Here is a 57,671-nt window from a genome sequence, read left to right as displayed (position 1 = left end):
GTCTTCGCCCCGCGCCACTTCCGTTCATTCATCAAAATCTTCAGCCGACTTTCGACTAACGATAGATTGGTGATTTTCCCCTCCGTGACGATTTGAGCATCAAAAATTAGCACGTCTTTTTCAATGATTTGCTGCGACGAAGGATCAACCGCTAGATAGCGAATCATTTTTTCCCCAAATTCAATATAAATATGTGGTTTTTTTCTTAATCTCATGGTTCACCTCCGATAGTTCTCTCTAGTGCTTTTATAAAAAATAAGATAGGTACCACTGAATGATCGCCTCACCGTAATAAAACACGGTAAACGCCGCTAAACCAATCGAGGGCGCAAACGGAATCTTCGTTTTTCTGCCTGTTTTTTTGACTTGTAACACGATCACACCAATCAGTGCCCCGTATAACGTCGCCAAGAAAAAGAGCAACAAAAATGCGAGCGGACCAAATGCAAATCCCAGTAAGGTAAAGTATTTGACATCTCCTAGCCCCATGCCACCTTTTGACAACACGACAATCAGCATCAGCAAGCCAAACGCGACAATCGCCCCAAGCAGTGCATCGCCAAGTGCATCAAGGCGTAACACGAAAAATATTGGACTAAAAAAGAGCAAGATTGCATTCGGAATTTTGCGATACGCGATATCAGAAACCGTGATCGGCATGACCAAACTGATTAGCACCAAGCCAAACAGCAACTCGCGACTCCAACCATAGCGATAAAAGGTATACGCTGCCAAAATTCCTGTCGCAAGCTCCATCGTCGGATAAATCAGCGAGATCGACTCGCCGCACTTGCGACACTTGCCGCGTTGCAAGACATACGACACCACCGGAATCAATTCCGACCACGTCAACGTCCGCTGACACGTGTCACAATAAGACCGATTTTGCGCAAACAACGTCTTTTGCGGTACCCGCAAGCCAACGACATTAAAAAACGAACCAAACACTAACCCATAAATAAAAAAAATCAAGATGATTGATAATGCCATACGCACACTCCTATGCAAGAAGAAAGACCCCAGATGGAGTCTTTCAGGGTATTAGTTGGATGGGTTATTCGTCTTTGGGAACGGCGTCATATTTTAGATTATTTCCATCTTTTGTTATTGTTACAGTGTATTCTTTATCTGGTGCTTTTTCTAAATATCCGTCCTGTACTAACTTTTCAGATGTTATTTTTCCACCTTCAGGTATAGTATTTCCATTATCAAGAACATACATTTGAGCTGCGTCTTCAACTAATTCTTGTTGACGCAACCCTGTGTTATTTTCGGCGTTAGTAATAATATTCCCAATCGCTGGAATGGCAATCGCTAAAATAATCCCCAAAATCACAATTACACCTAGTAGCTCCACCAATGTAAAGCCGTCTTCTTTGTTCCAAATCTTTTTCAGTTTATTTCTCATTTCTATTTCCTTCTTTCTTCTATTTTTTTTAGATTTTCACTCGCTGCAATGGTTATTGTCGCGAAATTATCTACTTCAAGTTGGGTGGTGCTATTGAATTTGTTCGAACAAGCCGAACATTGGAATGACAATCGATAATACAATGAATCCTACGATAACCGATAAAAAGACGATCAGTAGGGGTTCGATTAACGATTGTAACTTTTCAGAAGCTTCTTCAACTTCTTGTTCATAGATATCCGATGCTTTTTTCAGCATCTCATCTAAGGATCCACTTGCTTCGCCGACTTTAATCATTTGAATAATCAAATTCGGGAAAAACCAGTGCGCTTCCATCGGTTTGGCGAGCGACTCGCCTTGTTCAACGTCTTTTTTAGCGGCGAGCAAGACTTCTTCGACGACCCGATTGTCGACGACTTGACTCGTTACGTCAAGTGCTTGCAAGATGGGCACCGAACTATTGAGTAAGGAACTCAAGGTTTGGGTCATCCGTGCTAAGATCGTTTTTTGCAGAAACATCCCAATAATCGGGATTTTCAGCTGTAAGTAATCAAAAGAATACGCCATTTTATCACGCTGACTTAAATAGCGCAGTACAAAGATGATTGCTAACAAAAACACGAGAATCAGCACCCAATATTTTTGAAACCATTGACTGAGTCCAAGCACCATTTGCGTAATTGCCGGCAATTCCGAGCCAAAGGAGGCAAACATTTCACCAAAGATTGGCACGATAAAAATCAGTAAAAAGGCGGTGATGACTAAGGCTAGGACCCCCACGACGATTGGGTACGTCATCGCTGTCGTGACTTTTTGTTTATTGCGGTATTGTTTTTCGTAGTAGTTGGCCATTTGCTCTAAGACTTCTTCTAAGCGACCACTGACTTCGGCGGATTGAATCATTTGGATGAGTAAATTCGGGAATACTGCCGGATGTTTACTCATGGAAACCGAAAGCGGTGAGCCTTCTTGCACTTCTGTCGATAAATCCTCTAAAATCGCTTTAAGCCGAGGATTCGTCGTTTGTTCCGCTAACAAGTCGAGCGACTCCACTAGTAAAATACCGGCACTAATCAGTGTCGCAAATTGCCGCAAGAAAATAATGAAGTCTTTTGGTTTTAAGCCGGAGCGTAAATTAATTTCGGTATTCAAAAAACTATTCAACGGCTCGACTTCAAAGACAATCAAATCCATCATGCCAAGCTCCGCTAAAGCTTCTTTTTTACTCATTGCTTCGATTTTACCGCGCGTGACTTTTCCTTCTTCGGTCTTCGCTTTATAAGCAAATACGGCCAATGCAAGCCCCCCTTTCTCAACTTTTTGCTTTATTCATACGCGAGACGACTGATTTTTTCTTCCAGTATCAAGCGTTGAATGCTCATTTCCATCGTATGCATCCCTTGACTCGCAGACGTTTGCAAGACATTTTTAATCTGATGCATTTTTTCATTGCGAATCAAATTTTTGACCGCACTATTGTTAATCAACATTTCAGTCGCTGCCACCCGTCCCTTTTCGTGAATCGTCGGCAATAAGCGTTGCGACAAAATCCCGAGCAAGACGTTGGCCAACATCATGCGAATTTGATTGCGTTGCTCCGGTGGGAAAACGTCAATCATCCGCTCAATACTACCCGCTGCATCCGACGTGTGTAACGTTCCGAGCACGAGATGCCCTGTTTCAGAAGCGGTAATCGCCGTCGAAATCGTCTCCCAATCGCGTAACTCACCGACTAAAATGACATCTGGGTCTTGCCTCAGACTGGCACGCAAGCCGTTTTTAAAGGAGAGCGTGTCAAAGCCGACTTCGCGTTGTTCGATAATCGATTGTTTATGTGTATGCAAGTATTCAATCGGATCTTCTAGCGTAATAATGTGGCGGTTCATCGTTTGGTTCATATAATCAAGCAAAGCCGCAAGCGTTGTTGACTTTCCGCTTCCAGTTGGTCCCGTGACTAAAAATAAGCCGTGGGGTTTTTCCATCAACGATTTCGTAATTTCTGGAATGCCCAAACTTTCGACACTGGGAATCTTCGTCGTAATAATCCGAAAGGCCAAGGACAACGAATTGCGTTGATAAAACACATTCACTCGAAACCGAGAGATCCCTGAAATCCCATACGAAAAATCTAGTTCGCGATTTTTCTCAAGTGTCTCCCACATTGCTGGCGTTAAAACTTCTTTCACGTAGGCTTTCGTGGTTTCAAACGTTAAAACTTCGCTTTTTTGTGGTAACAGCACACCGTCAATTCGATAAATTGGTGGCGCCCCTGTTACGAGGTGAACATCGGAAGCCTTTTGGTGATAGGCTTCCGTTAATATCTCATCTAATAATCGCATGCTATCCCTCTACCTTATTCATCCGCAGCCGCTACTCGAAGAACTTCTTCCAGTGTCGTTTTGCCTGCTTTGACTTTAATTAAGCCGTCATCAATCAAAAAGCGTGTGCCTTTTTGTCGAATATGCGCTTTTAATTCTTGAATCGTTGCTTTATTCATCATCAGTTGTTTCAATTCTTCATTCATGACAATCAACTCGTGAATCGCCATGCGCCCACGGTACCCCGTTTGACGACAAGCATCGCACCCTTTGCCATAGGTGATGTGTTCAATCGTTTGATGACGTCGTTCAAAAATATCTTTTTCCACTAAGGTTGCCGGTCGCGTTGTCGCACAGTCCTTGCAGACTTTTTTGACCAAGCGTTGCGCCATCACACCACTTAAGGAAGAGACAATCAAATACGACTCGACACCCATGTCTAATAGACGCGGAACGGCTTCAATTGCACTATTCGTATGGAGCGTACTAAAGACTAAGTGACCCGTCAAGGCCGCCCGCACGCTGTTTTCCGCGGTTTCGCGGTCACGGATTTCGCCGACCATAATAATATTCGGGTCTTGACGCAAAATCGAACGTAAGCCCGCCGCAAAGGTTAAGCCAATCGGACTATTCACTTGGACTTGGTTAATTCCTTCCAGTTGATACTCAACCGGATCTTCAATTGTAATAATATTACTATCGACGGTATTTAATTCATTGATCGACCCATAAAGCGTCGAAGTTTTCCCCGAGCCTGTCGGACCCGTTAATAAAATTAAGCCTGAAGGTTGCTTAATTAGTGCTTGGTAATCCTTCAATGTATCCTCTTCTAAGCCAATATCGGACACTTTATTAAAAACATTCGAGCGATCCAAAATCCGAATCACGACTTTTTCGCCATGCACCGTCGGCAAAGTCGAAACCCGTAAATTGACTTTTTTGCCTAAGATATTCGTACTAATCCGCCCATCTTGCGGCAAACGAGATTCCGTCACGTTCACGCCCGCCATGATCTTAATCCGGGCCACTAACGAATTCATCAGCAACTTCGGCAACGGCCGCTCACTACGAAGCACCCCGTCAATCCGGTAACGCACTAACACGTGATGTTCCGTTTGATCCAGATGGATATCGGACGCCTTTAGTGAGACCCCGGTTTCCAGTAACTGATTGAAGACTTTCACCGCTGGGGCATCTTCCCCCTCAATGTATTCAATCGAAACCTCTTCCGAATCATAGAGCCGGTTAATCGTCTGTAATAAGTCATCGCGCGTCGCAATCACCGGGATTACCACATAACCCGTCGAGAATTCTAACTCTTCAATCGCATAAAAGTCAAGCGGATCGTTCATCGCCACAATCAGATGCGAATCTTCCTTTTTGATTGGGAGTAGTAACTTGCTACGAGCGAAATCTTTTTGAATTAAATTCGTTAACGAAATATCAATCGGATACTGATACAAGGAGACACTATCCAATTTCAATTGGATTTCTAAGACATCCAGCAATTGCTTTTCGGTAATAAACCCTTGTTCCACCAACGCATCGCCTAATTTTTGATCCCGTTTCTTTTGTGCCAGCACGTCCTGAATTTGGACTTCTGTCACTAGACCCGCTTCTTTTAATAAATCTCCGAGTTTTTTCTTTCCTGTCGGTTCCATGTATTCACATCCTTTACTGTTCTAAAATTGGTCCACTTTGAAGTAAGTCTTCTAATTTTGGTGTCGTCGCCGGACCACTTGAGAGGCCCGGGAAGCCGGAAGTGTCGATATTTGGGTTGTAGGTGAGGCTGGCACCACCCATTAGGTCAAATTCGTTTGCAATTACTGTACCCTCTATTTTTAAACTTGTAACTGATACTTTTGCAAATGGAGCAATGAGCAACAGATTTGAAATACCTAATCCGTTTGTAAATTTAACCTCTTTATCCCCATTATATAACAGTACACCATTTATGGAAGAACCCCGTTCAAATTGTAATTTAGCTTCTTTAATAATAATATTTCCAGATATTGTCGAATCATCAAAGTGAAATCTACTAGTATCTAAATATATCAAAGTAAGTTTATTAACTGAATCGATAGTATTATCCTTAAAATTTATTTTTGCGTTTTGTCTTATCGTCAAGATATCCTTTACTACAATTGTAACTTTTTTTTCCCCTTTAATCTCAACTTTGTTTCCCACATTTTCCCAACTGTCTAAAAATAATACTGTGTTATCATACATCGGTTCTAAAATCAATGTAGAATTATACCGTGATGATAATGAAGAAATGTATACTTCTTGACTATCAATTTTTAAAGTATGCACTGCGTTATAGTCTATAACAAGTACATCTGCTATTTTTTTTGTATTACTCGATTGTTTAGGAATCTTAATATTCTCAAATAACTTTTCGTATTTTTCCCATTTAATAGTATTAGTATCAAATTCTTTATATTTTACCGTAGTATTATTTGCCTGATTATCAAGCAATTTATCTATAGACGTAGTGTTAGGAAAAAATAATGTTGTATTGTTAAAAACAGGGCCAGAATTTCGAAAAATCACACTCTTTTCTTTATTTGTAGTTGAATATGTGTAAATATCTCCTGTTATTGAATCATTAAATATATCTATTCGACCCTGCGTTATCAACGCCGTCTTATCCGGCAATCCACCTGATCCGCCTTTATCGACCCACGAGACGTCGAATTGTTTTTGGACGGTTCGGGTTTTGCCTCCGACAGAGCCGATGGAAGTTAACGTGTATTTTCGCGGTTCGCTGCTATCAGTAGCGGTGAAGGTTACGTTGGCCTTTGCATCATCGCCGAATTGTTTGTCGAATGAAAAGGGACGTTCTTCATTTAGAAAGAGGGCATCATCTAGTGCCGCATAGAAGTCGCTGCTAGTCGTAGTCGTTGTCGCTTCATATGTCTTCATCACCTCTTGACTGGCTTTTTCATACGCTTTTTTGGCACCGGCTTCGGCGATATAAAAGGCGGAAGTGCCGTCTCGGTTAATGTCACTTAAGCGAAAACTGCCGACGGTTAAAAAACTAATGGACGTGGCTAAAACGGTTAAGACTAAAAAAATCATTAATGTTAAGACGAGGGCGCTACCCTCTTCGTTGGCCCATTCGCTTCTTTTTTTATTCATCTGACTTAACCACCCCTAAAAGAAATCATCGTTTCGTATTTTGTACCGTTTTTGCCGATTAAGACAATGGTGAGACTGCGATTATCTGTTGATTTTGTGGCAGTAAACGTTTGAATATCCTGCGCGATGACGCTGGCTTCTTTCGATCGAAGTTCATCGTCAATCAGTGAAAACGTCACGACACCATCTATTAAAATCGCACCATCTTTGACTTCAACTTGGTTGGCTTTTAAGTTGCGTAACTCGCGGGTCATCGTCGCAAGTCCGATTGTCAGTTCGTTCGATTGACTCGCAATCGCCGCTTGCTTACGGTATTGCTTTTGGCCAAACATATGCGCGGAACCGACTAATGCGATGATAATCGACAACAACGCAAGGACGGCCAGGAGTTCGACCAAGGTAATGCCTGCTTCACTTTTGAAATCAACTCGCCACCATTTATTTTGGGGGCGTGGTGAGCGTGAGGTAGGTTTGCATTTCAGCATAGGCTTTTCCTCCCTTTGTGACTGTGACCTTTGTCAGATAAAGCGTTGTTGTATTGTCTGTCGGTCCGGTAGTTGTCGCCTTAATGGTAAATCCTTCTTCTTGTTTGACAATCAAACCCGTTTTCTCAGATTCCGAATAGGACGTGTATTGTTTCTCAATTTCCGAATAAGACGTGTATTGATTGAGTGTTTCTAAGTGTGCTTGTGCGATGAACGTCGCACGATTGATATCACTGGTTCGATTATTTGTTTTGGCCGCTTGAATAAAAAAAGAAAGAAACGTCGTGACAATCATCGAAATCAGCGCGATCGCGACGAGGACTTCGACTAACGTCATACCCGATTCATCGGACCATCTAATTTTGTTATTTTTTCGTTTCATCACTTTCATCTACTTTTTTCCTTTTTTATGGCACTATTTTTTTGTTCATTTATTAACAATATAAGGTTATTTAAACACGTTTGTGGCGCTCATTCGATACCTTATCTTATTTAGAATATTTATAATTAAATTATAAGCTCGCCCCTATTTGATGTCAACATATGGGGCCTCGTTCGAACAAATTTTGCGAACATTATCGTTGTTATCGATAACATTCTCATTCTCTGTGACCGATTGAACAAAAAATCACAACCAAGAAGACGGTTTCATACTTTTAATTTAGAAATTCACTTGCTTTTTCTGTAAAAAGAACGACTGTCTCAATTCGGAATATTTCCTAAATTGAGACAGTCGTCTATGTTTTTACATCGTGCATGATTACACTAACAAGGTAAATAATGATGGATGTTCATTTAATTTAATGTAATTCGGATCAAAAGCGAGCATCCGGGCAAACAAATCGGGTAAATCCTCTGTTTGTTTAGACAACACACCTAGAATGACCGGCCCGGTACCGCGATTGATTTTCTTCGTATATTCAAAGCGCGTGATGTCATCATTTGGACCGAGAACGTCATTAACAAATTCTTTTAAAGCGCCTGGTCTTTGTGGGAAGTGAATCACAAAATAATTCATTAAGCCTTGATAAATCAGGGCCCGCTCTTCAATTTCCGCCATGCGACTGCTGTCATTGTTTCCGCCACTAATAATGCAAACAACAGTCTTGCCTTTGATTGCCTCGCGCATTTCTTCTAACGCAGCGACACTGAGCGCACCGGCAGGCTCTGCGACAATGGCTTGTTTACTATAAAGTTCCAAAATCGTCACACAAACTTGTCCTTCATCAATCGCAATGAGTTGATCGACAAATGCTTTAGCGTGAACATAATTATGATCCCCGACTTCTTTGACAGCTGCACCATCGACAAACTTATCAATTTGGTCAAGTGCCACCGGATGCCCTGCTTCAAAGGCGGCTTGCATCGACGTCGCCCCTTTTGGCTCGACACCGACGACTTGGGTTTGAGGACTGACGGCTTTGACATAGCGACTCACGCCACTAATTAAGCCTCCGCCACCAATCGCAGACACCACAAAATCAGGCGTCACTTGCAATTTCTGCAAGTCTTCCATGATTTCAAGGGCCACCGTTCCTTGACCGGCGATAATCGCTGGATCATTGAACGGATCGATGAAGGCCATCCCTTGTATGGTTGCATATTCTTTAGCCGCTTGGGCCGATAGATCAAAATTATCACCAACGAGACGAATATCCACCCAATCACCGCCAAAAAAGGCGACTTGAGACACTTTTTGTTGGGGAGTCGTTGTCGGCATAAAAATCGTTGCTTGAATTTCTTTCTCACGACACGTATACGCCACGCCTTGCGCATGGTTGCCTGCACTCGCACAAACAACACCTCGACTTAACTCGAGGGTTGTTCGTTGTTGAATGGCATGATACGCACCACGTAATTTAAACGAGCGCACTTTTTGTAAATCTTCTCTTTTCAAGTACACATTGGCTTGATATTTTTGGGACAAATAAGCATCGTATTGCAAAGGAGTATGCGTGACTGCTCCTTTAAAACTTTCATAAGCTGCTTCAATCTGTTCTTTCGTCACATACTCCAAAAGGTCCACCTCGCTTTACTTACTCTGCTGATTTGACAAACGGCATCATTTTACGTAATTCTTCGCCAACGGTTTCAATTTGGTGTTCTTTACGTGTTTGACGCATTTGTTTGAAGTTCGCAAAGCCATTCGCATTATCATCGACAAAACCTTTCGCGAAGTTCCCATTTTGGATATCGGTTAAGACATCTTTCATGCGATCTTTCACATCGGAAGTAATGACACGTGGCCCAGAAACATAGTCGCCATACTCCGCTGTATTCGAGATTGAATCACGCATTTTACCGAATCCACCTTCATAAATAAGGTCGATGATTAATTTTAATTCATGACATACTTCAAAATAAGCAAGCTCTGGTTGGTAGCCCCCTTCGACTAATGTTTCAAATCCAGCTTCGATTAAACTTGTTAACCCACCACAAAGTACCGCTTGTTCTCCGAATAAATCCGTTTCTGTTTCTTCCTTGAAAGTTGTTTCTAAAACGCCCACACGAGTCGCGCCAATTCCTTTTGCATAAGCTAAGGCTGTTTCTTGCGCTTTACCTGTTGCATCTTGGTAGACCGCATATAACGCTGGTACCGCAAAGCCTTCTGTAAAGGTACGACGCACTAAATGTCCTGGGCTTTTTGGTGCCACTAAGAAGACATCCACATCCGCTGGTGGTGTAATCACGTCAAAATGAACGTTAAAGCCATGGGCAAAGACGAGTGAATTCCCTGCTTCTAAACTTGGAGCAATTTCGTTTTCGTAAAGTGTGCCTTGGATTTCGTCAGGTGCTAAAATCATGATTAAATCTGCTTTCGCTGCAGCTTCTTTCACTGGGAAAACGTCAAAGCCGTCTTCTTTCGCTGCTTGCGCTGATTTTCCTTCACGTAATCCGATGATGACATTGTGGCCGTTATCGCGTAAGTTTTGCGCATGCGCATGTCCTTGTGAACCGTAACCCACGATTGCGATTGTTTTCCCTTTTAATTCATCTGTTGCCACGTTCTCATCATAATATACTTTAACCATTGTCAATTCCTCCAATATGTTTTTGTTTTTATTTTTTCATCTATCCTCGAACGAGTCCGGTAATTCCGGTACGAGCGAGTTGTTTTAACCCATAGGGGCGTAACACTTCAATACAGGCATCAATCTTCTCATGCGTTCCCACAACTTGAATCATAATGCTTTTTTGCGCCACATCGACGATATCTGCTCGAAACGGGGCAATCACTGCCTGAATCTCTGAGCGAATCGCTGTGGGAGCATTGACTTTAATTAACGCCAATTCTCTTTCAATATGAGGGTCTCCTGTAATATCAAGAACTTTTAATACCTCAATTTGTTTATTCAATTGCTTAATGACCCGCTCAGCTTCCGCTAAATCAGAGACATTCACCACAATTGTCATGCGGGACAACTCGAACTGTTCTGTCGCCCCAACGGAAATACTTTCAATATTTACTTGGCGGCGATTTAACACACTCGTCACCCGACTGAGGACACCCGATTTATTCGCCACTAAGGCAACAATCACTCTTCTCATTGGCCCTTCACTCCAATCATTTTATGATTTGGCATCCCAGATGGAATCATCGGTAGCACATGTTCACTACTCGAAACCACCACTTCAATTAATTGCGGACCTTTGTAGGTGAATGCTTCTTCCAGCTCAGCTTCAAACGTCGCCGGATTGCTTAACTTCGTCCCTTTAATGCCATACGCTTCCGCTAATTTAATGAAGTCAGGATGATTCGTAAAGACCGACGCCGAACGACGATTGCCGTGGAAACTTTCTTGCCACTGACGAACCATTCCTAAGGATGAATTATTGATCAAAATAAATTTCACATTCAATTGAAACTCATTCAAAATCGCTAACTCTTGATTCGTCATCTGGAAGCCACCATCGCCCACAAACACAATCACTTCTTTGTCCGGATGCGCAAACTGCACGCCAATCCCAGCTGGAATCCCGTAACCCATTGTTCCTAAGCCACCACTTGTAATGATTTGGCGTCCAAAGTTAAAGGGATAATACTGCGCCACCCACATTTGATGTTGACCCACATCTGTCGCAACATATGCTTGGCCTTTTGTCATTTCACCGATTTTTTCAATCAAGCGTTGTGGCTTAATTTCGTCCGTGTTCTCACGATCAAACGTAAACGGATAGCTGTTCTTGCGTTGTTGACAAAGCTCTTGCCAAAGCGTCATCTGAATCGGTTGATACGGATACGCCAAGAGTTTTTCTAACGCCACTTTCGCGTCGCCGACAATCGGAATATCCGTGTCGATCACTTTGCCGATTTCAGCCGGATCAATATCAATATGGGCAATCGTCGCATGCGGCGCAAACTCAGGCGGACAACTTGCCAAGCGATCGTCAAAGCGACTGCCAATATTTAATAGAAAATCACATTCCGCTAACGCCATATTCGCCGCATAGCTCCCATGCATGCCACCCATTCCTAAAAACTCAGGTGCGCCATTTGGCAAGACCCCTAAACCAAGTAACGTCGAAACCGTCGGGATATGATATTTGTCAACAAACGCTCGGAACAATTCCTCGCCACCAGCCGCCGTCACCCCAGCACCTACTAAAAGGACTGGGCAACTCGCCTTTTGCAATTGCGCCATCAATTTATTGATTTGTCCCTCAGAAGGATTCACATTTGGTTGATAACTTTCGATCTGAATCGGCGCCACTTCACGCACTTGATCCGTCACCGCGAGCGTCATATCCTTCGGCAAATCAATCACCACCGGACCCTTACGTCCCGTCGTCGCAATATGAAACGCTTCTGCCACCGTTTGTTCCAAATCTTCAATACAGCGCACTTGATAATTGTGTTTCGTAATCGGTAAGGTAATTCCTAAGATATCCGCCTCTTGAAAGGCATCCTTGCCAATCACCGGACTCGCCACTTGTCCCGTAATCACGACTAACGGTGTTGAATCCGCCATCGCGTCCGCAATCCCTGTCACCACATTCGTCGCACCCGGACCACTCGTCACTAACACCACACCAGGCTTGCCAGTTGATTTTGCGTATCCTTGCGCCGCATGAACCGCACCTTGCTCATGACGAGTCAAAATATTCGGAATCTCCGCATCATATAACGCATCGTAAATTGGTAAAACGGCTCCACCTGGATAACCAAAGATCATTTCCACGTCCTGTTGTCCCAAACAACGCAACAACAGTTGGGCACCGGAGTACGATTGTTGGGCTTCGTCTTTAATTTGTCTATTCTCCATCAAAATTCCTCCTAATTTTTAAGTAAACAATTCAATCTCTTCTATTTGTGTTGTGGAAATTCTCATCTACCAAAATACAAAATATCGAATAAAAAAAGAGCATCCTTCTATCAATCAGATAGGATACTCTTTTGCGAGAATCCCATTTCGTAACACGAATAGGACTCAAACAAGTGGATTGTAGCTCCCCTGTGTTCTAAGTCCTTTACCTAATAATAATGACTAATAAATATAGGTCATTCGTGAATTGCATCGAAATCGTCTCCTCTTAAATGAATTTGTTTTAATGTCTTTATAATATACAGTTAACTTTATTAAAAGTCAATTAGTTTTGTCAGAATATTTAAAATTTAATGGAGAAATGGAAAAATAGCTTAGAAAACAAGTGTTTAATAGGATTAATCTCGTGGTTTTTACGATGAAGTGAATCAAAAATAGAATAATTAAGGAATAACATGCGATTTAAGTAAAGAAACATTTTTCTTTATAATGGATTAATGAGAATTTTTATCCATAGTGCTAAATCACATTTATATTATTAAGGAACGCCAAATAACCGGATGCGTTAGCACACTACCTACATCCGGTTATGATTATTTATTTTATTCATGGTCTCATAGTAACAAAAGACTGCTTGTTCTTAGTATACATCAAGCAAGCATATTGGTCTGCAAACACAATATTGCGAGGATTATATGACTAATAATAGCTACGGTGCTCTGTGATCGAGCACCGTAGTATTGAAAGCATTAGACACAACATGACTCTAATTTATTTCAATCCGTGCACCCGTGAAGGATGCAACTTGATTAAAGGAAGTATTAATACACAATTAGCAATTTCAATCCATACACCCGCATACAGGATGCAACAAAAACAATTTTTTCATAAACATTGATTGTATCTAATCTCAACTATACTCCTATTATAAAGGATATAATAAAAAATATCTATGAGCACCACAATTCAATCCATGCAGTCTTATAAATTTGTCGTAGTTTAGCATAACAATTTATAATAAAGACTATACGGAGGATGACTAAAGAGTTAAATAAAAAGGTTCCATACATTTATGTAATTAATATTTTTAACTCCCTATCTTTTTACAGTCGATATAATAAAAAAATTTTATGATTTATACGTACTTACTGTTAGGAAGGAGGTTTTAAAATGTATTTCAAGAATAACCTAGGTACAATCTTAACGATGAATAATAAAATACTAATTGAAACATTAGATTATTCAACCACTATCGTAGTTAAAGATATCTTTTTGATAAAAGATATCTTTAACTACGAATGTTACAAATTAATTAAATTAAATGAACTGGCTAAATAATTTAAAATATATCTTTTTTTAAAGCAAATTATTTAGTTAAGCAAGGTAAATAAGAATAGTCATTTATTTTACAATCAAATTTTAGTTGATTATTTGATCAGGCGGTTTATTTTAAAGACGAGCGTAAACACTCAAATTGTCGGTTCCAAAACTGATGATACTTAGTATAACTTGGCCCACAATGGATTATTTATCCAAACACTTTAACAGTAAAAACTTGACTCTCACGACACAGTATCGCGGATGTTGCAAACCACTAAACCTGAAAATACCGAAGGATTCAATCAATTAAATCCACGTTATTTAGACAAATATTTGACCCAGAAGCGATTGATACGATTGTAATTGATTTGGATTTGGCTCTTACGATACATTCGGAAAACAAGAGGAGGTCGATCTCAATAACCATTATCAAAAACTCGATATTCTCCACTCCTGACTTTTGATGCCCATACCGAAGAGATTACTAAAAGAATACCTATGAGCATATAAAAATTTAAAATACTGGCACTTGTAACCGTCAAGTAAAAGTGGGCCATTTTCGCCAAACAAAAATGGGCCAACTCGTATTTATTCATTAAAATTCTTAGTGAAATATAGTACTTCTATATTTCATTCTATAGCTATCTCCGCCTAATTGTATTACTTCAGACCGATGAATCAAACGACCTAATATAGCTGCTGTAGGAGCTGGATCACCAAGCAACTCTCCCCAATCTCCAGGGCCTTTATTAGACGTTAGAAGGATAGAAGATTGATTATACAGCTCGTTTATGGCGATAGATAGAAGATTGGCTTCTCTTCTATCTATCGCCATAAACATTAAATCATCTAGTATGACTAAATTGGCTTCTCGTATTCTTTTTAATCGAAGCCTGGACTTACGTGTCATTTCTTCTGTTTTTAACACATGAATCAATTCTCCCATTGAGATAAAAGCAACCTTATAACCTTCTTGTATCGCTTTTATGCCAATACCTATAGCTAAATGTGTTTTTCCCACGCCAGTGGGGCCTAGAAGAATTAAATTATACAACTGATCAAGCCATGCCAAATCAGTTAACTGATTAAATGACTGCTTTTTTAAAGTAGGTTGTTCTTGAAGGGAGAATTCTTCTAGTGTCTTATAAATAGGAAAAGAAGCCCACTTCAATCTTTTTTCGATTACTTTTTCGCTTCTCCGTTGTTGTTCATACGTCATAACAGAAAGTAAGAACTGGCTATATGATAATTCCTGTGTTTCTGCTTTCTTAATTAACTGAGGTAATGCGTCATAGGACTCAACGAGCCTCACTGCTTTCATTTTACTTTGTAATTCGGTATAAATACTCAATTATTAGTACCTCCTTCTAAAAAGGGAAGATAGGTTTCTAAAGAACGAATCGAAGGTTTTATCTCTAGAATATCGTTTAACTGCTCATCTAACGGCTTAATTTTAGCAGGAGATTCTTCAAACAATTCTATCGGTTCGTGTTGTGCTGACTCTGTTAAAAATCGAATCATATCCTTTAGTTCTGAAGCGCTGAACAGTCTTTTTTCTACACACAATTTTAAACCGCTATTGACGAATATCGAAGGAAAGTGATTCCATTGTTGGTTGACTAGCTGTAATTGATCTCGGATATACCGTGGGTATTTCTTTTTGATTTCTAACATAAAGATTTGAGCTAGGACCTGAGCTTCAAATTTTCCAATAGTAGATTCCATCATTGCAGAAATACCTTTAGTGCGATCTCGCAAGTGGTTCTTATCTTGAATTAGTTTTCCTTTTTCTTTTGAGAGATTATGTTTCCCAAGCGTTTCTCCATTTTCGGAATCATAGATAATCAAACGAGTCTGGTCTATCTTTAACTGAACCACTTTTCCTAAAGCATGATACGTTCCTAGAGGAACAGAATAGCGATTAGAAAGATACAGCACAGTATGTCAAGCGAAAGGTAAAATGTCCTAAATCCTAGGCTCACATTAATGTGACCGCATTTGGTAAAATAAGAATTAAGCTGCTCGTTCAGCTTCATATTCTTCGAGTGTTTTTCCGATGCTGCGATGATATCTTTTGAAAGACTCTAGTTTCCACGGGTGAGATTGTGGGGGAATATACTGGCGTCTTTCTTTTTTTTGCTCTGGAATCGGGTCAAACTCTGTTGAATAGTCGTCATGTTCTTTCAGTCTCCTTGTTGTGTATATTTTTTCAGCGATATTTACATAGATTTCGCCGTTAAAGGATTCGATAACGAGGGCTTTTGATCCGCGTGTAAAGTACTGATCTTCGCTACCCTCCGTCGGTAAATAGTAGTTATTTTGATACCGAATGTGATGCCCACTATCGATTTTTCTATTTGCGACTCGTGCTAATAATAAATTCATCTCTGATTTCGTAGGTGCCTTCTCATAGATTGATTCCTTCGTCTTATTACCAAACTTCCTATTAAATGATTGAATCCATTTTGTTAAAAAATGATTGGCTTCCTCAATAGATTGGATCCCTGCTAATTCTAAATCTACAGGAAGTCGTGATTGAACCGTGCCGTTTAATCGTTCTACACGGCCTTTCGCTTGTGGAATAGAGGAGGTACGAATGTCAATACCGAGTTGATGGCAGGCAAAACCAAATTGCGTGAAGGTATCTTCCTCAACGACTTTCTTGGTTTTGGATTGATAGTCAAAAACGGTTCGTTTATCGGTTAAAAAAGCTAAAGGAATCCCTCGGTTACGGAGGATCTGATGGAGCACATGATAATAGCCATTGAGCGTTTCTTGCGTGTCGAAATACCCACCAACGATATCCCCAGAAGCGTCATCAATCGCTAAGTGAAGATGGGTGACGTCGTTCCCGAACCAATTGTATGAACTGGCATCCATTTGAATCAGCTCTCCTTGGTATTTTTTCCTAGAGCGGCTAGGATGGATTTTTTCGGGTGAAGCCAGTTGATCTTCGGCTCTTGGAAGCAGTGGATTATCAAGCTCTGTCTTTGCTTTCATTGATTGTGCTTTGATTCGAGCTTTTATTTTTTTTCGTGTCTTTCTTTGTGTTTTAGGTGAGATAATATTCGCTAGGTATAAAATATTTCGAATCGTTGTATCGGTGTAACAGATCGCATAATCCTCCTTTAATATTTCAGTAAAGTGCTTCACGTTCGGTTTTATATTAAACTGTTGATAAAGCCCAATGATTTGTTTTTTTACATTCTCTGGTACGGCGTGTATCTGTTTTTTTCCTCTATTACCGTGTGAAAAAACAGCCTTTCCTCCTTCTTGATATTTTTGGATTAAAAGTGGTCCATTATTGTCTGGCGAAAATGGTCTACTTTAGTTTAGCAGTTACAGCACTAAAAAAATCGCGAATAAACTATAAAAAATTAAATCAGATCAATACCTAGTAAGTGTCAATTTTTAGGTAGACTTCAAACCAACGATTAGACAGTTATTGGTTTAATAATTTCTCGTTAAAATCATTTTTAAAGGTAGTTGTTCTGGAATAGAATTTTAAACCAATTAATCTTACGTCATCGTTTTCAGTTGAGACTTCGATGTCTTTTCTTACAGATAGAGAAAGCAAGAAATCTTCTTTCCATTGAACCTGAGGGCGAAAGTGATCCCCTTTTGGTTCAATAAATACTTGATAGGTTAATGATTAATCTTTTAAATACAATAAAAAGTCAGGCATAAATCGTCTTGTTCCATTTATTTCAACAATCTTAACTTGCCATTCATTTCTAATTAAATAAACCTCTTCATATTTAGCTTTCAATTCACTCATAAACTCGTTTATAAAATTAATCAGAGAACTTTCCCAAGAGTTTACGATGGCTTGATTATAGACATACCAATCAAAATGACGCATGGAACGTGGTTATTTGAATTCATCTATATCTTTTACATTTGTATTTATTTTACTGATTTCTACATAGTAATCGTCAATTAGATCAGAAAACGCAACACCCTCGAATAAAGGCGTTCTTTTTCAAGTCTGTTTTTCATGAAAGTTAGCCAAGTCGAATGGTTAAATCGATCATTGTATTTAAAACTATCATTACCAGTATTGTAAGGAGGATCTATTTTCATGCAGATTTTGACACAAAAATAAAAAGCCCTCTCCTGGGCATAACCCCGGAAAAGGCTTGAAATCAATGCGTTTAGAAAGGTGCTCGAACTTGTGATACGCTTTAGATTACTAACGTATTGAGTTTTTTGATTGGAGCGTTGGTGATTAAATCTAACTTGAATACCCTTACATTTATTCAGAAGAAATAATTAAAAAGTATAACTAAAATTAAAAGGTTCAGTGTAGATATGTTTCCTCTAACACCATGTGGTGACATGACAAGATTGATGTCTTGGGGCATTTTGGGTTGTTGCTTGTATGTGGGAACTGTTCTACGACTATTTTTGATATAGCGTTGTTTGTGGGAACAAATCCACATTTATCTCTTTATTATTTTGATTGCAGCACTAGCAATTTTGGGACCATATTTTTTTAAGCCTATAAGTAAAGCTCCTGCCCCAATACCTACACCACCTAGAATGTTAATACCTTCTTTTTGATGCTTTGGACACAATCCAGTTTTGTTCTTTTCATCGGTTATTATTCGACCACATACCTTACAAGTCTTTTCTTTACTCATTTTCTGAATCCTCCAATGAAACAATGTATATCTCTTCTTCAACATCGTCTTTATCGTTTAATCTTAGTTTTTCCATATTTAACTCAATAGTTGGTATCATCTCCGTGGAAAATGTATGCCAACAGTTAATGTTAGTTTTATCATAAGGAAAATAATCATGCATCAATGTTGCAGCGGGCAATCCTTTTTTTGTTAAAGGTTTTGTAAGAAAATCATATACCACATGATGATATTGTTGTAGGACTTCTTTTGAAGCATCACTGTCTCCAATGTACTCCAACAATTGCATTCGGACACCAACATACTTTGTTGCCAACTGTAAGTCATCAGTCAAAAATCTCATATAAGTGTTTAACTGATTACCGAAAGGTTGCAAAAATGGATAGTTCACTTTTTTAGCAAAACTCTTAGATGTAGTATCAATGTTCTGATATATTGCAGCTAAAGCTGTTCTTATTTTCCCATCTGCCTCCCTAACTAAGCGAATCTGTTCATCTTTCGTTTTTCTTGATTTAGATTCTAGAATTAACGACCTTGCATCTAAGAAAGGAACAATAAAGTCACGATCTCTATCCGTTTCAATTTGATACATCTGAAACTCTTGTATATCAGCTAACTTAGCGTAAATTTGCTTCATTTGAAGCTGATTACTTATGCTTCTAACTGTTTCAATATTATCAACTTTTTTAGTGATTTTTTTTAAAGTTATATCTTTTATTCTAACACCATTTTCATCAAGTATAACTGGTCGGAGATTTCCATCTACTTGCTTTGAATCAGCGATACTGTAGAGTTTACTTCCCAATTTTTCATTTATATCATTTGGCAAACTATCAAAATCAGGAATTAACGTAATACCTTGATTCATTATAATATTGGCATGATGAACTACCTCATTAATAATCCCTAAATTACTTACCGGTAAATCACGTACTAGTTTTAAGGATGAGTCTTCCCTTAACTTAATTGCCATTTGCTGAACATATCCATCAAAGAAATCACTCATTTCCATAATATCCCTGCCGTACTTATCTATGTCAGTTTTGAAAATTATTAATGAGTTCTCAGTATCATTTTCTGGTATATTAGGCTCATCTATAATTTCTATTTTATCCCCCACTCATGTCCCCCCCTAGATACAAATTATTGTAGTAATGCTCTGATATGGTTGGATAAGACTTCTTTACGCTTTTCATAGAATACATCAAAATCTTCAAAATCTAATGCTACATCTTTCGGAATCGTAGCTTGCTCCATGAATGCCTGTTTTTGTACTTCATTCATATCATTATAGTAATCAATTAATCTCATATCACTTTTACTGGCATTACTTCTTCCCTCTAATAGATGCAGGTTTGGAAGTCTATTTCTCATTCCACGCCATAATTTCCATTTTTCAATAGTTACTTGGGGTGGTTTATTTGTATCAAATCGAGCGAATGGATGTAAGTGGTCTAACTCATATTTAAAATGTTTATTAGTCCAATCAAGTCCAAGATAATATAAAACTTCTCCAGCAACACGACTACCCTTTTCTTCGTTAAGAATATCTTCTATTTTACCGTCCGTAACACGAAGTTCATTCATTTGATCCAACATTTCCATCGTAATCTCATAGTTAAATTCGTTAATGTTGGTTTTCATTTGTTGCAGCGATAATCACATCCGGAGGTACATTATTCCGGCCACTTTTGAGGTGTCCAGGCAGGGAAGTATCAAAAGAATTTGTTGTTTGAGAATAAGAAGAGAAGATGGCATCGCACAACGAATCATTCGTAACTTTCTGGTTACGAGCTTGATACAATATGTGCATAAGTGTACCAAAACATAATCGTTTCATTGCGATGCCTCCTATTAATTAAAAAAATTTTATAAATCCAATACAATCCCGCCAGCCATCTAATACTACCAATTATGCTTTTATGAATTCCTTTTGTGTGCCAAGAAACTTAATAAACTTTGTGCTGTATCTAAAATTACGTTAGCCTCATCGCCAAACAGTTCTTCAGCCCATATTTTATCGATATCTCTAATTTCGGGATTCTTTAAATTAAGAAATACGATTTCATCTTTTATTTCATTTATTCGATTCCGAGTATTTAAAGAAATCATATCAAGTTGAGGAATAAAAGTGGTATTAATATCAGCAACCTCCATCTTCCTCATCCCTTCTTGGTCTTTAGATGTTACTTCACAAATCAACTGATAAAAAATGGTTGTCATCCAAGTAGACAGCAACAATGCTTCCTCGTAAGTTGACATTGTATATACAACAAAATTAGTTGAAACAAATACCTGTTTTGTAGATAAATACGCTTTACCTGACGTTCTAATGGCACGAGGAACAAGAACAGAATTTTGACCGAACCCATTGCGACTTTCTCTTTGTAGAATTCGTTTCCACTCTTGATGTGTTTTCTCTTGTCTTTGTTGTCTACCTCCACGAGCAGGTAATTGAATATAAGAATCTATAATTTCGTCTATTATTTGTTCATCGTTTGATGTCACGTCCAAAAATTCTGAGTCACCCTCACCGATATCAAGAGTATCTAATCTCGCATTTCTCATTCCAGCTTTAAGAACTACGCCTCTATTTCTAAATTGTCTATACAAATCTTCTCTTGATTTAAAAAACATGATATCGCTGCCACCGTTATTCCCTGCATTACCACGTTTAGGCCTAACTATAAAATCATACTCCCCTAAAGTTCTCATTAATGGAGCAGTCTCGAAGTTCGCCTTAACAAAAGAAATTGCATCAACCATTTCACTATTCAAAGAACGCCAACCATCTGTAATGCTATTTCTCAATTCATCAATCGTTACTTTTTTTGCTACAACACCGGGCATCATTGATGTAAAGTCAACTGTAAATTCATTTGATAAGGATCGTGAAAAACGATGTGTATCTAAATCTGGTATCTTCTCATAACTAGATATTACTTCTATAGAATCACTAGGGTGCATTGCTTTACCTACTAGAACGCAGGTATCCTTAACAACTTCATCAAATATTTCATTACCTGGGTATGTAAAAACTACTCTTAAGCCCAGATTATTAAGAATTAACCTCCTAATTAGCTGTGCTTCATTACCTCGAGCCATTAGATGAGTTTTTGGAAACACACAGGCAATTGTTGTTCCTGGCTTAATTAAGTGAGTTATTAATTCAAGGAAGGGAGCTTCCAAAGGCATTTGGCCAATATTTATACTAGAATTTTCACCCGTCAAAGAGCATATTTTTCTATAAATTTCTTGTTTTCTCTCTACACAATTAATTCCAGCCACAAAAGGCGGATTCATTACAATGATTTTTACATTCTCAAAAAAACTGTTTTCCAAATCAACAATATTACTATTATGTATTTTAGGGGAATTATCACGAGAAACAGTTCTTGCGAAATTTAATCCTAGTCTCAAAGATAATAATTCTAAAAGTCTTGGATTCCAGTCATTTACAAGTATCTGTGTTGGTCTTAAGTTTAGCGTCTCTACTGCTGCACTTACTAAGTTACCACTGCCCGCAGCAGGATCACATAGCAGGTCATTGACATCTAAATTCCCATTAATATATTTTGCTAATTCAGCAACTATTCGCCCTAATTCTAAATCAGTCGGTACCTCTCCTTCATGTTCATGACCTGCGGAAACTATCTGATGCAAAATACCAGAAACAGAATCTCCCGAAATGTTTTGGTTGCCGAAATCATATAGATTGATTAGAGAAGAGTTCTCCACATTAGTTTCATTTTCAAACTTATCTTCAGAGTAATCAAAAATATCTTTAAAATTTACTCTAGCAGCTTCATTACAAATACGTGCAATATTATTGTGAAATACTCTTATATCTGGCAAATCATTTCTGTTTAAAAATGTAAATGCCCCTCGAATGTATTCATAGAGTGATACTGCCAAGTAGCTTTTCCACTTTTTCGGCTGACCTTTAAGTTTTTCCATGTGTTCAGCAAATTCTTCTAAAGTCACTAGGTACTCATAAGTGTTGTTACAATATTCATTAATTCTCTCTTTAAAATATTCCGCTAATTTACTAGTAAATGTTTCTTCATCATCGTCAACAAAACTGCCTATGTTCGAAAGCCCTGGCTTTAGCATTTGCTGAAAAACACGAGGCCTATTTGAATCATATCTGAAAGCAAAAGCATATTCTAAATTAGTAAGGATATAGAAGGGTTTCTCCGATTCGTTAGCATTCATTTGTACATATGACATGGCTTGGAACTGATATCTCGCACTATGGATATCAGAAGGGGTTCTTTTAACTTCAACAACACAGAGATATTTTCCTGTAATGATGTTTTGTATAACGTAATCCATCTCCAGAGAGCCTGTATATTGATGATGTAAAACTCTATATTCGCTTTCTTTTTCAAGTAAGAGAAGAGCACGATTCAATGCTCTCTCACACACAGGATGAAATTTATTTACTTCTGAATCAGAATATGAAATCCACATAAGCTCTCCTCCTAAATGTACTCTTTTAATTTATTGGCAATAATTTCTGCCAATATTGGTGGCACAGCATTTCCTACAATAAGATTTTTACCTTGCTTACTCGATGAAACTAATTTATATGAATCGGGAAAGGATTGTAATCTCAGTGCTTCTCTAACAGTTATTAGACGGTCTGCAGAATAATGTATATTGCACCCAACATTCGGCCTGTTAAAGTAAGTGTTAATTGTATACGATGGTGCATCTGGCCTTAGGCGACCGTAACAAGTTGTGTGTCCGCCATCTCTCTGTAGTCTCTTGATTCTTGCAGAATTCACGTCTGCAGGAATATCCATATAATTTCCGCCAGGCTTAACATGCGAAATGATATATTTATCGAGCTCACTCATCTGAGGAATGAAATGTTCCGTAATTTCACCTTTTCCTCTCATGATTTTTTGATATTCACTTTGAGGTTCAACCAAATATTTTGTTGTCTCTTTTTCATCGCTTACAGCTAAAGGTAAGTCTCCAAGTGCTTCCTCAACACTCACATAACGTTTGAAATTAGAGCCATCTTCACTATGCGTTGCAGCAGGAAATTCAAAAGGCTCTCCGTTCCTCAATCCCACAATAATAACCCTTTTCCTTTTTTGAGGAATCCCGTAATCAGCCGTATTCACTACCTTAGTAGAAATTGAATAGCCTATTTCAATAAAAGCACTTTTTAAGAGTTCAATAACCTTTTCTCCCTTAGCGTTTTTAGCTGAAAGAAGACCTGTTACATTTTCAAAGACAAACGCTTTTGGTTCTATGTGCTCGATAATTTGAATATATCTCCAAACTAATTGGCCCCTCTCATCTTCAACATCCCTTTTACCCGCAAGAGAAAATGATTGACAAGGTGGCCCACCTATAACAACATCTACATGTGGCACAGTTGCCAAGTCAATGGCATTTATGTCTTCACAAATAATGTGGTTCCCGATATTTGCTATGTAAGTCGATACCGCGTTTTTATTATTATCTATAGCCCATTGAATATCAAACCCTGCTTTTTTAAACCCAAGGTCTAACCCTCCACCTCCAGAAAATAGACTTGCGACGCTAATTGCCATTAGTATATCCCTCCAATCTGTGTTTTTTCAGTTCAGTAAACTGATCAGTTATTTCTTCATAACTCATAGTTGAGTAAGAAGAAATAATTGATGTAATCTTTCTAATATAAGAAATATCATTTCCGAATAACAACTTTTCAGACAGCTTACATATTTCCTCTTTATCATGCTGAGAAATCAAAGAGATATCAGGAAACATTAAATCCTCTATATCATAACGCTGTAATTTTAATAATCCTGCACCATACTTCTTACCTGATTTCTCAAGTTGAAAATATGTATAGTAATTGTTGAGCAAACCGAACAATAGCGTTTTATCAATTTTAGGATAAATAACATAAAAATTATCTCTTACTAATGTTCCTTTTTCGTTGTCAATAAACTTCATATCATTTCGTACAAAATAACTGAATAAAATTCCTTTACTATCTATTGGCTTTATAGTATACCAAGGAGAACCCTGTTGTATTTTTTCATATAAAGTTTTTGGCGAGGATTCTTCTAGGATTGATTCTTTCCAGTTAGTAAGATAATCGTTGACTTCATCATTTAATTTGTCATCTATGGATAATGAAAGTAACATATCTACCTCGGCAGTTTCAGTACTAAACCCTTTGATAGATTTAGGGGAGGAGATAATAGGTACAAGCTTTTCTTTAGATACATTTTCTTTAAAACCAGGATTAATAAACATGGCATTAAAGCCAGTTGTCAATCCGCGTCTTACTTGTGCGTACTTCGAGAAATCTGTACTGAAATTCAAATCTTTCTTTTCAACAGGTAGAAGTTTCTTATCAATAAGCTCACCACTTCTTATTTCTAAGTTTCTAAACTGGGGCACAACTGAAGTCTTACCCTTCAACAAATGCAAAATCACAACATCTACTAACGCTTCTTTTTCAAAGACCTCTCCGGAAACATGTATCTGTTGTTTCATAGTACATTGTGAGTAGAGTGTTTTTTCAAAACCTTTACCACTTCGAGTTTTTAGCCAGCTACTCGGAAAGATGACTACCAACTGACCATTATTTTTCAATAATTCAATTGCTTTAAGTATGAAATACATATAGAGATTAGCTGTCTTAGGTAGAGTTTCATAAATCCTATTTTTCCGTAATATTTCTTTTGTGACTCCATATTGCTTTAAATCATCTATTTTTTCTTGTCTTATGTAGGGAGGATTCATAATAACTCCATCGAATTTCATATCACTGTTTAGACTTAAAAAATCTTTATTAAATAAATTGAGTGTCGGATATACCGTTCGTACCTCATTAAAAAGATTCTCATCCAATTCATATCCACTAATATTATTATATCCTTGATACATACAAGCCTTCAGAAATGCACCATCTCCAAAACAAGGATCAAGAATAGAATCATTCTTATCAAGATCAAATAGAGACGCCATATATTTTGCTACAATACTATTTGTAAATACTTGGCCTAAATCCATTTTATATGTTGCCTCTCTTTCTTCGGTCTCACTCAATAGCACTCTTACCACTCTTAACCCAAGCGTCTAACTCAGTACACTTAAACTTCCATTGTTTTCCGATTTTATGTGCGGGTAGCCCTTTGCCTTTACGAATCCAACTGCGCAAGGTTCCTTGCTTAACACCTAAGTATTCAGCAGCCTCATCGATATTTATCCACTTCTCATTCTGCTCTATCATTTCATCACCTCAAGATCAGTCAGTATAGTTTGATACCATCTTATTATACATCTTAGCATAGTTTTCAGTGTTTTTCAATGTGTTTTGTATTGTTTGCTATCGTTTATTGTCACTAAAATTAACATATATCTTGTCAACTCATAATTATTTAGACAACTATCTTATCAACTCATCACATCAATAATTATATCGGCTTATAATTTCTCTAATTCACCAATCTTAGATATTTTCCCTCAAAACAAAAATCCGTGATTATCCTTCTGGCTTAGAACCAGACCTCAAATCACGGAAAGCCTTTATTTACTTATCTTATTAAACTCTTACTTCTCAACTCTTGACATCAATACTACCGTCTCAACTTGGCCCGATAGGCTCATCTTGATGTCTTTAGTGTTTTTTTACATTTATCCGTATGAGGAAACATTTCTATCCTATTTTTGATCATTTTGCTCGTTTGTGGAAACATGTCCACTATGCGTTTCCGTCTAAGGAAACTATTCATGCAATAAATTGAGTGAATTTAAATTATGATACGACCATTTTCTTTTCTCCACTCATATGTATCCCACAAATAGTTAACAAGTGTGATACTACTGCCTACAGCTAATTTAGCGTGACGCACGGTCAACCCTTTATAAGTTGCACTTTTCCCATGACCACTTCCATACGCATTTCTTAGCTCCGCGATATTTCCAGCTACACCGTGAAGATTACCTAGAATTGCTTTAACGGTTCGACTTTCAGATGTACTTTCATCGACGTTATCTGTTGAGATTTCTAAGAACTTCATAGTTGCTTTTACCAACTGACTAACATTCCAATCTTTATTAACAGGTTCCTGACTTGATTCAAGAATTGTTTTGCAACAACTCTCTATAAACTCTTTGGATTTCCCTATTGCCTCGGTTGGATTTTCACTCTGCATTTTAAGCATAATGTCAATCTGAGCAGAAACGTAGTCACTTGAAAACTTCTCTTTTAATGTTTCTCCTGCGTCTGTGAAAGGGGTTATATTGAGTTTTATTCTATCCATTACAGCGCGGCATCTCTTGTAATATGCTTGATACTCCTTATTTAGTATTCCACTATAGGAATCCTCATCGCTATCTATCTCTGATTGATAATACGACTCATAGTATTCAAGTAAGTCGCTTAGTAATTTGATCACTTCATGTTCCTTCGCTTCATTGACATAAGCTGTTAATGATTTCCCTTTTGATAATCCATAGTGTTCACATAAAGGAATTCCAATACTGCTTTGTGTGAACACGTTAAATGAGTCTGTGGAAAAATTAAGAACATACCCAGCTCGATTGAACAAGCTTAGGAAGACACCTTTTTCAATATTTGATATTTTTGCCAAATCTAATTCCCCCAGTCATAGATGGAAGTTATTCCACACCCAAAGCTTTAAATACTGCTTCCTGCGGAGTTGAATAAAATATCAAGCTAAACGCTCCAATAAGATCAGCTGGTACTGTGCCCAGTTCAGCTGCGGAAGTTATCGGAATCAGAACCTTCTTTGTGCACCACTGTCAAGACATACTTGCAGAACGCTAGCCAGCTCCTCAACCTTTTGTATCGTACCACTGATACTTATTTCGCCAAGAACCGCAAGGCTTGAAAGTTATGAAACCATCTTATACCGGGGGATGCGTTCAATTTCGAATTCTTCATAATAAGGAAGATCTGCGAGCGTTGATCCACGTACGATACCACCTTTGTTGAATCCACATATTTCTAAAGTGGCGCTTAGTATAAAAGAGTTCGGTTCAGCAACTCTTCTTAAAAATAGATATTCATCCTCAGACGAATAGGTAATCTGAGGATACATCTCTTCAAGAAAAGTCCAATAACCCTCTTCTTCATCACACTTGTCTAACTGGAATGGCAACACTTTTCTAGACAAAAATTATAAGGTCTGTTTATGACACCATATCCAGTTGCCCTTGACAACGAGCCTTCCTCGGCATGGTTTGTTGTCTGGGAGCTGACCTGAGGCCATCCCATCGGCAGATTACCATACCTCAGCTCATTATCAAGGATTCACTACCTTTCATAACAATTGATCAATAGTGGTACAGAATTTTTTAGTCACCAAGGATGGCTAATTTAAACTTGAAATTTACGATTAAATAATAACTCAATTTTTTCGATCTAAAAAGTACAAACGAAAATAGTTCATTATATTTCCATGGAATTAAAAACCCCATTCTGAATAATACTCCATACATTTAAATGATTTAGTAGGTTTAAATCTATAATCTATCCACAATTTATAATTATTTATTCTCTACCCTCATATCTTTAGATAACTTGCCCTTTCCTTGCCCCTTCACCATCTAAATATAAACAAAAAGAACATTGAAACCCCAAGGTATCAACGTTCTTTTAATCTGTCTATTTCACTGCGTCTTTAAGAGCTTTGCCCGGTTTGAATGCAGGTACTTTGCTTTCAGGGATTTGGATCTCTTCGCCAGTTTGAGGGTTACGTCCTTTACGCGCTGCACGAGAGCGTACTTCGAAGTTACCAAAACCGATTAATTGAACTTTTTCGCCGTTAGCTAAAGCGTCTTGAATTGTTGAGAATACAGCGTCAACTGCTGCAGTCGCGTCTTTTTTTGTTAAGTTTGTTGCTGATGCAACTTTTTCGATTAATTCTGCTTTGTTTGCCATGGATGGTTTCACCTCCTGAAAATTGGTCTATTGAATGACATGTTCGCAAGATTGAGTGGTCCAATCATTGCGAATAAATATTGATTTACCTCATCAATATTCTGTTATAACGTTATCACAAGAACCCTATAATATCAAGGGTTTTAACAATTTAAAGGCTTTTTTTTAGGATAATAAAAATTCCTTTGTCAAATTATCGCAACTATGGTAAAATCTTTATTTTCTTCGACGCGCAATGATTCGAATCGGCGTTCCTTCAAATGTAAAGGCATTGCGGATTTGGTTTTCCAAGAATCGTGCGTAAGAGAAATGCATCAGTTCTTCTTCGTTCACAAAGATTACAAATGCGGGTGGTTTTACCGCAACTTGTGTCGAATAGAAAATCTTCAAGCGACGGCCTTTGTCGGTTGGTGTTGGGTTAATAGCCACGGCGTCCATAATAACATCGTTTAAGACGGATGATGGAATCCGCAAGTTTTGGCTTTCACTCACTCTTTCAATTAATTCAGGGAGCTTATTCAAGCGTTGTCTCGTCACAGCTGAGACAAAAATGATTGGAGCATAGTCTAAGTATTGGAATTCATCGCGAATTTCTTGTTCAAAATCACGCATTGAGTTCGTATCTTTTTTAACTAAATCCCACTTGTTCACAACGATGATCAAGCCACGTCCTGCTTCATGTGCGTAACCAGCAATTCGCTTATCTTGCTCGCGAATTCCTTCTTCGGCATTGATGACGAATAACACAATGTCTGAGCGTTCAATCGCTCGCATCGCCCGCATGACACTATATTTTTCGGTACTTTCGTAAACTTTTCCTCGTTTACGCATCCCGGCAGTATCAATCATGGTGAATTTCTGTCCGTTTTCCCCAACGAAATGGGTATCAACCGCGTCACGTGTGGTTCCTTCGATTTCTGAAACAATCACGCGTTCTTCGCCTAAGATTCCGTTAATCAATGAAGATTTACCAACGTTTGGTCGACCGATTAAACTAAATTTAATCACGCCTTCTTCTTCTGGTTCGATTTCGGTACTAAAATGTCTGATGGCTTCATCTAAGACGTCTCCTAGTCCTAAACCATGACTCCCTGATACAGGGTACGGATCGCCTAATCCTAACGAATAAAATTCATAAATTTCATTCCGCATCTCAGGATTATCGACTTTATTGACCGCCAAAATCACCGGTTTGTTGCTCTTAAATAAAATACGTGCCACTAATTCATCGGCATCGGTTACGCCTTCTTGTCCGCTTCCGACAAAAATGATGACGTCTGCTTCTTCGATTGCGATTTCGGCTTGGTGACGGATTTGATCCATGAATGGTTCATCGCCTAAATCAATCCCACCGGTATCAATAATACTAAATTCTTTGCCTAACCACTCTCCTGTTGCATAAATCCGGTCTCTGGTTACGCCTGGGGTATCTTCCACGATTGAGATACGTTCCCCAGCAATACGATTAAACAGAGTCGATTTCCCTACATTCGGACGGCCGACAATTGCAATTGTTGGATTTGCCATGTTATTCCTCCATTAGTCATTTATTTTTCACTAAAAGTTATCCGATTCACTCAGACAGCTTCACTTGACTTTCAACTAACCTAGTTTACCTAATGAAAAGGAAACTTGCAAGTATTCCCTGTGATAAAACCGCTTTTTTTAATACAAAGAACAAGATTGCGCTTTATTCTTCCTTTATGAGCCTCACTCGACTTTATTTTGACAAGGATAAGATTTGTTGCATACAAAAAGAGTCTGCGATTTCGCACAGACTCTCATTCATTTATTCATTATTATCTTTTAAGGCATCGCCTAAAATATCACCCATCGTAAAACCTGTTGATTCTTCAGGTAACACGTAGGCTTCTTCGATTTCTTTGGCAACTTCGCTCTCCGGTTTTTCTTCGAGGGCTTTAATGCTCAACGCAATTCGATGTTCTTCTGGATGCACTTCTAAGACTTTCACTTGGACTTTATCGCCTTCTGTTAACACTTCATGCGGTGTTGCAATGTGTTTGTGTGAAATTTGCGAAATATGCACAAGTCCTTCAACGCCAGGGAAGACTTCAACGAATGCGCCAAAGCTTGTTAAACGCTTCACGGTTCCTTCTAATGTCGTGCCAACACTTGCTTTGTTTTCGATATCAGACCATGGTCCAGGCAACGTATCTTTGATCGAAAGTGATACGCGATCTTTTAATGGATCAACGGATAAGACTGAGACTTGAACTTTGTCGCCAACAGTTAAGACATCGCTTGGTTTTGCAATGTGTGTATGTGCGATTTCTGAAACGTGAACGAGACCGTCTACGCCACCTAAATCAACGAATGCGCCAAAGTCTGTTAAACGTGCCACCGTTCCTTCAATTTGATCGCCTTCTTTGATAGTTGCGAGTAATTCTTCGCGTTTACCTGCTTTTTCAAGTTCGACAACGGCTTTGTGTGATAAAATTAAACGATTTTCAGATGGTTCAATTTCAATGATTTTGAACGTCATTGTTTGGCCTTTATAACTTTCGAAATCATCGACAAAGTGATCTTCAACCATTGAGGCTGGAACGAAACCACGAACACCCACATCAACGACTAAGCCGCCTTTAACGACGTTCGTTACGGGTGCTTCAATAATTTTTCCTTCTTTAAAATCTATTTCAATCTCTTCCCAAACTTTTTTCGCGTCTAAGCGACGTTTAGATAGTAAATAACTGCCATTTTCTTTATCTTTGCCAATAGTAGAGATAACGACTAAATCTAGGACGTCTCCCACTTTAACAACTTCATTGATATCCTCTACGGGTAAAGTCGATAATTCCTTCGCGGGAATTACGCCTTCAACTCCTGCACCTTCAATCCCTACAATCGCTTGACGGTCTTCAAGGGCTAGTACCTCACCTTTGACAACGTCTCCCACATTTACTTCTTGGAAACTTTCCAATGCGGCTTCCATTGATTCATTTCCAGATTCTACCTGATTGTTTTCAAATTCTGTCATGACAAGCGTCCTCCTAACAACGTTCATTCTAATTTAAAACGGTTCTACCTTAAGTGTATGCTATTCTGAGATAAAAATAAAGCGATTTCTCATCTTTTCATCAAAAAAACTCTTTTCTTTTTCATTTGAAAGAAAAGAGCTCAAAATATCAACGATTTTGGTTATTTTTTTGTGTTTCCACGATTTGTTCGATGACACTTACGACTTCCGAAATACTCAAGCCAGTCGTATCGACTTTCACTGCATCTTCGGCTTGGCGTAAAGGGGATACTTCCCGCGTCGAATCCAGATAGTCTCTTTGTTCAATTTCTTGCTTTAATGTGTCAAAATCGGTCATGATCCCTTTAGCTTGATTTTCCTTAAAGCGACGTTCGGCTCTTTCTAACACACTCGCGACTAAAAAGATTTTGACTTCGGCAGTTGGTAAGACGGCCGTTCCGATATCGCGTCCATCCATGACGACGCCTCCGTTTTTCGCGATTGCTTTTTGCACTTCAACGAGTTTTTCGCGCACTTTTGACCACGCGGATACCTCAGATACCCCGTTGGTGACATCGTTTTGGCGAATCGCCTCCGTGATTTCTTCCCCATTTGCGTAGACTTTTTGACCATCGCTTGTTTGTTCGAACGTAATTGGATAGCGATCAAGCAGTTCCACCAGTTTTTCTTCGTCTGAAAATGGCACGTGATGTTTAATCGCTAAATAGGTCACTCCTCGATACATTGCGCCGGTATCGGTATAAATATAGCCGTAATTTTTGGCTAAAATTTTTGCCACTGTACTTTTGCCTGATGATGCGGGACCATCAATTGCGATATTGATTTCTTTCATGATTTAAACCCCTTGTTTGTGTTTTACGTGAAAAAAAACCGCCGCGACGGTTTTTTAACGAATTCTTAGTTGTTGGCCTGGACTTAAGAAATAGTTATCTGGAGTCATGCCATTTAAACGATAAAGTTCATCCACAGAAATACCGGCACGTGCAGCAACAGCATTTGGACCTTCACCAGATAAAACTTCAATATAATCGCCTTCGGTTGCTTGGTTTTGCTCTGTTTCAGCGTCCGTCGGTGTTTCAGGCGTTGGTGTCACTTCTGTTTCTGGTTTTTCAACAGGAGGTACAACGACTTCTTGTGATTCAACAGTGGAAGATTCTGTACTTGTCTCACTTGTTTCGAGACTAGATGATTCTACTGTTGAAGATTCACTGCTTAATGAGCTCGAGTCAACCGTTGAACTCATTGTTGTCTCTGTTGTTTTTGAGGTTGTTTCTGGATTATTTTTTGTGTATAAAGCCCAGACACCTGCTGAAATGGGAATGGCTACAATTAAGAAAATTAAGATTAATACAGTCGTCAGAAAGGCTGTATTGCTTTTCTTTTTGTTGCGTTTTTGAGAACGACTATAGGTCTCTTCTCCTTCAGTATCGTAGATCGGTTGTTCCCATAATTCGTTTGTTTCTTCTTGATTATCGTTGCGTTTCTTTTTTCTACTCAATATCTTTGCCCTCCTAGTTCTCTTCGCAGTATTATACCATAGGAAAATACTTCCTGTCTTAATAATTTCATAAGCTTTTTTAATCTTTAAACATTCTTTGTAATATTTCTTGCCAGTCTTTTGTTCCCCGTTTTTCTTTTTGACTTGTGGGCGTGCCGAGGTCCATGGTGGCCCCGTGATAATCACAACATTTGGCTGGAAAACGCGTGACGCTTTCGTCTAAAGAGGCGAGCATACGTTGTCTGCGGCAGCCTTGCCAATGGATGTAATCAAGCATTTCGCTTAATTTTTGTTGTTTTAACGTTTCGTTTTTTTTCAAAGAAGTTAAAAAAGTCGTCATCCCTTCAATCGCTCCTTGTTGGCGCCATTTTTCTTGTAAGTCATCTAAAGGGAGTTCGATTTGATGTTCGACTTGATAGGCTAATTCTTGTCGTTTTAGGCGTGTATGTTGTTGAAAGTAATAGTGAATTTGTTCATCGCCTTCTTGATACAGTAAAATGGCATAGCTTTGTTGTTGATCTCTCCCCCCTCGACCAATTTCCTGCATATAATTTTCCATACTATCTGGTAAATCATAATGAATCACCACGCGGATATTACTTTTATTGATCCCCATGCCAAACGCATTGGTCGCAATTAAAAACTGTAATTGTTGTTCTTGAAATTGTTTTTGTAAAAAGGCGCGCTGTTGATAATCCAGCCCACCATGATAATATCCGATAGCATATCTTTCTTTGAGTTCATGATAAAGCATTTCGACGTTTTTTCTGGTAGCACAATAAATAATCGCTGAGCCTTCAATCGTAGCAAGACGATTGGCGAGGCTGTTCTTTTTGTCTTTCGTCTTTTCGACAAATAACGCAATGTTTTCGCGATTGGCCGACTCCCGAAAGAGTTGTGCGTCTTCTTTTAAGAGCAATGTTTGGATATCGCGTTGCACGTCTGCATTCGCCGTTGCGGTCAAGGCTAACGTGACGGGGTTTCCTAGTTGTTGTTTCGCAATCGATAAATTGCGATACTCGGGACGAAAATCAATCCCCCACTGCGAAACACAGTGCGCTTCATCCACGACAAATAAGGCGATTGTTTGTGTTTTTAAGGCGGCTAAGACAGGTGGTTGTAACAACATCTCTGGACTTAAAAATAAAAATTTTAATTGGTGTAATTGTTTTAAGATAAATTCTTTTTCGAACGGTTGCAGCGTCGAATTGAGTGCCACGACTTTTTTTTCACCAAAGGATAACAGGGCGTTGACTTGGTCTTCCATTAACGAAATTAAAGGAGAGACGACAATCACTAAGCCTTCACTTAAATATCCTGTCAATTGATAACAAAGGCTTTTGCCATTTCCGGTAGGTAAAATCCCCAACGTATCCTTTTTTTCAAGCAAGGATTGAATGATTTCTTTTTGATTTTTACGAAAAGTGGGGTATCCAAAATAGTGCTGTAAGGCTTGTTCTAGCATTTCGTCCCTCTTTTCTCTTGAATTTGATATAAGCGTAGTTCAAAAAATGAAATTTCTGGTGGTAAGTGGAGTGTGCGATAAGGATACTGCCATGAATTTGCCGGTAATTGCTGCAAGCGATCGTATTGTTCAGCGCTCAAAAATGCCTGAAACGGGAACTGTTCATCACTGATCGCCCATTCAATCATATGATCATGCAACGTGCCTTGTTTTAACCGTCGCTGCTGACTAATTTGCGCAAGCGTCATCCCTTCTTGGAATCGTTGGATCGATGAAACGGCACTTTTATTGCGGTTTTCGGCAAATAAATCCGCGACAAATTGATACAATAAAAACTCTTGGTGTTGTTCGAGTTCAGAAAAAAATGCGTGAAGGCTATTCGAAACATAAAATTTATCTTGCGGAAAGGCTTGATACGCTTCTGGTAATAATTGAAAAAAGGCCAATCCGTTTTGTTGATGACCGGTAAAGCTTTGGCTGAGGAAGTCCGCTTGTTCTTTTTCGAGTGCCTGCAATAAGACGGTTAATTCTTCATAAATGGTCGCGCGCAGCACCGCTTTATGTTGTCTGACAAAATAGCGCATCCGTGCTAACGAATAAGGCGAACTCTCGATGGGCAGATACTCCTTGCTTTTTCCTAGATAAGAAGCGACTTGTACGAGTAATTGAATCAAGCGCCAGACTTCTTTTTCTTTTTTTCCAAAACGAAAATAATTTAAGTGGGAAAAAGTGGGTGTTTCTTCCTTTGGCTTTTTGGTGGTAATCTCATAATAATGTAGTTCTAAAGGGACAGCTTGCAGCCACCCTTGTTTCGTTAACGTTTGTAATCGTTGTTGAAAGTCGTTTTCACTCAGTTCTGGAAAACTTCTAAAGTACGGCAATAAGTCATTGAAATAGGCATAACATAAAACCGAAGACGTTTGGCGTCCTATCAAGACTTGAAAAAGTGTCGTTGACTTTAGCTTGTGCTTTCGTTGAAATAAAGCTAAAATAAATGCATTCATAGTCATCCTCCAGAAAGTAGTGATTCCATGCCTCAATTATGTAAATTGGAGCCTGAACGTTGTATTGCTTGCGGGCTCTGTGCGGTTTATGCACCGACCATTTTTGATTACGATGAAGAAGGGATTGTCCTCTTCGCCCAAGATCCAAGCGCTCATCAACAGTTTATTCAAAAGAACCAAAAAGAACAAGTCCTTTCTGCTTATAAGAAATGTCCCACACGAGCGATTCTACTTGAAAATTAAGGTTTCTGTCTGTTAAATACGAAAAAAGTGGTCCGTTATTCCCTTTTCAGGTAATGATGGACCACTTTTTTTATCTTTTTATGTTAAAACGATTGGTTTTGACTAAAATGTTGCTTTTTTGCTAACCATGGCAATAATTTGGCATGAAGCGCTAAAAAGACGAGACTCACCATCGTTCCTTTAATTAAGTTGAATGGTAAAATACCAACGACAATATAATTTGCGAGTGACATGCCTAAAAATTGATCGGCCGTTACACCGAAAAACATGAGGTACAGCGGTGTAATCACAAAATAGTTCGCGATGCTTAAAACTAAACTCATGCTTAGCACGCCAGTTATCATTCCTAAAAACTTATTAAGCGGCGATGTTCCTCGACGGAAAATATAATAAATCGGCAAGGTAAAGATTGTTGTTGCGACAAAACTTGCCACATCTCCTACTAAGTTTTGTGGCGATAATCCAGTCGTAATAGTATGTAAGACGGAGCGTAAAAACGCAGTAGCGACTCCAGCCATTGGACCATATAAAAACATACTTAATAACACGGGAATATCACTAAAATCGATTTTTAAAAACGGGAATACTGGTAGAATCGGAAACGCGACGAACTGCATGACCAACCCCATTGCTGCAAACATTGACACTGAAACCATTTTTTGAACTTTGTTACTCATTGTAAATCCTCCTAATTGTTTAGGAAACATCTTCAAACGTCTTTATTCGTCTTGCCACGGTCAACTTGATAAAAAAAGTACCCTATTTTTCTGCGCAGAAAAATAGGGTACTCGATTGATCGTTTTAAGACAACCTAAATACGCCCTATCTTCTTTCATCCAGACTGTACTGTCGGTATTGGAATTTCACCAATTCAGCCACTTTTTCTTGCGGAAAAAGCAGGTCGTGGACTTTAACCACCGGTCGGGAATTTCACCCTGCCCTGAAGACGAACCTTTTTTATTTTTTGTTACAAATCTATTATAACTATATTTGTGAATAAATCAACTAGTTTGTTTGATTTATTTTTTTTGACTACTTTTTGACAATTCCATCAATTGACTTACTTCTTTTTTAGACAACTCGCGGGATTGCCCCGGTCTTAGTTTGTCCAAGTTTAAATGGCCATAACGCTCGCGTTTTAGTTTTTGTACAGGCAGTCCGACTGCTTTTAACATATTTTTCACTTGATGGTTTTTTCCTTCGTGAATCGTTAATTCGACGATACTTGTGCCTGTTTTAATATCATTTGAGATGACAACACATTTGGCAGGGGCCATTTTTTGGCCTTCAATACGAATCCCACGGGTTAACGGTTGTAGTTGTTTGTCATCGGCTTTTCCTTTTACTTTCGCGACGTATACTTTATCGATTTGATATTTTGGATGGGTTAATTTTTGCGAGAATGCGCCATCGTTTGTTAGTAGTAATAATCCAGATGTATCATAATCGAGACGCCCTACAGGATAAATACGCTCAGAAACACTTGGGAAAAAGTCTGTTACAACTTTGCGCCCTTTGTCATCTGAAACAGCCGAGATGACCCCTCTTGGTTTGTAAAATAAATAATAGACAGGCTCTTCTTGATAGATCGGTACATCATCAAAATCGATTTGATCTTTGTGGCTGACTTTTGTGCCAAGTTCTTTTGTGACGACACCGTTAACTTTCACACGTCCGGCTAAAATATATTCTTCCGCTTTCCGTCTTGAAGCAACACCTGCATGTGCCAATACTTTTTGTAATCTTTCCATTATACGTCTCCTCTTAATTGCTTCTCAGCAATTTCTTTTTGAAATTGGTCCAAAAATAAATCTTTTGGCATTTCTTCTGCTAAATCTGCTTCCATTTGTTGAATATCTGGTAATTCGTTCATGGTTTTTAATCCAAAATAATCCATAAAATAAGGGGTAGTGCCGTACAGAATCGGGCGTCCTGGCCCTTCGACACGTCCTTGTTCTTCAATTAATTGTAAACCGACTAAGCGTTGAATCGAACCCGATGATTTGACGCCACGAATGTCTTCAATTTCCATCCGGGTAATGGGTTGTTTGTAGGCAATAATCGCAAGCGTCTCAATGGCCGCTTGTGATAGTCGGTTCGATAGTGGCGACTGCGCATACCTTTTTAAGAGTGGTGCGAGCTCTTTTTTCGTCGTTAAGATAAACTGATTGCCCACTTCTAAAATTTGCAATGCGCGCTGCTGATCTTGTTGATACGTTTCATTTAATTCTTGAATGAACGTATAAACTTGAGCGGTGCTTAATTCGAGTAAATAACTTAATTCTTCTAACGCGATTCCCTCATCGCCTACGACAAAAAGGAGCGCTTCAATTTCGCTTTGTTTATTCATGTAACTCTCCTAATCTACGGCATAGACCATCATTGGTTGGTCATTACCTGCTTGTTCCACACAAACTTTTTGCTTTTTCATTAATTCGAGTAAAGCCAAAAAGGTCATGACGATTTCGCCTTTTGTATACGTCGTTAAAAAAGTCGTTAACGGACGCCCTTCTTTTGGTTTGAGCGCTTGTATTTGGTTTTCTAGCCAACTCATTTTTTCGGTTATCGTCACTTCTTCCGCACTAATGGTGGTTTCTGACGGTGTTTCTTGGCGTTTTTTTTCAAGCATTTGATGAAATGCTAAAAATAAATCGATTGTTGTCAGTTGATTAGCTTTTAAAATAGGTTGTTCTTCACTTTTAAAAGCCCCCACATTCATCGGTTCCTTGGTAAAATATTGACTCCGTTCTTCCGCTTTTTCAGCTAAACATTCGGCTGCATATTTAAATTTTCGATATTCTAACAGTTGCGTCACCAATGTTTCGCGTGGGTCTTCTTGCTCATAGTCTTCTTCAAAATCATAATCACTGGTCATCGTTGGCAGCAATGTTTGACTTTTAATCGCCATTAACGTCGCAGCCATCACCAGATATTCACCGGCAACGCCCAGTTCAAAAGCTTTCATCGCACGAATGTATTTCATATATTGATCGGTCACAGCCGCAATGGGAATATCATAAATGTCAATTTCTAATTTTTGAATTAGATGCAGTAGTAAATCTAACGGCCCTTCAAAGACATCTAATTTAATTTGAATCTCTTGCATCGTCTCATCCTTTTTTCTTTAGGCTCTTGGGAAAAACTGCTTATAGACTTCTGTCATGCGTTTTTTCGTAATGTGGGTATAAATTTGTGTCGTCGAAATATCTGCGTGCCCTAACAATTCTTGCACCGTTCGTAAATCCGCCCCGTTTTCTAACAAATGGGTCGCAAAACTATGACGCAACGTATGAGGGGTGACATTTTTATGGATGCCTGCTTGACGGACTAAGCCTTTCAAATTTTTCCAGATTCCTTGACGGCTCAACCCTTTCCCGTGGCGATTGACAAACAAATGGGTTTCATCGGGTTGTTTAGCGGTTAGAGACGGGCGTGATTGCGCAAGATAGCATTCAATCCACTCAATCGCTAAATCACCGAGTGGGACGATACGCTCTTTGTCGCCTTTTCCGATTGTTTTGAGCAGTCCCATACTCAAATGTAAATCTTCTAAACGCAGTCCGACCAACTCACTCACCCGTAAGCCTGTCGCATATAAGACTTCTAAGATTGCCCGGTCGCGAATGCCTAATATTTCATTCGTATCAGGTGTTTCAATTAACTGTTCCACTTCTGATAAGCTTAAAATATCCGGCAATTTTTGCGCTTTTTTTGGTAATTCAATGTGTTGCATGGGATTATGATCGGTAAAGCGTTCTTGTCTTAAAAACTGGTGAAATTGACGCAAACTCGTGATCATTCGAGCGAGTGTTGCGGGAGATTTTTTTTCTTCTTTTAATTCTTGTAAAAAATCAATGACAATAAAACGATCGACAGCTTGCCAACTCGGTACTTGGTGCAAGGTCAAGTAGGCTAAATACTTTTCCAAATCACGCCGATAATTGGTTTTGGTGTTCTCAGAGAGCCCACGCTCAATCGTTAAATAATGTAAATAGTCGATGATTTGTTCATTCATTTTCTCCACCCCACTCTCAACACCCTATCATACCAAATTTTCGTCGCTTCGAATAGTTCGACAACCAAAAAAGCTGAACTTCTCTGGAAATGAAAAGTTCAGCTTTGATTCAATGCTTGGCAATGTTGGCAAATTCCATGAAACGTTAGACGATGATCTTTGACTAAAAAATGAAAATCTTTTTCGACAATCTTTTCGACGTCCCTTAAAAGATCCTCTTCAATTTCTTCAATGTTTCCACATTCAAGACAGAGTAAATGATGATGAAAATGGGCAGCTCCTTCTTTTCTTAAGTCGTAGCGTGCCACGCCATCATCAAAACTAATTTTATCTACGATTTTAATATCGGTTAAAATTTCTAACGTGCGATACACGGTTGCCAAGCCAATATCAGCATTTTTCTTTTTAACAAAAAAATAAATTTCTTCGGCTGATAAATGGTCCTTTTCATTTTCGAGTAAAACAAGTAAGGTCGCTTCTCGCTGGGGAGTTAACTTAAAACCTGATTCATGTAATTGTTTTTTCGTCTTTTTTAAAGAATCGCTAATCGTCATTGTATCCCCCATCTCTTTATAATGATTCTAATCAATAAATTAATTAACATAAGAATCATTATAAAGTAGCCTTGCGAATTACACAAGGGGAACTAGTCGTTTTTCTTTACTAAACGCGTCACGCCGTCTTGTTGTTCGACTAATCGTTGTTTCATTAAATTTCCCATCGCGCGCTTGAACTGTCCTTTACTAATCCCAAACATTTTTTGGATTTCTTCTGGATCGGATTTATCGGTATAGTTCATTTGATTTTCAGGTGCTCGATTTAAAAAGGCTAACAACATCGCAGCATCATCGCTAATCGCTTCGTGCGCTCGTGGTTTTAACGATAAATTTAACGAGCCATCTGGGCGAATGCCGATTACACGTGCAGCTACTTTTTCACCTAAACGCGGTTCTTGATAACGTTCAGAAGGATGGATAAACCCTAAATGATAATCATCGGTAATCACAAACGTTCCGACTAATTTTAAGCGATAAACCGTTGCGGCGACATCTTTATTTAATAATTCTTCATCCGCTGGTTTCCCTAACGCTTGAAAATATTTTTCATCTGCTAAATTACCCCATAAACGACCTTTTTCATCAACACTTAACGTAATCATCACGTGATCGCCTTTTTTAGGCCACAATTCACGCATCACAGGCAATTCATCCAGTGAAACGGCAACATCTTTGTCTAGTAAGCCAATATTAACAAAGACGCCTAAATCACGTCTAGAGCCAACGACTTCACCTAAACCGTATTGATTTTTGCGAATGGTTGGAATGTTCGTTGTCATACACCATTCTTCTTTTTGGTTTTGATAGCCAAACCCTTCTACTGCGTCACCTAACGCGTGCACGCCCTCTGTTTTTTCTAATCGAAACGTGATGCCATTTTTTTGAACAAAGTATGCTTGTTCATTTTCATCGATAATCAATCCGCTAAAAACGGATGCGACTAATTCATTCATATCTTGTCTCCTCATTCCTTTTATTTCTGAGAATTATCCGACGAGGCGGATAAGCGCTATTGTTATAATACCTGTAATAACGATTTTCATCAAATCTTTTGTGTAATAACCAACAATTAATGTTGGAATACAAGCGAGTGTTTCTTGAATTTTAAGCGTTGGTATTTCTTGATTCTCCACGGAAAGCAAACTTTGTAATAATAAGGCTGCTAAAATACATAATGGCAAATAATCTAAAAATTGACGAAAACGTGGAGAAAACGTGATGTTACGGGAAAAAATAAAGGGTAAGACGCGTGGAAACCAAGTAACGAAGCCACATCCTAAAATTAATAACCAATAGCGTTGATCAATCATTTAAAGACCCTCCAATCAATGAACCGATTAAAGTCGCACCAATTACGGCTAGTTCCGGACTAGTCCACCACATTAAAACATAGACACTGAGAAACACACTCGCTAATACTAGCAATGTTTTTTTCGTACTGCGCTTTAGTTCTGCTTCGGCTTGAAACAAAAAAAGACCTAAAAACATCGCAACTAAAGCAAAATCAAGACCTAAACTCTCAGGATGCGAAATAAAGCGTCCTAAAACGCCGCCTAAGACCGTGGCAACCACCCAGACGGTATAAGCTAACAGATTCAGTCCATTCATCCAAGAGACACTGACAACCCGATTTTGACGTAAATACGTCGTTAAGACTCCGTACGATTCATCCGTCAGTAAAGAACCAATCCCGATGTTCTCCCAGAGCGTTGCTTTTTGAAAATAGGGCGCAACCGATAAACTCATTAAAAAGTGACGTAAATTAATAAAAAAGACCGTCACAATAATCGACGAAATCGGTGCTTGGATCGCAAGCATGCCACAAATAATAAATTGCGCACTACCGGCATACACAATTAATGACATGAGAAAAATTTGTAAAATACTTAACCCGATACCTTTACCGACGACACCCATCGCAAAACCAATCCCCAAATAACCTAAAATTGTCGGAACACAAGCTCTTACGCCATCAGAAAATGTTGGCGCTTGTTCGACTTTTTCCATCAAAAAACCCCCTTTTTTTCGATAAGTGTATACACCATCATATCGAAAAAAAGGAGGAGTCTCAAGTTTTTTTTAATTAGGTCCGTTTCCTTTAAAGAAACCGGTCTTCGCATTGACTGTCACGAGATAAAATGGCAGACTCGATGACGACACGCCACTTAGTAAGCTCGACTTATTGCTCGTTGCATAAAGGTGGTAATAACCTTCCCCATTTTCAATCCGAGCAGGTTCTAAATAAAAACCATTTTCTACTACATAACCACGGCTAATAATCGTACTGATAAATTGTTCATACACACCCGGTGCCCAGACCCATGCTGCGTTATTCACGTCATTAATATCACTTTGACGCGAAGCAATAATCGGTTGGTTATTATTATTCGTCGGTGTTTGAGGGCTCAATACGGCTTGACCTTGGATCGCATTCGCACTTGCTTGTTGTTCAGCCGCAATTCGCGCTGCTTCAGCTTCTTGAGCGGCCATTTCGGCAGCCAGACGTGCGGCTTCCTCGGCTTCGGCTTTTTCACGTGCCACTAATGCCGCTTCAACCGGTTCTAAAGCCGCTATTAAAGTTGCTTTATCTGAAATTTCAAATAACTCGTTGACTTGTTTTTGCGCCGCTTCTACGGTTTTTCTCGTTAAGTCCGCCGAGATTTTCCCATCTTGGTATAAACGCGTCACTTCAGCGACAGCGTCCTTGGCACTTTGAACTTGTTGCAACTGAATATTCCCCAGTTGTACGGCTTCATCCGCTAAATCCCAAAAGGCGCCCTCTTGATTCGGTAATGTCACATCGATGAGTTGCATTTCTTTAATATGAACCGTCCGATCCAATGTGTCCCCAACAATCATTGGTGCTGTAAAATATTGGTTGATGTTCTCAAGCGTCGTCATTTTTTGATAAAGCGCCTGACTGAACGCTTGAACGTCTGCATAATTTTCTTGTTGCTTAAAGGTCGACACCTGTTCCATTAACGGTTTCAGTTGCGCTAATGTTTTTTCGGGTTTGATAAATTGTTGCTGTGCATCAAGATAAAAATCTTGTAATTCCGCGCTTAATTCAGCGAAATCTTGCGTCTGTTGTAACTGTGCTTGTTGCGCTGCTTCTGATTTTTGCTTGGCATCGACATATAACCAGCCACCTCCAGCTGCAAATAAGAGTCCAGCTGCTGTTAAAAGATAGATTTTTTTCTTGTTCGAACTTGAAAGACGGGCTGACTTTGAAACGCGTTGGGCAACTCCCTCTTCTACCTGGACCGTCTCTTCTGGTGTCGCAGAAGGACTTTTAATAGTCGATTCTTCTGTTTTATCTTGATTTTCTTCAAAACGTTGAATCAGGGCAACTGCTTTATCGACTTCGGAAATCGCTTCACTATCATGAACTGGTGCTACTACTTCTGAATCTACCGGACTCGTTATTTCCGCTTCTGCTTCATTTTCTGATTGCGAGGTTGCATCGGTTACGATTGGCGCAATGGTTTCTTCTTTTGATTGTCCCTCTAGTTGTTCTTCTGAGCGTTCTTCTGGTTGCGCTACTTGCTTTTCTTGCTCTTTTTCTGACTCTTGCTTATCGACTTCACCCATAGCCGTTTCATCGACTGTGAAGGCCGCTTCTTTTTTCTCTTTAATCGTCAATTGTTTTTGCTCATGTTGCTTGATTGCCTCTACTAACATTTCTTCAGCATCTGGCGTGCCATCGCGGTGACGGCGCAAATAAGCTTGTAAAATAGGATTATCAGATAGTTCGTCCGTCGTTTCAGGAGAATCTTCCTGTTGCGTCAATGGTTGTTCCTCCGCTTGTTGGATAGGCTGTTGTTCCTCTGTTGACTCCGTCGTTTTTTCAGCCGATTCCTCATCTGATTCTTCAATAACATCCTTAAACTGCTCCATGACTGAACCTAAAGAAACCTCTTGATAATTTGACCAATTAATATTGTCATTCGCATCTTCTATCGGAGGTAACGTTGCTTGATCTTCTTTTATTTGTTTGGAGATATTTTCTTTTAATTCTGAACCGCAATTAGGACAAATCAATTGATCTGTGATGGGTTCAAACTCACAATGAGGACATTTTTTTATCACTTTTTGGACTCCTTTTTATTTCTTCAAAGATAAATTTAACATAGTTTTCAACTTGAGCCAAGATTAATTGAATTACGTTTTTATTAAGTTTATGACTACTCCTACTTATCGGAGATTACTTAGGAGAAATAAAGGTCTTGTTTCACCCAAGGGCTCGGGATTTCCCAATCCCTTCATTCCATAGAGGGAACAGTGAGTACGATAATGACGATTTCTTGTTCTTCAAAGTATTAAAAAAGGGCGACAAATGAGCTTGTCGCACCTTTACGGATGTTATTCTAAGAAATCTTTTAGTTGTTTTGAACGAGAAGGATGACGTAATTTACGTAACGCTTTTGCTTCGATTTGACGAATCCGTTCGCGCGTCACACCAAAGACTTTTCCAACTTCTTCGAGCGTTCTTGTACGGCCATCGTCAATTCCAAAACGTAAGCGTAAGACGTTTTCTTCACGATCAGTTAACGTATCTAACACGTCTTCCAACTGCTCTTTTAATAATTCATACGCCGCATGATCGGCAGGGCTCGTTGCATCTTTATCTTCAATAAAATCACCTAAATGAGAATCGTCTTCTTCTCCGATTGGTGTTTCTAATGAAACAGGCTCTTGTGCAATTTTTAAGATCTCACGCACTTTTTCAGTTGGCAAGTCCATTTCGGCCCCAATTTCTTCTGGCGTCGGTTCTCTTCCTAAATCTTGCAATAACTGTCTTTGGATTCGAATCAATTTGTTAATCGTTTCGACCATATGAACCGGAATACGGATTGTGCGGGCTTGATCGGCAATGGCCCGTGTGATCGCTTGGCGGATCCACCAAGTCGCATACGTAGAAAATTTAAATCCTTTACGGTAATCAAATTTTTCAACGGCTTTCATTAATCCCATATTTCCTTCTTGAATTAAATCTAAAAATTGCATTCCACGACCGACATATCGTTTCGCAATACTTACGACAAGTCGTAAGTTCGCTTCAGCTAGGTCTTGCTTCGCGAGTTGATCGCCTTCTTCAATTTTCAAAGCAAGCTCAACTTCTTCGGCTGCTGTTAAAAGTGGCACACGACCAATTTCTTTTAAATACATGCGGACAGGATCGTTAATTTTTACGCCGGTTGGTGCTGAAAGATCTTCATGGGCAGTGGTTTTTTCTTTTGATTCCACTTTTTCTTCTGATTTCAAACTATAAATCGATGGATCGCCATTTTCATCAACGACACTGATACCCGCGTCTTCGATTTTTTGAATGAGCGTATCCATTGCGTCTGCATCAAGTTCAAATGGTGTCGCGAGTTGGTTAGACAAGTCGTCGTAGACCACTTGACCTTTACTTTTGTTTTCTTTGATAAAATCTTTCACTGCTTGATCGTATCCTACTTTTATTTCTTCTGCCATGAGAGAAATCCCCCTTTTATGTCAAACTGTTACGCTTGCTTTAGTTGTTTCGTTAAGTGAATAATTTCCATTGCTAACTCTAATTCTAATTGTTGATTGCCTTGTTGACTAGCGAGTTGTTGTTGGATTTTCTTTTGTTGAATCGCTTCAACGATTCCCGCTGATTGCAGTAAACGAATCAAATCGTTTGTTTCTTGCTGGCTACTTTCAATTGGCACATTTAAACTCGCAATTTGAATGACTAGTTGCCGTAAATGCTCGTCTTGTAAAAAATCTAAAAAACGTGCGACTTCAAATTCGGCTTCGGTTGCAACATAAGTATCAAATAAAACATATAGCTCTTGATAAATTTCGTGCGGAAAATGAATTGGAAGGCTTTTAAAGCGCTGATTGAATCCTTCTTCATGAAACAAGCGATAGAGTAATAACTCTTCTGCTTTTTCGATTTGTGTCTTTTTTCGTGGTGCGACTGGTCGAACTGGCGTCGCAACGTCTTTTACTACTTGCTGATGTTGCTGCCTTCGTTTTTGTCTTCCTTGTTGCTTCAGTTGCCGCACTTGTTGTTGCAAGACTTCACGACTGATTTGAAACTCCGTCGAAAGTTGGGTTAAATATCGGTCTTGTTCAATTAATGAATCGACTTCAATTAATTCATTTAGCAACACTTCAACGTATTCCAGTTGATCATTTTCATTGGCTAAATTGCGATTTAATCGATGATAAGCCATTTTAAAGGCAAAGACCGTCGCGCGTCCATGATTGGCCAATTGTTGAAAGGCTTCCCCACCATATTTCCTGATATAATCATCCGGATCAAGGCGTTCTGGAAACTGGAGTACAGTGACTTTTAACTGACTGGATTCTTTCAACAATTCAATTCCACGATGAGTCGCTTCCACTCCTGCATTGTCGCCATCATACGCAAAAATCACTTCTTGAGCCATCCGTTCGATCATGGTCACTTGTTGTTGCGTCAGACTTGTTCCCATTGAAGCGATGCCGTTTTGAATACCTGATTGCCAAGCTGCTAACACATCCATAAAGCCTTCAAACAAAAACACTTCGCCTGTTTTGCGAATCGCACCTCGCGCTTTGTCTAGGTTAAATAAGACTTCACGCTTATTAAAGATGGCTGTTTCTGGCGAGTTCAAATACTTCGGTTGATTCTCTGCTGGAAAATCGGGCGTTTCAAACCAACGTCCGGAAAACCCAATTGTTTTGCCTTGCGCGTTGCGAATCGGAAAGACAATTCTTTGATAGAAACGATCAAGCAACTGCCCATCATCGCGAACAACAAATAAACCGGAGTCTGCAAAAAATTCTGCTGATAATTGTTCATTTTTGAATATTTTTTCAAGAAATTCCCGTTGCATCGGTGCAAACCCGATTTGGTACTCGATGATGAGCTCTTCTGTGAGTCCTCGTTTGAGCAAATAATCGAGCGCCTCTTGTCCAGCCGTCGTATGCATCAATAAATGATGATAAATTTCGGCTGCTTTTTCATGCAACGTGATGAGTTGTCTCGTTTTTGAAGATTCACTTTCCGCGGATGATAATTGTTGATACTTGTCATCGATGGGAATGTGCTCGATTTCCGCAATTCGATAAACCGATTCACCAAAACTCAGGCCTTCAATTTCTTCGATAAAGCGAAAGACGTTTCCTCCACGACCGCAACCAAAGCAATAATAAAACTGCTTATCTTCCGCAACTGAAAAAGAAGGTGTCTTCTCATTATGAAACGGACATAAACCGGTATAATTGTGACCGCCAGATTTTTTGAGTTGGACATATTGACCGATAATTTCAACAATATTTGTCCGACTTCGAATATCATCAATCGTTTCTTGTGGAATTTTCGCCACTATTGACTCACCTCCTATCAAAAAATAGCGTTTAGGAGCCTGTCTTTATCGGTAAAAAATCGCACTAATCGGAATCAGTGCGATGTTCAAATAGACATTTTTCTACGTATTCCATTCTAACACAATTCGCAAAAGATTCAAGTACTTTGCACGATGCTCTTGCGAATCTTAAACAGTTATTTCACCAGAGGTTTTCTAAATAATGGAAAAACTGCATCTTTTGCTGATTCCACTTAACAGAAGGCGCGTAAAAGAAATTCCCCCCATTATAATATAAGTAGCCTCCGTTATGAAAAACTGGGAAAAGACGCCAGTAGCGATACTGTTCTTGGTCATGATTCCCAAGTTGCGGGGCTAAATAATCACGGGAATATTCTTCTGCCAGGGTTAAGTCATTCACGCCCCCACGCGATTCCACAAAGTAAATATAATCTAACCCAAAATTATACGCTTGGACGGCTGTCCAAAGATCGACTCCTTGATCTTGTGCTAATGCAATGCTTTCGGCCAAATAAGAAACTCCTTGCGCAATGCTTTCTGACGGGTCACTTGTCCTGCCAGCTTCTCCATAGGCACTTTCAGAGCTTTGCATCGGATCGTTGCCTAACCCTTTTGATTCCGTTAAGATCATACTCAATATCAATTCACGATATTCTGAGATACCGTTTTTTTCTGCTTGTTTCACTACTTCACTTTCTAAAGCCATCACTTGTTGATATTGTTGTTTCGTTCGATAAAAAAAGACAACAGCGCCACAAATAGTGAGTAGAAGGAAAAGAAACAAAGCGGTTTTTAATGGTTTTTTCTTTTTTCTTCGCATGTTTCCTCACTCCTTTTAGTCAAACTTCAGACTACTATTTGCATGACTTCCTGTCTATTAAAAAGAAAAAACGCAAGAAATTTTTAACGTTTTATAAGCGGTTGACGATCTCTTCAACATTCTTAATCGTCACTGACAACGTCCCGTCCGGATGATTTACAAATTCAATGAGATCAGGGTTTCGATAGACGTCAAGCGGAACGATGAGTTCAATGCCATTGGATAATTTCAACTTTTGTTTGCCAAATTTTTTCTCTGAAATTTCTTTGACTTCTTTGACTAACGGTGTTTGTTCGATAACCCCTTTTTCAGTCATTTCTTCTTGAAAAGCCATGCGCGCAGAAACATTTTCTTTAAAGACTTTTTGCGCAATCTCAGTGGTATCTAACGTTCCTGTCTCTTCAATCGTATCGTAAACCGCTTCTTGAATGTTCGCCAACACGTCATAAGTCGGGGTTTCGAATTTCTCACTCATTTTTTTCGCTGCTTTTTTAATCACCGAAAGATGATCATCTAATGAGGGACGAGGGACGGATTCGATCACTTGGGTTGAAAAATAATACCGTTTGTCACCAGAAAATTGGTATTTCTTTTCAATCAACTCATAATCGAGCGTCTTTAAATCAATTGTCATTCCTTCATCTGGTTTTTGCGCTTTACCCGCTAAAATCGCACGATTCAAAATCAAACGATTGGCTAATCCTTCTTCGTTTAAATCCGTAAAATGAGTGTACGCTTCTTTATAATTCACTTTAATAAAAGCGACTTGGGCGAGCGCGTCTTCCTCATATAAGACGATAAAAACATCACTATTTGGTGCATCTTCACTTCCTTGATACATTTGATACCAATGCTTCACAAATGCCTCACTAAACGCAATAAAATCGTCCGTCGCGGTGGCCAACATCCGACTAACGACCGAATCAGCTACTAATCTTCCGGTTTTCGTTTGCGCGCTTGAAAGTTTTTGGATTTTTTTGGTTAAATAATCGCGAATATATTCGGCACTTAGATCAAGTGGTACTTGTGAAAAAACAGGATCGCCTGCTTCACGATCAATTAAATGCAAAATCGCTTGTTTCAAATAAATTTCCATCTTTGTTTCATCCCCTTACCTTCACTAGTATACTCATTTTTACAGAAAATGAACACTAGAAATAAAACGACCATTTTCTTGTTTTTCTTGTTTGTAATGAAGTATGTTATACTAAAAATAGATTCTTAATTGATCAAAAAGGAGGTCCGGTCATGACTATTTCTGAACGCTTAGCCACACTTAGTGAAGAAGTGCGGACAACGTTTCACCCCGATTTTATCTTTCTTGTACATCCTGATTTGGTGCAACACTTTCCTGCTCGTCAGTGGCAAAAAGAGCAATTTCTAGAGGCACTTGCGTCTCGTTTAGGTCCAGATTATACGCTAGACGTATGGGAAGAAAAGGTTATTGCGATTTCTGAAAATAAAGAAATTATCGCGATTTTACCTAAATATCCTTCGCTCCATGCCTTTGAGAGCGAATAACTCTTACATTTCCTTCACTTTACTCATCATTTTTTAATAAAATCATCTTTTTTCATGAAAACATCTTCCCATTCTTGCATTTTTTGCCTATAATTTACCTTGTATCGAAAGGGGATCATCATGAAAAAGAAACAATTAGCAAAATTAAAAAAACAATTTCGTCCTTCCTTTAATAATGCACGGGCATTGCTGTTTAGAGAAATGGAAAAACAAGCAATGGCGATGTACGAATTACCCGTTACAGTTGGGATTAAACTTGAAACGCCCAATGAAATGTCGATTGAATTTTTAGGCGAAACAACGCGTGATCAGATTATTTCTGTGCCATTAGATGAACACTTTAATCTTGTCGTTAAACGAATTCAATCTTCTGAAACAGGATTACTCGAACGCTTTAGTCGTAAATTAGTCAATGAATTTGCGAACTACTGGGGTTTTACGGACGAATCAGCTGTTACTAGCGAGAACGCTCCTACGTCAGCACCAAAGGAAAGTCCTGCAACTGAAGTTGAAGTTGAAATTGAAGCGGCACAAGACATAGAAGTTCCAGCAGCTGCTACTGAAAGCTCTTTTGACGAAGACAGTGCATTCGCTACTTTCAAAGAAGCAATCACGGCTTTTCCAAAATTTGAAGTGATTGAACACTCTGACTCCGTTCAAGTGGTGGAAAAAACGGCTAAAGAAGAACGTTTACTCGCGACGATTTCCACGTCAGAAAATAACGTTTTTACAATTGAACCTGCTTTAGAACGAAAATACAAACTCAAATTAGAGGTCATTCCAGTAATTGAGGCCTTTGCCCAAAGTATTACACCCGCATAAACCGAACAGCCTCAGGTCCTATCGCCTGAGGCTGTTTTTTTGTTTATACGAGCACGATTCCCTGATTTACCAAAGGAACTAGACAACTCAAAAAGAACCACACTAAAAGAACAACGCCTGCTAGCTAGAATTAATCGAGCTGACAGACGTTGTTTTTTTGGTAAAGACCATTTGATTCTTACTCGGAACGCAATGCCGCTAAAATCGCTTTGGCATGTTGCTCATTCATGACACCTTTTTTTAAGGACGTCGCCACCGCAGTGACTTCCTCCCCTTTGGCACCGACACTCAGCGCTAACGAACGCGCCTGCAAAGACATGTGACCTTTTTGAATCCCTTCCGTCACCAACGCACGTAACGCCGCTAAGTTTTGAGCAAGACCTACCGCTGCAATGACTTCTGCTAGTTCTTTAGCCGAAGAGACTTGTAGCAATGCTAATACTGCCTGAGCTTTTGGTAAAACGCGCGTCGCTCCTCCAACCGTTCCAATCGTTACGGGTAAGGTGATTTCTCCTCTTAGTCCATCAGCCGTCACAGTCCACTGGCTTAACCCACGATATTGACCATCTCTAGCAGCGTAAGCATGAGCCGCAGCTGCCATCGCTCGCGTGTCATTGCCAGTTGCTAAAACAAGTGCATCAATACCGTTCATAATCCCTTTATTATGCGTAGTCGCACGATAAGGATCCAGCTGAGCAAACGTCGAAGCTGCCGCGATTTTCATCGCAACTTCTTCCCCATCTCCCCCTTTGGATAAAGCGGAAAAAGGCACAAGGCATGTCGCAGTGACTAAGGATTCTGTCGCGTAATTACTTAAAATACTAAATAAAATCGTTTCATCAAACCACTCACGGAATAAATTCGCAGTACCTTCGAGAATCGTATTCATGATATTGGCGCCCATCGCATCTTTTGTATCAACGATAAAATCAACAGAAAGAAACATTGGATTTTCAACAAAACGACGAATCTGCACTTCGGTTAATCCCCCGCCACGTTGTACAATCGAAGGATAGCTTTCTTTTGCTCGCTGAAAAATTGCTGCTTTGTTGGCTTCAATCGTTTCAACAAGCGTATCTGCTGCTTGAACATTCATGAAGACAATTTGACCTCTGAGCTCTTTTCGATGCATGCTACTCGTAAACCCTTCTGACTGGGCAACCATCTTGGCACCATTACTACACGCAGCTACGACAGACGGTTCTTCCGTCGCCAAAGGAATGACATAGTCTTTTTGATTCACCTTAAAATGACGCACGACCCCTAGCGGAATGGAGACATCACTAATTTGATTTTCAATCAAATGATTCGCCACTTCGTCCGAAAGCGCGGTTTGTTGTAAGGCTTGCAACATGTCTGGTGTGAGTTTCCCTTCAAGGCTTAACTGAGCCAGTCTTTCTTTCGGTGACAACTGATAAAATTTTTTCTCCATCCTTACTGCTCCTTTGTGCGTTCAATCAAAACAGCTAGGCCTAGCCCGCCGCCAATACAAAGAGACGCAATCGCGTAATGCCCTTTGATCCGTTCAAGTTGGTGAAGCACTGTCGTTACAATTCGCGCACCTGTCGCACCGATTGGGTGTCCTAAGGCAACTGCTCCGCCACAAATATTGACTTTTTCAGCCGGTAATTGAAGTTCTTTTTCCACGACAATCGACGTTGCCGCAAAAGCCTCATTAATTTCAAATAAATCAATGTCTTCAGTCGTTAACTGATTGCGCTCAAGCAATTGACGAATGGCCTCAATAGGGGATGTGCCCATCATGCTTGGATCAATTCCGACTTCAGTCACATCACGAATCACACCTAAATAAGTAAGACCTAAATCATCCGCATATTCTTTTGAAGCCAAGATTAAAGCCGACGCACCATCGTTAATCGTCGACGCATTCCCTGCTGTGACACAACCCTCTTCTTTAAAAACGGTTCTTAATTTCGCGAGTTGTTCTAAGGTGGTGCCTCGACGCACACCTTCATCTTGCGTATACGTGACACCATTGACTTCTACTTCGATTATTTCTGCATCAAAGTATCCTGCATCTTGAGCTTTTGCTGCTTTTTCATGCGACTGTAAGGCGAATTCATCTTGCGCTTCACGTGTCACTTGATAAACGTCTGCGACTTTTTCGGCGGTCAACCCCATATGTTTTTCGCTGAAAGCATCGGTTAACCCATCATGGACCAAAATGGATTGGGCTTTCGTTGCTTGATCCGTCTCTTTATCGTAATAATGAAATAAGGGTGCTTGACTCATACTTTCAATTCCACCTACTAAGACGACCTCAGCTTCTCCAAGTTGAATGGTTTGGCGCCCTAAAGCAATCGATTTTAAGCCCGATCCACAGACTTCATTAATCGTTGTTGCCGGAACAGATACCGGTAAGCCACTTTTTAAGGCAATTTGCCGTGCCGGATTTTGACCCGTTCCCGCCTGTAACACATTCCCAAAGATGACTTGTTTCATTTCACTTTTAAGCCCTTCATTTCGGGCGATTAGTTTCTTTGATACTTCCACACCTAACGCTACCGCACTTAAGTCTTTGAATTGCCCACGATACTTGCCAATTGGCGTTCTCAGGGCATCAATAATCACAACGTCTCTCATGTAGACACCTCCAAATTGAACTATAGCATGCCCCACAAAAAAAACAACTCCTCTTTTTAAAATATTAACAAGTTTGGTTGCTTTTTTAATAAACTTTAATTTCTTTCTTTTTCTTTTCAAATATTGTGGAAAATGTGGTAAATTGTATAAGATAGAAATCTAAAGGAGAGTAATACTATATGAACGTTGGTATTGATAAAATAAACTTTTATGTTCCGCCCTATTATGTGGATATGACCGAGCTTGCCCTTGCTCGGAACGTGGACCCAAATAAATTCTTATTGGGAATTGGGCAAGAACAAATGGCTGTGAATCCAAAAACACAAGATATCGTCACTTTTGCCGCCAATGCCGCGAAAAGGATGTTAACTCCTGAAGACTTAGCGACAATCGATATGATTATCGTGGGCACAGAATCGAGCATTGATGAGTCAAAAGCTTCAGCCGTGGTCTTGCACCGTCTACTTGGCGTGCAACCCTTTGCTCGCTCATTTGAAATTAAAGAAGCTTGTTACGGTGCAACTGCCGGATTACAACTGGCTAAAAATCATGTATCTGCAAATCCTACCAGTAAAGTCTTAGTCATCGCGACCGATATTGCCAAATACGGGCTCCAATCTGGTGGCGAACCAACGCAAGGAGCAGGAGCCGTGGCCATGTTAATTAGCCAAAATCCTCGCATCTTGAAGTTAGAAAATGAAACCGTGATGTTAACGCAAGATATCTATGATTTTTGGCGTCCTGTTGGGCATAAATATCCGATGGTGGACGGTCCACTTTCAAATGAGACGTATGTTCAATCATTCCAGAAAGTTTGGACTCGTTACCAAGAAAAATACCAACGTCATTTAACGGATTTTGCTGCCCTTGCTTTTCATATTCCGTATACTAAAATGGGGAAAAAAGCCTTACTCGCTATTTTAGAAAATGAAACGGAAGGCGAACAAACGCGCATGCTGGAACAATATGAAGCGAGCATTACGTATAGCCGCCGCGTTGGGAATCTTTATACCGGTTCTTTATACCTTGGTTTGATTTCGTTACTTGAAAATTCAAACTCACTGCAAGCGAACCAACGGATTGGTCTTTTCAGCTACGGTTCAGGCGCTGTTTGTGAATTGTTTAGTGGCCTTTTAGTAGAAGGTTTTGAAACATATTTAGAAAAAGATGCTCATTTAGCCTTATTAGAAAATCGTCAAGCTTTAAGTATGGCTGACTATGAAACCATGTTTGCTGACGATCTTGATACGTCGATTACGGCCAGTTTTGACGATTTAACGCCCTTCAGTATTCAACATATCGAAAATACGATTCGCGTATACCGGGAATAACCAATAAAAACGACTCCTCCGAAATTCGGAAGAGTCGTTTTTTGGTTTAATGATGAGGATGAAAGTTCTCTCGCTCACGTAAAGGAATTCGTGGTTTTTTTCCAATAACTAAAGGAACGGTCTCACGTTTGATTTCACTATACTCTAAACCAAACCAATTCTCTGGTGAAGTGGTATGTTTTTTGATGAATAGCTTCGTCTGCATGACTTGACGTTCCCAGTGACTTAATTCACTGTCATTTGATAACGATTCTTGAATCAACACAAACTGAAAATCGCCAATTTCACGATTAGGAATGATTGAATACCTTTGTGGTTGTTTTTCTAAGCGTCCATCTTGCATTAAATCTTGAATAATTTGACGTAAATAAACATTCACTTCTTGGCTGACTCGAAACCCTAGGAATAATTGGACTTTCACGACAAAATCAGTCCCCATCGTATCGACCGTAAATTCTTGCGTGTAGGGCTCATCGGTTACCACCACATTCAAGAACCAATAAACTTTCGCTCGTTTTGGTTTCTTATCCAAAATGGAATATAAAAATTGCTTACCAATTAAATCCCCGTCCATCCGTGGAACTAAAAAGACCGCGTTCGTTTGAAATATCGGAACCGTTGGGTCTAGATGCAACTCTTGTAGTTGTGGAATAAAATCTTTAAGATCGACTTCAACCGATTCTCTTTCTTCAATCACATTCCCCCATTGCCAAACACTCATCACAAAGAGAATCATCAATGCCATGATTACCGCAACAAATCCACCGTGGAAAAATTTAGCCGCACTCGAGATAAAGAAAATCGTTTCAATGACGGCAAAGAATGACGTGATGACTATCGCCAACACTTTCGACCGTTTCGATTGAATCAAATAAAAATAAAGTAAAAAAGTCGTCATTAACATTGTAACCGTAATGGATAGTCCGTATGCCGCTTCCATATGCGAGGACGTCCGAAACGTAATCACAATTAAGGAACATGCAATCCATAAAATAAAATTCACAGTTGGAATATAGACTTGTCCAATTGAGGTACCTGGATAAACGAGCTTCAATCGCGGTAGAAAGTGAAGTTTAATCGCTTCAGAAACAAGTGTGAAAGAGCCTGATAGTAACGCTTGAGAAGCAATAATCGCCGCGATTGTCGCAAAGAAAACACCAAAGATCAGCCAAGATTCAGGTAAAATCATAAAAAATGGATTTAAATTTTCAACTTCTGAATATTCCCCGCTGTCAATGGCGCGATTCAACCATGCTGCTTGTCCTAAATAATTAAGGATTAAACAAATTTTGACATACGGCCAACTTAAATGAATATTGCGTTTTCCGACGTGGCCCATGTCTGAGTAAAGCGCCTCTGCTCCCGTGGTTGCTAAGAAAATATTTCCTAAAATCAGAATTCCTAAACGATTTTCAGGATTAAAAAGTAAACGGACCGCATAGATCGGGTTTAACGCACGAATCACGGATAAATCTTGCCCGAAATTCATAATTCCGACCAGACCCAAAAAGCTAAACCAACAAAACATGGCGGGTCCAAAAGCTTTCCCAACAACATCCGTACCAAAACGTTGTAAACCAAATAGCAACAACAAAATTCCTAACGTAATATAAATGATTATCGATTGATCCATTCCGAATAACTGATAAAAGGCTGGAATCCCACGTAATCCTTCAACCGCTGTTGTGACGGTAACCGCTGGCGTTAATACCCCATCAGCTAGCAACGCAGCGCCGCCAATCATCGCTGGAATAATTAAAAACTTGCCATTTTTGCGAACAAGCGTATATAAGGAGAAAATCCCGCCTTCTCCATGATTATCTGCATTTAACGCAATCAAAACATATTTGACCGTCGTAAGAAAGGTCAGTGTCCAAAAAATTAACGAAACGGTCCCGAAGACAAAATTTTTATCAAGCGTCCCGATTCCACCATTCCCTTCGACAATTGCTTTCATTACATATAGCGGGCTTGTACCGATGTCCCCGTAAACAACCCCCATCGCCACTAATAATCCAGCAGCAGATGCTTTCCCCTTTTTATTCATTTCCTTTGCCAATCCTCCAATTTAATGATTCACATTCACTATTTTTAGTTTTTTCGACTAAAATTATCTGGTAATATGACAGACTACCCTTCAGGCGAATGCAATGTATTATGCACTTTTCAAGCATTAGGGTCAACATGAAAAAAATAATCGTAACTTCGCTTTCGATTGGGTTTCGTAATGGATGGAAAATCTGCCAAAACACTCCCGATAAACCATCTGCAATTGGAGAGTTCACCTCTTGATAACACCAAATAATGATAGCTTTCTTACTATTGAAAGAATCTTTCATCCGTGTTAGTACAAAAAATGATTCTCTTGATGGTCTTGATCCTACTAGATTCGCTCAAAAACAATCTGTTTCATGGCTCTATACTAAACCTTTTGCCAAGAAATGAACAGCAATACCACGACTGTCCATTCAGCCTTTCTCTCATCCAAAATTTTCTCCACTCTTTAGTTAGTATGAAGAGAAAATAGAATTTGAACTCATTCACTTCAATTCTTTAGTAAGGACGTTGCCTACAACACTGATTGACTAAGGAGTAATATGACGTTGCTAGGTAGTCTTACACGGAATACAGAGAAAGGGGGAATTCACTTGATAAAATCAATCCGTCTAATCAGTCCCATCACGCTACTATCATATGATTGATTTTGGATTAGTTTAAATTTTTTCCGCTAAAAAATAACAAAAAAACTCTGACTAAGAAAAATATCTTAATCAGAGTTCGACAGTTATAACTGGGGTAGCTGGATTCGAACCAACGCGTGAGGGAGTCAAAGTCCCTTGCCTTACCGCTTGGCTATACCCCAAAGAAAAAAGGCGACTGATGGGTTTCGAACCCACGAATGCCGGAACCACAATCCGGTGCGTTAACCCCTTCGCCACAATCGCCATG

General features: G+C 39.3%; 52 protein-coding genes, 2 tRNA genes, 3 pseudogenes and 1 riboswitch (1 of these 58 running past the window's edge). Of the genes and pseudogenes, 4 read left to right on the top strand and 53 right to left on the bottom strand.

The window, feature by feature from the left end; translation table 11 throughout:
* The 35 genes and pseudogenes from pilM to RU93_RS00125 form a co-directional block, all read right to left on the bottom strand.
* Positions 1–215, bottom strand: the start of a protein-coding gene (gene pilM, locus RU93_RS00295) for a type IV pilus biogenesis protein PilM (RefSeq protein ID WP_071873619.1). It extends 775 nt beyond the left edge of the window; only the first 215 of its 990 coding nucleotides appear in the window; the start codon lies at positions 213–215; its stop codon lies off the left edge, out of view.
* A gap of 31 nt (positions 216–246) precedes the next feature.
* The gene (locus tag RU93_RS00290; RefSeq protein ID WP_071873618.1) at positions 247–990 is read right to left on the bottom strand and encodes a prepilin peptidase; all 744 of its coding nucleotides are present in this window, start codon (positions 988–990) and stop codon (positions 247–249) included.
* Between the two features lie 64 nt (positions 991–1,054).
* Positions 1,055–1,408: a prepilin-type N-terminal cleavage/methylation domain-containing protein gene (locus RU93_RS00285; protein WP_071873617.1), complete on the bottom strand. Its 354-nt coding sequence runs from the start codon at positions 1,406–1,408 to the stop codon at positions 1,055–1,057.
* 90 nt (positions 1,409–1,498) lie between these two features.
* Positions 1,499–2,704: a type II secretion system F family protein gene (locus RU93_RS00280; RefSeq protein ID WP_071873616.1), complete on the bottom strand. Its 1,206-nt coding sequence runs from the start codon at positions 2,702–2,704 to the stop codon at positions 1,499–1,501.
* A 29-nt stretch (positions 2,705–2,733) separates the two neighbouring features.
* Positions 2,734–3,747, bottom strand: a complete 1,014-nt coding sequence (locus tag RU93_RS00275) for a type IV pilus twitching motility protein PilT (protein WP_071873615.1) — start codon at positions 3,745–3,747, stop codon at positions 2,734–2,736.
* Positions 3,748–3,761: 14 nt separating this feature from the next.
* Positions 3,762–5,387: a GspE/PulE family protein gene (locus RU93_RS00270; protein WP_071873614.1), complete on the bottom strand. Its 1,626-nt coding sequence runs from the start codon at positions 5,385–5,387 to the stop codon at positions 3,762–3,764.
* 13 nt (positions 5,388–5,400) lie between these two features.
* A complete protein-coding gene (locus RU93_RS00265; protein WP_071873613.1) occupies positions 5,401–6,867 on the bottom strand; it encodes a pilus assembly PilX N-terminal domain-containing protein in 1,467 nt (488 codons plus the stop codon).
* Positions 6,868–6,872: 5 nt separating this feature from the next.
* Positions 6,873–7,352, bottom strand: coding sequence for a prepilin-type N-terminal cleavage/methylation domain-containing protein (locus tag RU93_RS00260; RefSeq protein ID WP_071873612.1), 480 nt, complete (start codon positions 7,350–7,352; stop codon positions 6,873–6,875).
* Positions 7,306–7,734: a type IV pilus modification PilV family protein gene (locus RU93_RS00255; RefSeq protein WP_169818067.1), complete on the bottom strand. Its 429-nt coding sequence runs from the start codon at positions 7,732–7,734 to the stop codon at positions 7,306–7,308. Before RU93_RS00255 ends, RU93_RS00260 begins: the two co-directional genes overlap by 47 nt.
* 378 nt (positions 7,735–8,112) lie before the next feature.
* Complete coding sequence (gene ilvA, locus RU93_RS00250; RefSeq protein ID WP_071873610.1) at positions 8,113–9,369, bottom strand: threonine ammonia-lyase IlvA; 1,257 nt, start codon at positions 9,367–9,369, stop codon at positions 8,113–8,115.
* Between the two features lie 19 nt (positions 9,370–9,388).
* Positions 9,389–10,384: a ketol-acid reductoisomerase gene (ilvC, locus tag RU93_RS00245; protein ID WP_071873609.1), complete on the bottom strand. Its 996-nt coding sequence runs from the start codon at positions 10,382–10,384 to the stop codon at positions 9,389–9,391.
* Between the two features lie 40 nt (positions 10,385–10,424).
* Positions 10,425–10,901, bottom strand: a complete 477-nt coding sequence (gene ilvN / locus RU93_RS00240) for an acetolactate synthase small subunit (protein WP_071873608.1) — start codon at positions 10,899–10,901, stop codon at positions 10,425–10,427.
* Complete coding sequence (gene ilvB, locus RU93_RS00235; protein ID WP_071873607.1) at positions 10,898–12,616, bottom strand: biosynthetic-type acetolactate synthase large subunit; 1,719 nt, start codon at positions 12,614–12,616, stop codon at positions 10,898–10,900. Before ilvB ends, ilvN begins: the two co-directional genes overlap by 4 nt.
* 1,924 nt (positions 12,617–14,540) lie before the next feature.
* On the bottom strand, positions 14,541–15,287 hold the full coding sequence (gene istB, locus RU93_RS00230; RefSeq protein ID WP_245785350.1) for an IS21-like element helper ATPase IstB: 747 nt from the start codon (positions 15,285–15,287) through the stop codon (positions 14,541–14,543).
* A complete protein-coding gene (locus RU93_RS00225) occupies positions 15,284–15,784 on the bottom strand; it encodes a hypothetical protein (protein ID WP_071873606.1) in 501 nt (166 codons plus the stop codon). The genes istB and RU93_RS00225 overlap by 4 nt, the downstream gene beginning before the upstream one ends.
* Before the next feature lie 165 nt (positions 15,785–15,949).
* Positions 15,950–17,227, bottom strand: a pseudogene (locus RU93_RS00220) (ISNCY family transposase); the annotation flags it as partial.
* 361 nt (positions 17,228–17,588) lie between these two features.
* Positions 17,589–17,798 carry a hypothetical protein gene (locus RU93_RS12000; protein WP_071873604.1) on the bottom strand — a complete coding sequence of 70 codons (210 nt, stop codon included), beginning with the start codon at positions 17,796–17,798 and terminating at the stop codon, positions 17,589–17,591.
* Between the two features lie 110 nt (positions 17,799–17,908).
* A pseudogene (locus RU93_RS11955) lies at positions 17,909–18,013 on the bottom strand (DNA methyltransferase); the annotation flags it as partial.
* 365 nt (positions 18,014–18,378) lie between these two features.
* Positions 18,379–18,579: a hypothetical protein gene (locus tag RU93_RS00205; protein ID WP_071873603.1), complete on the bottom strand. Its 201-nt coding sequence runs from the start codon at positions 18,577–18,579 to the stop codon at positions 18,379–18,381.
* Positions 18,572–19,699 (bottom strand): hypothetical protein, encoded by a 1,128-nt coding sequence (locus RU93_RS00200; protein ID WP_211272532.1) that lies wholly within the window; start codon positions 19,697–19,699, stop codon positions 18,572–18,574. Before RU93_RS00200 ends, RU93_RS00205 begins: the two co-directional genes overlap by 8 nt.
* A 23-nt stretch (positions 19,700–19,722) precedes the next feature.
* Positions 19,723–20,184 (bottom strand): hypothetical protein, encoded by a 462-nt coding sequence (locus tag RU93_RS00195; protein WP_071873602.1) that lies wholly within the window; start codon positions 20,182–20,184, stop codon positions 19,723–19,725.
* Between the two features lie 22 nt (positions 20,185–20,206).
* Positions 20,207–20,419 carry a C2 domain-containing protein gene (locus RU93_RS00190; RefSeq protein WP_071873601.1) on the bottom strand — a complete coding sequence of 71 codons (213 nt, stop codon included), beginning with the start codon at positions 20,417–20,419 and terminating at the stop codon, positions 20,207–20,209.
* 80 nt (positions 20,420–20,499) lie between these two features.
* Positions 20,500–23,052 (bottom strand): BpuSI family type II restriction endonuclease, encoded by a 2,553-nt coding sequence (locus tag RU93_RS00185; protein ID WP_071873600.1) that lies wholly within the window; start codon positions 23,050–23,052, stop codon positions 20,500–20,502.
* Positions 23,053–23,063: 11 nt separating this feature from the next.
* Complete coding sequence (locus RU93_RS00180; RefSeq protein ID WP_071873599.1) at positions 23,064–24,149, bottom strand: DNA cytosine methyltransferase; 1,086 nt, start codon at positions 24,147–24,149, stop codon at positions 23,064–23,066.
* Complete coding sequence (locus tag RU93_RS00175; RefSeq protein WP_211272531.1) at positions 24,139–25,605, bottom strand: Eco57I restriction-modification methylase domain-containing protein; 1,467 nt, start codon at positions 25,603–25,605, stop codon at positions 24,139–24,141. The genes RU93_RS00180 and RU93_RS00175 overlap by 11 nt, the downstream gene beginning before the upstream one ends.
* A gap of 28 nt (positions 25,606–25,633) precedes the next feature.
* A complete protein-coding gene (locus RU93_RS00170) occupies positions 25,634–25,825 on the bottom strand; it encodes a helix-turn-helix domain-containing protein (RefSeq protein WP_071873597.1) in 192 nt (63 codons plus the stop codon).
* Between the two features lie 520 nt (positions 25,826–26,345).
* Entirely contained in the window at positions 26,346–27,188 is an 843-nt protein-coding gene (locus tag RU93_RS00165; protein ID WP_084131070.1) for an abortive infection family protein, read from the bottom strand.
* A gap of 264 nt (positions 27,189–27,452) precedes the next feature.
* Positions 27,453–27,734 (bottom strand): hypothetical protein, encoded by a 282-nt coding sequence (locus tag RU93_RS12150; protein ID WP_211272530.1) that lies wholly within the window; start codon positions 27,732–27,734, stop codon positions 27,453–27,455.
* A gap of 491 nt (positions 27,735–28,225) precedes the next feature.
* Positions 28,226–28,501 carry an HU family DNA-binding protein gene (locus tag RU93_RS00155; RefSeq protein ID WP_071873596.1) on the bottom strand — a complete coding sequence of 92 codons (276 nt, stop codon included), beginning with the start codon at positions 28,499–28,501 and terminating at the stop codon, positions 28,226–28,228.
* A 216-nt stretch (positions 28,502–28,717) separates the two neighbouring features.
* On the bottom strand, positions 28,718–30,028 hold the full coding sequence (gene der, locus RU93_RS00150; protein WP_071873595.1) for a ribosome biogenesis GTPase Der: 1,311 nt from the start codon (positions 30,026–30,028) through the stop codon (positions 28,718–28,720).
* Positions 30,029–30,290: 262 nt separating this feature from the next.
* On the bottom strand, positions 30,291–31,499 hold the full coding sequence (gene rpsA / locus RU93_RS00145; protein WP_071873594.1) for a 30S ribosomal protein S1: 1,209 nt from the start codon (positions 31,497–31,499) through the stop codon (positions 30,291–30,293).
* A 148-nt stretch (positions 31,500–31,647) separates the two neighbouring features.
* Positions 31,648–32,331 (bottom strand): (d)CMP kinase, encoded by a 684-nt coding sequence (gene cmk / locus RU93_RS00140; RefSeq protein ID WP_071873593.1) that lies wholly within the window; start codon positions 32,329–32,331, stop codon positions 31,648–31,650.
* Positions 32,332–32,385: 54 nt separating this feature from the next.
* The gene (locus RU93_RS00135) at positions 32,386–32,997 is read right to left on the bottom strand and encodes an SAG1386/EF1546 family surface-associated protein (RefSeq protein ID WP_071873592.1); all 612 of its coding nucleotides are present in this window, start codon (positions 32,995–32,997) and stop codon (positions 32,386–32,388) included.
* 79 nt (positions 32,998–33,076) lie between these two features.
* A complete protein-coding gene (locus tag RU93_RS00130) occupies positions 33,077–34,462 on the bottom strand; it encodes a RecQ family ATP-dependent DNA helicase (RefSeq protein ID WP_071873591.1) in 1,386 nt (461 codons plus the stop codon).
* Positions 34,456–35,466, bottom strand: coding sequence for a helix-turn-helix domain-containing protein (locus tag RU93_RS00125; RefSeq protein ID WP_071873590.1), 1,011 nt, complete (start codon positions 35,464–35,466; stop codon positions 34,456–34,458). Before RU93_RS00125 ends, RU93_RS00130 begins: the two co-directional genes overlap by 7 nt.
* Before the next feature lie 27 nt (positions 35,467–35,493).
* Here RU93_RS00125 and RU93_RS00120 point away from each other — a divergent pair, with 27 nt between their 5' ends.
* Positions 35,494–35,709, top strand: coding sequence for a ferredoxin (locus tag RU93_RS00120; protein WP_071873589.1), 216 nt, complete (start codon positions 35,494–35,496; stop codon positions 35,707–35,709).
* Positions 35,710–35,792: 83 nt separating this feature from the next.
* Here RU93_RS00120 and RU93_RS00115 read toward each other — a convergent pair whose 3' ends face one another.
* From RU93_RS00115 to RU93_RS00050, 14 genes are all read right to left on the bottom strand, one after another.
* A complete protein-coding gene (locus tag RU93_RS00115; RefSeq protein WP_071873588.1) occupies positions 35,793–36,386 on the bottom strand; it encodes an ECF transporter S component in 594 nt (197 codons plus the stop codon).
* 143 nt (positions 36,387–36,529) lie between these two features.
* A riboswitch (FMN riboswitch) is annotated at positions 36,530–36,661 on the bottom strand.
* Between the two features lie 67 nt (positions 36,662–36,728).
* Positions 36,729–37,460: a pseudouridine synthase gene (locus RU93_RS00110; RefSeq protein WP_071873587.1), complete on the bottom strand. Its 732-nt coding sequence runs from the start codon at positions 37,458–37,460 to the stop codon at positions 36,729–36,731.
* A complete protein-coding gene (gene scpB / locus RU93_RS00105) occupies positions 37,460–38,059 on the bottom strand; it encodes an SMC-Scp complex subunit ScpB (protein ID WP_071873586.1) in 600 nt (199 codons plus the stop codon). Before scpB ends, RU93_RS00110 begins: the two co-directional genes overlap by 1 nt.
* Before the next feature lie 9 nt (positions 38,060–38,068).
* On the bottom strand, positions 38,069–38,815 hold the full coding sequence (locus RU93_RS00100; RefSeq protein ID WP_071873585.1) for a segregation/condensation protein A: 747 nt from the start codon (positions 38,813–38,815) through the stop codon (positions 38,069–38,071).
* A gap of 18 nt (positions 38,816–38,833) precedes the next feature.
* Positions 38,834–39,724, bottom strand: a complete 891-nt coding sequence (gene xerD / locus RU93_RS00095; RefSeq protein ID WP_071873584.1) for a site-specific tyrosine recombinase XerD — start codon at positions 39,722–39,724, stop codon at positions 38,834–38,836.
* A gap of 98 nt (positions 39,725–39,822) precedes the next feature.
* Positions 39,823–40,278 (bottom strand): ferric iron uptake transcriptional regulator, encoded by a 456-nt coding sequence (fur, locus tag RU93_RS00090; RefSeq protein WP_071873583.1) that lies wholly within the window; start codon positions 40,276–40,278, stop codon positions 39,823–39,825.
* Between the two features lie 92 nt (positions 40,279–40,370).
* Positions 40,371–41,234, bottom strand: coding sequence for a CvfB family protein (locus RU93_RS00085; RefSeq protein WP_071873582.1), 864 nt, complete (start codon positions 41,232–41,234; stop codon positions 40,371–40,373).
* 33 nt (positions 41,235–41,267) lie between these two features.
* The gene (locus RU93_RS00080) at positions 41,268–41,591 is read right to left on the bottom strand and encodes an AzlD domain-containing protein (protein ID WP_071873581.1); all 324 of its coding nucleotides are present in this window, start codon (positions 41,589–41,591) and stop codon (positions 41,268–41,270) included.
* Complete coding sequence (locus RU93_RS00075) at positions 41,584–42,288, bottom strand: AzlC family ABC transporter permease (protein ID WP_071873580.1); 705 nt, start codon at positions 42,286–42,288, stop codon at positions 41,584–41,586. The genes RU93_RS00080 and RU93_RS00075 overlap by 8 nt, the downstream gene beginning before the upstream one ends.
* Positions 42,289–42,360: 72 nt before the next feature.
* Positions 42,361–44,370 carry a cell division site-positioning protein MapZ family protein gene (locus RU93_RS00070; protein ID WP_071873579.1) on the bottom strand — a complete coding sequence of 670 codons (2,010 nt, stop codon included), beginning with the start codon at positions 44,368–44,370 and terminating at the stop codon, positions 42,361–42,363.
* Positions 44,371–44,643: 273 nt separating this feature from the next.
* Positions 44,644–45,759: an RNA polymerase sigma factor RpoD gene (rpoD, locus tag RU93_RS00065; RefSeq protein ID WP_071873578.1), complete on the bottom strand. Its 1,116-nt coding sequence runs from the start codon at positions 45,757–45,759 to the stop codon at positions 44,644–44,646.
* 29 nt (positions 45,760–45,788) lie between these two features.
* The gene (dnaG, locus tag RU93_RS00060; RefSeq protein WP_211272536.1) at positions 45,789–47,627 is read right to left on the bottom strand and encodes a DNA primase; all 1,839 of its coding nucleotides are present in this window, start codon (positions 47,625–47,627) and stop codon (positions 45,789–45,791) included.
* Positions 47,628–47,805: 178 nt separating this feature from the next.
* The gene (locus RU93_RS00055; RefSeq protein WP_071873576.1) at positions 47,806–48,444 is read right to left on the bottom strand and encodes a lysozyme family protein; all 639 of its coding nucleotides are present in this window, start codon (positions 48,442–48,444) and stop codon (positions 47,806–47,808) included.
* Positions 48,445–48,535: 91 nt separating this feature from the next.
* Complete coding sequence (locus tag RU93_RS00050; protein WP_071873575.1) at positions 48,536–49,540, bottom strand: nucleoid-associated protein; 1,005 nt, start codon at positions 49,538–49,540, stop codon at positions 48,536–48,538.
* A 152-nt stretch (positions 49,541–49,692) separates the two neighbouring features.
* Here RU93_RS00050 and RU93_RS00045 point away from each other — a divergent pair, with 152 nt between their 5' ends.
* Positions 49,693–49,965: a hypothetical protein gene (locus RU93_RS00045; protein ID WP_071873574.1), complete on the top strand. Its 273-nt coding sequence runs from the start codon at positions 49,693–49,695 to the stop codon at positions 49,963–49,965.
* A 120-nt stretch (positions 49,966–50,085) separates the two neighbouring features.
* Positions 50,086–50,787 (top strand): hypothetical protein, encoded by a 702-nt coding sequence (locus tag RU93_RS00040; protein WP_071873573.1) that lies wholly within the window; start codon positions 50,086–50,088, stop codon positions 50,785–50,787.
* 178 nt (positions 50,788–50,965) lie between these two features.
* On the opposite strand, the pseudogene RU93_RS12225 reads toward RU93_RS00040, so the two are convergent.
* Positions 50,966–53,391, bottom strand: a pseudogene (locus RU93_RS12225) (hydroxymethylglutaryl-CoA reductase, degradative).
* 179 nt (positions 53,392–53,570) lie between these two features.
* On the opposite strand from RU93_RS12225, the gene RU93_RS00025 reads away from it, so the two are divergent.
* Positions 53,571–54,722: a hydroxymethylglutaryl-CoA synthase gene (locus tag RU93_RS00025; protein ID WP_071873570.1), complete on the top strand. Its 1,152-nt coding sequence runs from the start codon at positions 53,571–53,573 to the stop codon at positions 54,720–54,722.
* A 46-nt stretch (positions 54,723–54,768) separates the two neighbouring features.
* Here RU93_RS00025 and RU93_RS00020 read toward each other — a convergent pair whose 3' ends face one another.
* The 3 genes from RU93_RS00020 to RU93_RS00005 all read right to left on the bottom strand — a co-directional run bounded on the left by RU93_RS00020 (position 54,769) and on the right by RU93_RS00005 (position 57,667).
* Positions 54,769–56,769, bottom strand: a complete 2,001-nt coding sequence (locus RU93_RS00020) for a KUP/HAK/KT family potassium transporter (RefSeq protein ID WP_071873569.1) — start codon at positions 56,767–56,769, stop codon at positions 54,769–54,771.
* Positions 56,770–57,513: 744 nt separating this feature from the next.
* Positions 57,514–57,585 (bottom strand) — tRNA-Gln (locus RU93_RS00010).
* A 9-nt stretch (positions 57,586–57,594) separates the two neighbouring features.
* Positions 57,595–57,667: transfer RNA gene (locus tag RU93_RS00005), tRNA-His, on the bottom strand.
* Positions 57,668–57,671: the final 4 nt, after the last annotated feature.

It is taken from the genome of Enterococcus aquimarinus, from assembly GCF_001885765.1.
Lineage (GTDB): Bacteria > Bacillota > Bacilli > Lactobacillales > Enterococcaceae > Enterococcus_I > Enterococcus_I aquimarinus.
The sequence above is the reverse complement of the archived record's forward strand: the minus strand, read 5'-3'. Positions and strand labels throughout refer to the sequence as shown.

Coding starts and splice junctions, on each gene's coding strand:
- RU93_RS00290 (WP_071873618.1), bottom strand. CDS start 990: ATGGCATTATCAATCATCTTGATTTTTTTTATTTATGGGTTAGTGTTT.
- RU93_RS00285 (WP_071873617.1), bottom strand. CDS start 1,408: ATGAGAAATAAACTGAAAAAGATTTGGAACAAAGAAGACGGCTTTACA.
- RU93_RS00275 (WP_071873615.1), bottom strand. CDS start 3,747: ATGCGATTATTAGATGAGATATTAACGGAAGCCTATCACCAAAAGGCT.
- RU93_RS00270 (WP_071873614.1), bottom strand. CDS start 5,387: ATGGAACCGACAGGAAAGAAAAAACTCGGAGATTTATTAAAAGAAGCG.
- RU93_RS00265 (WP_071873613.1), bottom strand. CDS start 6,867: ATGAATAAAAAAAGAAGCGAATGGGCCAACGAAGAGGGTAGCGCCCTC.
- RU93_RS00260 (WP_071873612.1), bottom strand. CDS start 7,352: ATGCTGAAATGCAAACCTACCTCACGCTCACCACGCCCCCAAAATAAA.
- RU93_RS00255 (WP_169818067.1), bottom strand. CDS start 7,734: ATGAAACGAAAAAATAACAAAATTAGATGGTCCGATGAATCGGGTATG.
- ilvC (WP_071873609.1), bottom strand. CDS start 10,384: ATGGTTAAAGTATATTATGATGAGAACGTGGCAACAGATGAATTAAAA.
- ilvN (WP_071873608.1), bottom strand. CDS start 10,901: ATGAGAAGAGTGATTGTTGCCTTAGTGGCGAATAAATCGGGTGTCCTC.
- ilvB (WP_071873607.1), bottom strand. CDS start 12,616: ATGGAGAATAGACAAATTAAAGACGAAGCCCAACAATCGTACTCCGGT.
- RU93_RS12000 (WP_071873604.1), bottom strand. CDS start 17,798: ATGCGTCATTTTGATTGGTATGTCTATAATCAAGCCATCGTAAACTCT.
- RU93_RS00205 (WP_071873603.1), bottom strand. CDS start 18,579: ATGAGTAAAGAAAAGACTTGTAAGGTATGTGGTCGAATAATAACCGAT.
- RU93_RS00195 (WP_071873602.1), bottom strand. CDS start 20,184: ATGGAAATGTTGGATCAAATGAATGAACTTCGTGTTACGGACGGTAAA.
- RU93_RS00190 (WP_071873601.1), bottom strand. CDS start 20,419: ATGAAACGATTATGTTTTGGTACACTTATGCACATATTGTATCAAGCT.
- RU93_RS00185 (WP_071873600.1), bottom strand. CDS start 23,052: ATGTGGATTTCATATTCTGATTCAGAAGTAAATAAATTTCATCCTGTG.
- RU93_RS00180 (WP_071873599.1), bottom strand. CDS start 24,149: ATGGCAATTAGCGTCGCAAGTCTATTTTCTGGAGGTGGAGGGTTAGAC.
- RU93_RS00175 (WP_211272531.1), bottom strand. CDS start 25,605: ATGGATTTAGGCCAAGTATTTACAAATAGTATTGTAGCAAAATATATG.
- RU93_RS00170 (WP_071873597.1), bottom strand. CDS start 25,825: ATGATAGAGCAGAATGAGAAGTGGATAAATATCGATGAGGCTGCTGAA.
- RU93_RS00155 (WP_071873596.1), bottom strand. CDS start 28,501: ATGGCAAACAAAGCAGAATTAATCGAAAAAGTTGCATCAGCAACAAAC.
- der (WP_071873595.1), bottom strand. CDS start 30,028: ATGGCAAATCCAACAATTGCAATTGTCGGCCGTCCGAATGTAGGGAAA.
- rpsA (WP_071873594.1), bottom strand. CDS start 31,499: ATGACAGAATTTGAAAACAATCAGGTAGAATCTGGAAATGAATCAATG.
- cmk (WP_071873593.1), bottom strand. CDS start 32,331: ATGAAAGAAATCAATATCGCAATTGATGGTCCCGCATCATCAGGCAAA.
- RU93_RS00130 (WP_071873591.1), bottom strand. CDS start 34,462: ATGCTAGAACAAGCCTTACAGCACTATTTTGGATACCCCACTTTTCGT.
- RU93_RS00125 (WP_071873590.1), bottom strand. CDS start 35,466: ATGAATGCATTTATTTTAGCTTTATTTCAACGAAAGCACAAGCTAAAG.
- RU93_RS00120 (WP_071873589.1), top strand. CDS start 35,494: ATGCCTCAATTATGTAAATTGGAGCCTGAACGTTGTATTGCTTGCGGG.
- RU93_RS00115 (WP_071873588.1), bottom strand. CDS start 36,386: ATGAGTAACAAAGTTCAAAAAATGGTTTCAGTGTCAATGTTTGCAGCA.
- RU93_RS00110 (WP_071873587.1), bottom strand. CDS start 37,460: ATGGAAAGATTACAAAAAGTATTGGCACATGCAGGTGTTGCTTCAAGA.
- scpB (WP_071873586.1), bottom strand. CDS start 38,059: ATGAATAAACAAAGCGAAATTGAAGCGCTCCTTTTTGTCGTAGGCGAT.
- RU93_RS00100 (WP_071873585.1), bottom strand. CDS start 38,815: ATGCAAGAGATTCAAATTAAATTAGATGTCTTTGAAGGGCCGTTAGAT.
- xerD (WP_071873584.1), bottom strand. CDS start 39,724: ATGAATGAACAAATCATCGACTATTTACATTATTTAACGATTGAGCGT.
- fur (WP_071873583.1), bottom strand. CDS start 40,278: ATGACGATTAGCGATTCTTTAAAAAAGACGAAAAAACAATTACATGAA.
- RU93_RS00085 (WP_071873582.1), bottom strand. CDS start 41,234: ATGAATGAATTAGTCGCATCCGTTTTTAGCGGATTGATTATCGATGAA.
- RU93_RS00080 (WP_071873581.1), bottom strand. CDS start 41,591: ATGATTGATCAACGCTATTGGTTATTAATTTTAGGATGTGGCTTCGTT.
- RU93_RS00075 (WP_071873580.1), bottom strand. CDS start 42,288: ATGGAAAAAGTCGAACAAGCGCCAACATTTTCTGATGGCGTAAGAGCT.
- rpoD (WP_071873578.1), bottom strand. CDS start 45,759: ATGGCAGAAGAAATAAAAGTAGGATACGATCAAGCAGTGAAAGATTTT.
- RU93_RS00055 (WP_071873576.1), bottom strand. CDS start 48,444: ATGCGAAGAAAAAAGAAAAAACCATTAAAAACCGCTTTGTTTCTTTTC.
- RU93_RS00050 (WP_071873575.1), bottom strand. CDS start 49,540: ATGGAAATTTATTTGAAACAAGCGATTTTGCATTTAATTGATCGTGAA.
- RU93_RS00045 (WP_071873574.1), top strand. CDS start 49,693: ATGACTATTTCTGAACGCTTAGCCACACTTAGTGAAGAAGTGCGGACA.
- RU93_RS00040 (WP_071873573.1), top strand. CDS start 50,086: ATGAAAAAGAAACAATTAGCAAAATTAAAAAAACAATTTCGTCCTTCC.
- RU93_RS00025 (WP_071873570.1), top strand. CDS start 53,571: ATGAACGTTGGTATTGATAAAATAAACTTTTATGTTCCGCCCTATTAT.
- RU93_RS00020 (WP_071873569.1), bottom strand. CDS start 56,769: ATGAATAAAAAGGGGAAAGCATCTGCTGCTGGATTATTAGTGGCGATG.